Here is a 56803-nt window from a genome sequence, read left to right on the forward strand (position 1 = left end):
CGCGGCGGAGCACGGGTCGGTCACCACGCGGCGGAGCACGGGTCGGTCACCACGCGGCGGAGCACGGGTCGGTCACCACGCGGCGGAGCACGGGTCGGTCACCACGCGGCGGAGCACGGGTCAGCCACCACGCGGCACAGCACGGGTCAGCCACCACGCGGCACAGCACGGTCAGCCATCACACGACACGGCACATGTCAGCCAACTCACAGCAGCGCATCCGGCCGATACGCGCGAACCTTTCCCCGTGAGCGCGCATCGGACAGAAAAGACGGGGCATACGGCACCCTCCGTACACGCCCCTCCCAGGCGGAGAGTTTCGAGGAGCATGGACATGGTGACCTTCCGGCGCGGCACGACCGGTCCGGACCGCGACAGCGCGGCCCCCTTCCTGACGGCGCGACGCGTGGCGTCGGCGCTGGGCGCGGTCGCCGCGCTGAGCCTGCTCACCGCCTGCGGCGGCGAGCACGGCACGTCCAGCACCCCGCAGAAACTGCCCGGGACGGCCCAGCCGGCCTCCGGCGACCACACCACCGACAGCACGGCGTCGAAGGACACGAGCGGCGGCACCACGGCCGCCTCCACCGGATCGAGCGGCTCCGGTTCCACCTCCTCGGCGGCCTCGACCGGCAGCGGCGCCACGGGCAGCCGCTGCCACACCTCGGAACTGCGCGCGTCCGTCGGCGCCAACAACCCGGGGGCGGGGCAGGAGAACTTCCCGCTCGTGCTGACCAACCGCTCGGGGCGGACCTGCACGATCGACGGCTACCCGGGCGCCGCCTTCGTCGACGCCTCCGGCAAGCAGCTGGGCCCCGACCCCAAGCGCCGCTCCGGCAGCCCCGCCAGGATCACGCTCGCGCCGGGCCGCAGTGCCTGGGCGGGCCTGTCCTTCTCCAACCCCGGGGTGAGCGGCGCCAAGTCGGCCACGCCCGCGGCGGTCCTCATCACCCCGCCGGACGAGCGGGACTCCCTGAAGGTGGTGTGGTCGGGCGGCGCGGTGCCCGTGTCCGGCAACTCCTCCACCGTCTACCTGACGGTCTTCCAGGCCGGCACCGGCGTCTGACCCCCCTTTCCCGGCCCCGCTGTCCGTCGGTCGGACAGCGGGGCCGGTCATGGGACCGTCGCGTTTGTCACAGAGCGGCAACACGTGCCGAGCACCCCGATCTTTCCGTCGTCCCCGCCCATCGAACCCGTTCGACCGACACCACACGGTGGCTCCGAACGGGGCCGGGACGAGGAAACCGGGGACGAACATGAACGGCATCTCACGCAGGCGTCTGCTGACCGCGGGAGCGACGGCGGGGGCCCTGGGCGCGCTGTCCGCCTGCTCGGGCGGCCTGGGCGGCCTGGGGACCGGCGACGAGGGCCCCTCGCACGCCTCGGGCACGGCACAGGCCCGTCCCCTGAAGCTCATCGGCGACGGTTCCACGGCCGACACCGGCGCCCAGCCGCACCAGCCCAAGGCCGAGCGGCTGAAGCCCGGCGCGCGGCCGCCGCAGTTCGTCGTGTTCTCCTGGGACGGCGCGGGTGAACTCAGCAACAAGCTGTTCTCCCGCTTCCGTAGCATCGCGGCCGACCACGGCGCGTCCATGACCTTCTTCCTCAGCGGCATCTACGCGCTGCCCGAGTCCAAGAAGCACCTCTACCGTCCGCCGCAGCACCCGGTCGGGGCCTCCGCGATCGGCTACCTCGCCGACCGGCACGTCCACGCCACGCTCCAGCAGGTGCGCGCCGCGTGGCTGGAGGGCCATGAGATAGGCACGCACTTCAACGGTCACTTCTGCGGCGCCGACGGGGTGCGCAACTGGTCGTCCGCCGAGTGGAAGAGCGAGATCGACCAGGCCGTCCGCTTCGTCACCGAGTGGAAGACCAACACCGGTTTCACCGACCTGGACCCGCTGCCCTTCGACTATCGCAAGGAACTGATCGGCGGCCGCACCCCCTGCCTGGAGGGCCAGACCGCCCTGCTGCCCACCGCGGCCGCACTCGGCTGGAAGTACGACGCCAGCTCGCCCGGCGGCCTGCAGATGTGGCCCGGCAAGGTGCAGGGCGGCCGGATCTGGGACTTCCCCCTGCAGTCCATCCCGTTCTCCGGACACTCCTTCCAGGTGCTGTCGATGGACTACAACATGATGTTCAACCAGTCCGCCGGCAACCCCCTGGGCGACCGCTCCCAGTACGGTGCCTGGCGCGCCCAGGCCCGCGACACCTACCTGGCCGGCTTCCGGCGCGCCTACGAGACCAACCGTGCCCCCTTCTTCATCGGCAACCACTTCGAGCGCTGGAACGGCGGCATCTACATGGACGCCGTCGAGGAGGCGATCGGGCGGATCGCCGCCTACGACGAGGTGCGCGTGGTGTCGTTCCGGCAGCTGGTGGAGTGGCTGGAGGCCCAGGACCCGGCGGTCCTCAGGAAGCTGCGCACCCTGGCGCCGGGGCAGTCGCCGGTCGGCGGCTGGGAGGAGTTCCTCGGCACCCCGGCGTCCTCGGCGGCCACCGGGAACTGACCGGGGACGCCGGTGGTGGGGGAGTGGCCGGGACCGGGCCGCCGGTGCGGTGGCGGAGACCGGCGAACGGACCATCGGCGCCCGGCCCTTGGCGCTGTAGCGTCGGTGGCATGGATCACACGAGGCGGTTCGAGGGGTATGGAGTCCTGATCACGGGCGCGGCGCGCGGCATCGGCGCCGCCACGGCCCGCCGGCTCGCCCAGGAGGGCGCCCGCGTCCTCGTCACCGACGCGGACGGGGAGGAGGCCGAGAGGACCGCGGCGGCGCTCCGGGATGGGGGCGCCCGGGCCGAGGCGTTCCGCTGCGACGTCGCCGACCGCGCCGGTGTGGAGGCGGCCGTCGCCCGCGCCGTGGACGCCTTCGGGACACTGGACGTCCTGGTCAACAACGCCTACGGCTGCAGCCCCGACGCCCCGCTGTTCGAGGACGAGCCGGACGAGGTGTGGGCACGCGATCTGGACCTCACCCTGACGGGGGCGTACCGGTGCAGCCGCGCGGCGCTCCCGCACCTCGTGGCCTCCCGCCACGGCGCCATCGTCAACATCGGCTCCGTCAACGGCATCCAGGACTTCGGCAACCACGCCTACAGCGCGGCGAAGGCCGGCCTGATGTCCCTCACCCGTACCCTCGCCGGCCACGCGGCCCCCCGAGGCGTCCGCGTCAACCTGGTCGCCCCGGGCACGGTCCGGACCACCGCGTGGGAGGGCCGCGAGACCGGCCTCGCCGCGGCGGGCGAGCTGTACCCGCTGGGGCGGGTCGGCGAGCCGGAGGACATCGCGGCGGCCGTCGCCTTCCTGGCCTCCCGCGACGCCGCGTGGATCACGGGCACGACGCTGTGTGTCGACGGCGGCCTGCTGGCGGTGAACACAGGATTCCGCAAGGCCGTACGGCCGCGCCCGTGACCCACGCCGGGAGCTGTCACCCCTGTCGCGGTGACGGCCCGGCGTCGCAGCGGTACAGCAGCGGCAGATGGGCGCCCGAGCCGTAGGCCGACGACGGTATCTTCGCGCAGTGCGTGGTGACCCAGTGCGTGAGGGCGGCGGCCTCGGGCGAGGGGGCGGTCAGGTGCCGGCCGGCGGCCTTGTGCGGGTGGCGCAGGGCGACGTAGCGCAGTTCGCCGGAGTCGACCAGACGCTGCAGCCCCCGCGGGGTGGGGTAGGGCACCTGCCCGGTGAACCCGCCCATCGGAAGCATGGATGCGTTCGCGTCGAGTATGTAGGCCGAGGCGTCGCTCCAGCTGGGCACCGCCGCAAGGTACTTCGCGCCGCCCCGGTGCGCCTCGAGGTAGGCCAGGAACCGCTCACGGGCCGGCGTCAGCCGGGACGGGCCGCCACCCCCGGGGCGGCTGCCGGGCCCGACGCGGGCCATGCCGCCGGCCTGGTTGTAGCGCGGGGACAGCGCCGAGGCGGACCACACGGTCGGTATGAGCAGGACCGCGGCCAGTGCGGCGGCGAGCCCGGCCACGGCGATCCGCGGCCGCCGGCCGAGGCGCGTCCTGCGGAGAGCGAGCAGCCCGAGGGCCACCACACACAGGACGACCGCGGCGGGGCCCTGCCACCCGAGGAAGTGCGGGTAGCACAGCGTCAGCACCGCACACCACACCACGTTGACGGCGGTCACCACGGGCAGCACCCAGGCACGTCGGCCGCCGCCCTGCCAGGCCCGCCAGGCCCGGACTGCTCCCGCGCCGCTCAGCGCCGACAGGGCCACGGCGACCACGCCCATGTAGTACGTGTGACCGGTGACGCTGCCGAAGCTGAACGCGGCGAAGAAGGTCGCCAGCCACACTCCCCACAGCAGGTAGCCGGTGAATTCCCGGTCGGTGCGGCCGGGGCGGCGGCGCCACACCACCGCGAGCCCCCAGGCGAGGCCGAGCGCGGCCAGCGGGTAGAGCCACCCCGTCTGCGTCGCCAGCCCCGGACTGAACATCTTCAGCACGCTGTTGCCCATGCCGGGGCCCGCCCCCGCCGCGTGGTGCGCGCCCTGGCCGGAGTCGACGCTGCCGGTGCCGGCCGCGTCGACTCCGACCGCGTGGAACCGGCTCAGGAAGTTGTAGCCCACGACCATGCTGTAGGCGGAGTTGTCCGTCGTCCCGTCGATGTACGGGCGGGACTGCGCGGGCACCACCGTCGCGACCGCCATCCAGGACACCGACACGGCCACGCTCACCATGCCGGCCAGGGCGACATGCCCGGCCCTGCGCCGCCAGGTCGTGGGCGCGGCCACCAGATAGGTGACGGCCAGGGCCGGCAGCACCGCCCACGCCTCCAGCATCTTGCACTGGAACGCCACCCCCACCCAGACCCCGGCGAGCACCAGGGTGCGCAGCCGCGCCCGCTCGACGGCCCGCCAGGTGGCCTCGGCGGCCAGAAGCAGCAGCAGGACGAACGGCGCGTCCTCCACGATCGACCGGCCGAGCCCCACCGTCACGGGGGTGAGGGTCAGGAACGCCGCGGCCAGCAGTCCCGCCGCCACACCGGCCCAGCGGCGCACCAGCAGGTGGAGCAGCAGCACACAGGCCACGCCCTCGACCGCCTGGGGCAGCACCAGCGCCCACGGGTGGAAGCCGAAGAGCATCGCCGACAGGGCCTGAGGCCACAGGAAGCCGGGCAGCTTGTCGAGGGTTATGGAGTTGCCCGGGTCGAACGAGCCGAAGAAGAAGGCGGTCGGGCTGTCGGTCATGCTGCGCACGGCGCTGGCGTAGAACACGTGGTAGACGCTGCGGTCGATGCCCCAGGTGTCGAGCACGGCCGCGAGCGCCAGGAGGGTCCCCAGGATCGGGACCTCGTACCGTGGCCGGGGAGTTTTCGATCCCCACCGGGGAAGCCGCGCCCCGTCGTGGGGTCGGGCCGTGACGGGCGTGGCCGCCGTGCCCGCGGTGGGGGGCTCGGCGGCGGGCACTGTGGTCGGCTCGGAATGGGGGCTGAGCATGGGTGGGCCTTTCCAGGACTCCCGCGGAACTCTTCACCGTCGCGTCGGCCGGGTCCCGTATCGCGTGTGACCGGGCCGACGACCACGAAGACGGAGCCGTGCGGGCGTCCCGTTGCCCGGCCTTCACAGGACCTCGGTAAGAACCCACTCACCCGGGTCCTACCCGGACGGCTCGCGGGCCGGGCCGTGCCCGCCCGTGGAGGTCACGCCCGGTGGCCCGACCGCGACCTCAGGACCCGCTGTCGAACAGCGCCGCGAACACGGCGCGGGGTTCGCCGTGGGCGGAGGATCGCCAGCCCGCCGTGACTTGTCCCGCCGCGTCGGCGGGTCCGGCGCCGCCCGGCTCCAGGACGCGTATGACCCGGATGGCCAGGCGCCGGGCGGACGGGGACCCGGTGGTGTCCAGGGTCAGACGGGTGTCGTGGGGGCCGCTGGTGACGGTCGTCGAGACGACCCCGGTGGCGAGGGCGGAGCCGTCGAAGCGGACGGTGACCGACGGGTCGGGGGTGTGGCTGGCGCTCTGGGACTGGGGTTCGGCATGCCCCTGGAGCAGCGCCAGCAACTGGCCGACCAGCACCGGGTCGTGCGTCCCGTCGTAGATCCACCGTCGCCCCAGCACGCCGTGCTCGGACGTCCCTATGAGCCCCTGGTCGGCTCCGTGAAGGGGCGCGGCCCGGTAACTGAGGGGCACATGGTACGACACGGGCCGGTCGCCGGACTCGTCGGTGGTCACCATGAACTCGATCCCCACCTCGCCCTCGGGGTCGTCCAGCCGGAACCCGCCGGTCCTCGACAGCACCGGCTCGTCGCCCGAGCCGCGATACCAGGGCTGGGAGGGCAGCCAGGACGTCAGGAGTTCCAGCTTCGTGGGCACCATGGTGGTGTGGTGGATGATCGCCATACCCGGTGAACGCCTCCTGCCCGGCGGTCGGTTCCCGCTCCGGCCGCCGTACGCCGCCCCAGGCGGCAAACCGCCCGAACGGGTGAGTCTTCGTCATCCGCCGGACCGGGGCTTGACCGCGGTGACCCGCCCCCGGGACGAGAGCAGGCCGTAGAGGGCGAGTTGGGCCCCGGGGACCGGAGCCGAGGTCGGCCCGCCGGAGCCGGGCGCCACTCCGCCGTAGCCGAGTCTCACTCCGCCGTAGCCGGGCCTCACTCCGCCGGAGCCGAGTCTCACTCCGCCGTAGCCGGGCCCCACTCCGCCGTAGCCGAGTCTCACTCCGCCGGAGCCGGGCCCCACTCCGCCGGACAGGTGAGGAAGTTGGCCCGCCCGCCCCGGTGGACACACATCCGTGCCGGACACGCCGCCGCCACACGCCCGGCGGACGGCGGTCACGGGCCTCACGGCGGGCCGTCACGTAGCGTGGGGAGGGCGCAGGGGCACCGGCCCCCGCCGCCATCAGTCGCGCGCCGCGCCCCTGCGATCCGCGGGGGCGCGGACCCAGTGCCGGACCCGGGTCCACCCTGTCCGCGGGACGACTCCGCGGGGCGCCGCCCAGCCACGGCGGTGACGGTTCGGCCGCCCGGAGAGCCGCAATCCGAGACGAGAGGTGGCCGTGTCGATCGATACACCCGAGTCGGGCGGGGCGGACCCGGACATCAGCGTCGTCGTCATCGTCTACAACGACGCCGCGCGCCTGACCACCGCCGTACGCTCCGTGCTCGGCCAGACGCTGCGCCAGGTGGACGTGGTCATCGTCGACGACTGCTCCACCGACGAGTCGTACGAGGTGGCGCGGTCACTCGCCGCCGCCCATCCCGGCCGGGTACGGGCAGTGCGGCTGCCCGAGAACAGCGGCGGCTGCGGGGAGCCCCGCAACCAGGGCCTGGCCGTGGCACGCGGGCGCTATGTCATGTTTCTGGACAGCGACGACACCCTCGAACGCAACGCCTGCCGCAATCTGCTGGAGGCGGCCGAGCGCACCGGCGCCGACGTGGTCTCGGGACTCTGCCTCCGGGTGTATACCGACAGCAGGCACGGCAAGCGGGTGCCCTGGTACCCCTGGCTCTACCGGTCCACGCGCACCGTCGACTCCATCGCCGAACTGCCCGACCTCTTCGTCTTCGACACCCTCTCCACGAACAAGTGCTACCGGCGGGACTTCCTCGTCGAGAACGGGCTCGCGTTCCCGCACGGCATCCACTACGAGGACCTGCTGTTCACGGCGCAGGCGTACCTCGCGGCCGGGCGGATCACCCTGATCCCCCACACGGTCTACCACTGGAGCGTGGTGCAGAAGTCCACGGCCAAGTCGATCAGCAACCGGCGTCACGAGATCAACAACTTCGCCGACCGGCTGGAGATCCACCGCCGTATCGACGCCGTGCTGCACCGGCGCGGCCTCGACGAGCTGAAACTGCACAAGGACATCAAGTTCCTCAAGCACGACCTCGTCCTCTACCTGCGAGACCTCCCCTTCCTCGACGACGACTACCGCCACCGCTTCGCGGAACTGGCCCGCGGCTACCTCCAGGACTTCCCGCAGGCGGCCTACGCCCGGCTGGACCCGGTGCACGCCATCTGCGCCTTTCTGCTGACGCGGGAGGACTGGGACAACCTGATGCCGGCCATCGACACCCTGATCAACCGCAGCAAGATCTCCGTGCCGCTCGCCGAGCGCGACGGCCGCGTCTACTGGTGCGACCGGTACCTCGACGACCCCGGAGTCCGCGAGATCATGGACGTCACCGGCCTCGGCCACCACGGACGGCCGCTGGAGCGGATGTTCCTGCGCAATCTGCTGACCGGGTACGCCGTCCGCGGCGATCTGCTGCTGCTCGAAGGCGCGGTGGTCAACCCGCTCCGCACCGTCCCCGCGGACGCCCGTCTCACCGCCGAGCTGGAGTTCCGGGCCCGTCGTCGCAGTCTCCAGACGTTCCGCTTCCCGGTGCGGACGGTCCGTCACGAGGGCGACACCCTCGTCTGGCAGGCCTCCCTCCCGCTGTCCGCCCGGTTCCGGCCGCTGGGCGTCATCGACGAGGTGTGGGACGTCCGGCTGCATCTGCGGGCCGACGGCAGACGCACCACCAGCCGGATCACCGCCGGGAGCGTCGATCTCGAGAGCGCCGCCCCCGTCCCCGTACGACCCCGCCTCACCCGGCTCACGGCCGACCGGCTCGAACCACAGGTCTCCGCCAAGGGACATCTGGCCTTCCGGCTCGTCCAGCACGGCGCGGCGGCCCGGCGCGGCCGCACCCTGGTGGACCGCAATCTGCACGGCCCCGCCGCCCGGACTCTCAAGGGCGCCTACCGCACGCTGCGCGCCGTCAGGCGGGACCTGGCCTCCGGCACGCGCAAGGTCCAGATCTACCACCGCATGCTGCGGCTCCTCCCGGTCCGCCGGGGCACCGTCGTCTTCGAGAGCCACCTCGGCAAGCAGTACAGCGACAGCCCGCGGGCCCTCTACGAGGAGCTGCGCCGCCGCAGACTGCCCGTCACCGCCATCTGGTCCTACGAGGGGGAGCGGCCCGTGGGGTTCCCCGAGGACGCCGAACTGGTCCGCCGGTGGTCCTGGCGCTATCTCAGGGCGCTGGCCCAGGCCGAGTTCTGGATCGACAACCAGGGCTTCCCCCTCAGGCTGGCCAAACGCCCGGAGACCACGTACATCCAGACATGGCACGGCTCGGCCCTGAAGAAGATGGGTTTTGACGAGCCCAACCACCGGGTGATGTCCGAGCAGGAACAGCGCACCTACCAGGAGGCTCTGGACCGTTTCGACCACTTCGTGGTCCGCAGCGAGCACGATGTGCGCACCCTCGCCCGTGCCTACCGCATCCCCGAAGGGAAGCTGCTGCGCAGCGGCTATCCGCGCAACGACGTCCTGGTACGGGCCGCCCGCGACCCCCGGGCGCCCGACCCCGCCGCCCGCCGGCTCGCCGAACGCCTCGGCATCGGCCGGGAGCGCCGCCTGGTGCTGTACGCGCCCACGTTCCGGGCCCGTCCCGGCGGCGGCGTCCAGGACTTCGAACTCCCCTTCGATGTGGAGCGCTTCGCCGACCGCTTCGGGGACCGGTACACGCTTCTGGTCCGTTCCCACTACCTGAACCGGGTCACCCTCCCCCCTTCGGTGGCGGGCCGCGTGATCGATGTGACGGACGAGGCGGACATCACCCCGCTCCTGCTGCTGGCCGACGCCCTCATCACGGACTACTCCTCGGTGATGTTCGACTATGCCCTGCTGCGCCGGCCGCTCGTCTTCTACGCCTACGACTGGGAGGACTACTCCCGGGACATGCGCGGCACCTATTTCGACCTGTTCGAGGAGGCCCCGGGTCCGGTCGCCCGCACGGAGGAAGAACTCCTCGCCGCGGTGGACGGCCTGCCGGCCATGGCGGCCCAGTACGAGGCCCGGCTGAAGGAGTTCGTGGACAAGTACGGCGAGTACGACCGCGGGGACGCGGCGGCTCGCATCGTGGACCGCTTCTTCGGAGCGACGGGAGAGGCCCGATGAGACAGCGTGAGATCTTCTTCGTCGCCAACGAGGTCAACGAACTCGGCGGCGTGGGCCGCTGGCAGGCCCAGATGGCCCGGCTGTTCGCGGAGCGGGGCCACCGCGTCCGGATCATCGGTATCGCCCCGCCCGAGGTGCCGATGGACCTCGGCACACATCCGCCGTTCGAGACGCTGACCCTGTACGACCGCCGGCCGCCGACGCGCCGCGAGCCGCGGATCCCGCTCGGCCGTATCACCCAGGCCGCCCGACCGGGCGAAGGGACCAGGCGGGCCGCCGCCGAGCGCCTGTCGGGCGCGTTCCGCGCCGCGGGCCCCGGCGCCGTGATCATCGTGACCCAGGTGTGGGCGATGGAGTGGGTGGCGCTCGCGGACACCGCCGGGCATCCGGTCATCGGCATGAGTCATGAGTCCTTCGAGGCGTCCCGGCGCTCCTCACGCTTCGAGCGCGTACGGCGGTACTACCAGGACGTGGACCGGCTGCTGGTGCTCACCCAGGAGGACGCCGATCTCTGGGTGGGGCAGGGCCTCAACAATGTGGGTTTTCTGCCGAACCCGCTGCCGGTGCTGCCGGCGGCCCCCTCGCCGCGCACGGAGAAGGCGGTGGTGAGCATCGGGCGGCTCAGCCATGCGAAGGGTGTCGACCTGCTGCTCGACGTGTGGGCCGAGGCGGCGCCCCGGCAGCCGGGCTGGCTCCTGCGCATTCACGGTGCGGGCGAGTACGAGCCCGCGCTGAGACGGCAGTGCACGGAACTCGGCCTGGACGACTCGGTGGAGTGGGCGGGACAGACCGACGATGTGACCGGGGCGCTCGGACGGTCGTCCGTGCTCGTGCAGTCCTCCCGGGGCGAGGGCTTTCCGCTGGTCCTTCTGGAGGCGATGGCCTGCGGCGTGCCGTGTGCCGCGTTCGACTGCTCCCCGGGGGTGCGCGAGATCATCCGGGACGGCGAGGACGGCCTGCTGGCCCGGCACGGCAACACCTCCGAACTCGCGCGTCATCTGGTACGGCTGATGTCCGACGAGCACCTGCGCGACACGATGGGGGAGCGGGCACGGGAGAACGTGCGGCGCTTTGCCCCGGAGGTCATCGTCCGCCGGTGGGAGCAGCTCTTCGATTTCTTGGAGCGGTGAGGACCGCCCTTGGGGAGCGGTGAGGGTCGGCGCCCCGGCGGAGTCCGGGGTGCGCGCCCGAGAGAGTTGCGATCGGTGTCCCCCGGTGGTGTGAAAGCCCTTGACGCATCTCCCTCTTGAGGTTTAACTCACGTCCTAAATTAAGCCATGAGGAGCTTCGGGAGTCGAACGCACATCGCTGCCGGAGCCCTCCCCGGCGTTCTCCACTCCCGGAAAGGGACACCAGGAGCCATGCGCAGCATCCGAGCCGCGGCCGTAGGCGCCGTCACCATGTCACTCGCCCTTGCCGCCTCGGCCTGCGGAGGCGGTTCGTCGACGGGCGGCGGGTCCGACGACTCGCCGAAGACGCTCACGTACTGGGCATCGAACCAGGGCGCCAGCATCGAGGTCGACAAGAAGGTCCTCCAGCCGGAACTCGACAAGTTCGAGAAGCAGACCGGCATCAAGGTGAAACTGGAGGTCGTCCCCTGGTCCGACCTGCTGAACCGGATCCTCACCGCGACCACCTCCGGCCAGGGCCCCGACGTGCTGAACATCGGCAACACCTGGAGCGCCTCCCTCCAGGCGACCGGCGCGCTGCTGCCATGGGACGCCAAGAACTTCGACAAGATCGGGGGCAAGGACCGCTTCGTCGACTCCGCGCTCGGCTCCACCGGTGTCCAGGGCAAGGACCCGGCCGCCGTGCCGCTCTACTCGATGGCCTACGCGCTCTATTACAACAAGAAGATTTTCGCCGACGCGGGGATCTCCCAGCCGCCCGCCACCTGGGACGAGCTGGTCGCCGACGGCAGGAAGATCCAGCAGAAGGGCAAGCAGGTCCTCGGCGCCGAGGGCTCCAACGTCTCGGAGAACATCCACCACGTCTTCGTCTTCGGCAAGCAGCACGGCGCCGACTTCTTCACCCCCGACGGCAAGGCCGACTTCACCAACGACGGTGTCGTCGCCGCGGTCAAGCAGTACGTCGACCTGATGGCCAAGGACAAGGTCATCCCGGCCGGCAACGCCGAGTACGCGCAGAACCAGTCCGTGAGCGACTTCGCCAAAGGCAAGACGGCGATGCTGCTGTGGCAGTCCGCGTCCGCCAACCTGAAGTCGCAGGGCATGAGCGAGGACCAGTACGGCATCGCGCCGGTGCCCGTGCAGTCCGGCACCCCCGGAGCGGGCACCCAGGTCGACTCCATGGTCGCCGGCATCAACCTGGCCGTCTTCAAGAACACCCACAACCTCGACGGCGCCACGAAGTTCGTGAAGTTCATGACCAGCGACGAGGAGCAGAAGATCCTCAACAAGGCGTACAGCTCCATCCCGCCGGTCAGCGCCGCCCAGTCCGACCCCGCCTTCACCGCCCCGGCGAACGCCGTCCTTAAGGACACCCTCGCCAAGAGCGCCGCCGCGCTGCCGCAGGTCGCGGACGAGTCCCAGTTCGAGACCACGGTCGGCACCGCCGTCAAGGAGCTGTTCGCCGATGCCGCGGCCGGCCGCGCGGTCACCACCGAGTCGGTGAAGGCGAAGCTGGAGAAGGCCCAGCAGCAGATGCCGGCGAAGTGAGCACGGACACCGTCATGACGACCACTGTCACCGCAGCGGCCGACGGACGGACCGTGCCCGAGAACTCCCCCGGTGCGGCGCGCGGCCCGCGCCGCACCGGGCGGATCCAGCGCATCGGACTGCCGTATCTGCTGCTCCTGCCCGCCCTGCTCCTCGAACTCCTGGTCCATCTGGTGCCGATGGTGATCGGCATCGTGATGAGCTTCAAGGAACTCACCCAGTTCTACATCCGCGACTGGGGCACCGCCCCCTGGTCCGGCCTCGACAACTACCGCGTATCGGTGGACTTCGACGCCCCGGTCGGCAACGCGCTGCTCCACTCCTTCCTCGTCACGGTCGGCTTCACCCTGCTGTCGGTCGCGCTGTGCTGGCTGATCGGCACGGCTGCCGCCGTCTTCATGCAGGACACCTTCCGCGGCCGGGGCCTGCTGCGCGCGCTGTTCCTGGTGCCGTACGCGCTGCCCGTCTACGCGGCCGTCATCACCTGGGTGTTCATGTTCCAGCACGACAACGGCCTGGTGAACCATGTGCTGCACGACCAGCTGCACCTCACCGACAAGCCCTCCTTCTGGCTGATCGGCGACAACAGCTTCATCGCCCTGCTCACCGTGTCGGTGTGGAAGGGCTGGCCGTTCGCCTTCCTCATCGTCATGGCCGGACTGCAGAACATCCCACGCGAGCTGTACGAGGCGGCCGCGCTCGACGGCGCCGGCCTGTGGCAGCAGATCCGCCGGATCACCCTGCCGTCGCTGCGACCCGTCAACCAGGTGCTGATCCTGGTGCTGTTCCTGTGGACGTTCAACGACTTCAACACACCGTACGTGCTGTTCGGCAAGGCGGCCCCGCAGGCCGCGGACCTCATCTCGGTCCACATCTACCAGGCGTCGTTCGTCACCTGGAACTTCGGCACCGGTTCCGCGATGTCGGTGCTGCTGCTGCTCTTCCTGCTGGTGGTGACGGGCGGGTATCTCGCACTCACCTCGCGCGGACGGAGGGCCGCCGATGTCTAGGTCCCCGATGGCCCCGCCGCGCTCCTTCCTGTGGTCCCGGCGCGTCTTCCTGACCCTGCTCACCGGCTTCGTACTGGTACCGGTCTATGTCATGGTCTCCAGCTCCCTGAAGCCGCTCGCGGATGTCTCGGGACAGTTCCGCTGGCTGCCCAGCGGACTGACGATCCGCCCCTACATCGACATCTGGTCGACGGTCCCGCTCGCGCGGTACTTCATGAACTCGCTCATCGTGGCGGGCGCGGCGACCGTCTGCTCGGTGGTGATCGCGATCTTCGCCGCCTACGCGGTGAGCCGCTACGACTTCCGCGGCAAGCGAGTGTTCACGGTCACCGTGCTGTCCACACAGATGTTCCCCGGCATCCTCTTCCTGCTCCCGCTGTTCCTGCTCTACGTCAACATCGGCAACGCCACCGGAATCGCGCTGTTCGGATCCCGCGGCGGACTGATCCTGACGTATCTCACGTTCTCGCTGCCGTTCTCGATCTGGATGCTCATCGGGTACTTCGACTCGGTGCCACGGGATCTGGACGAGGCGGCGCTGGTGGACGGCTGCGGACCACTCGGCGCGCTGGTCAGGGTCGTGGTGCCGGCGGCCGTACCCGGCATCGTCGCGGTCGCCGTCTACGCCTTCATGACCGCATGGGGCGAGGTGCTCTTCGCCTCCGTGATGACCAACGACACCACCCGCACCCTCGCTGTCGGGCTCCAGGGCTACTCCACGCTCAACGACGTGTACTGGAACCAGATCATGGCCGCCTCGCTGGTCGTCAGCGTTCCCGTCGTCGCGGGCTTCCTGCTGTTGCAGCGCTATCTCGTCACCGGGCTCACCGCCGGAGCCGTGAAGTGACCAACGCCCCTATCCTTGAGAGGACTTCTGTGTCCGAACGTATCGACCTCGCCGCGCTCCCCCAGGACTTCCTGTGGGGTACGGCGACATCGGCGTACCAGATCGAGGGCGCCGTCGACGAGGACGGCCGCTCGCCGTCGATCTGGGACACCTTCTCCCACACCCCGGGAAGGATCGACAACAACGACCACGGCGACGTCGCCTGCGACCACTACCACCGCTGGCGCGAGGACATCGGGCTGATGAAGCAGCTCGGCACCAACGCCTATCGGCTGTCCATCGCCTGGCCCCGGGTGATCCCGGGCGGCGACGGGCCGGTGAATCCCAGGGGCCTCGCGTTCTACGACGCGCTGGTCGACGGTCTGCTGGAGGCGGGCATCACCCCGTCGGTCACCCTCTACCACTGGGACCTTCCGCAGGTGCTCCAGGACCGCGGCGGCTGGCCCGCACGGGACACGGCCGAGCACTTCGCCGCGTACGCGTCCGTCGTCGCCGAACGTCTCGGCGACCGTGTCACCCACTGGGCCACGCTCAACGAACCCTCGTGCTCGGCCTGGATCGGCCATCTCGAGGGGAAGATGGCTCCCGGGGCCACCGACCTGACCGCCGCGGTCCGCGCCTCCTACCATCTGCTGCTCGGTCACGGCCTCGCCGTCCAGGCCCTCCGCGCCGCCGCCCCACAGGCCGAGATCGGCATCGTCAACAACCTCTCGACCGTCTTCGCGGCGAGCGAGCGCCCCGAGGACGAGGCGGCGGCCCGCCGCCACGACGGCCATGTCAACCGCTGGTGGCTGGACCCGGTCCACGGCCGGGGCTTCCCGGCCGACATGCGGGAGGTCTACGGCGTCGAACTCCCCGAGCGCCCCGGAGACATGGAGACGATCGCCGCGCCACTGGACTGGCTCGGCCTGAACTACTACTTCCCGGCCACCGTCGCCGACGACCCGGTCGGCCCCGCCCCCCGCGCCCGTGCCGTACGCCGCCTGGGCGTCCCGCGCACCGGAATGGACTGGGAGATCGACGCGAGCGGCATCGAGACACTGCTGCTGCGCCTCACCCACGACTACGGCGCCCGCCGCCTGTACGTCACCGAGAACGGCTCCGCCTTCCCCGACGTCGTACGCCCCGACGGCACCGTGGACGACCCCGAGCGCCAGGACTATCTGGTGCGGCACCTGGCCGCCTGTGCCTCGGCGGCGCGCAAGGGTGCCCCGCTCGCCGGATACTTCGCCTGGTCGCTGCTCGACAACTTCGAGTGGGCCTACGGCTACGACAAGCGCTTCGGCCTCGTCCACGTGGACTACCGCACCCAGATCCGCACCATCAAGGGCAGCGGACACCGGTACGCGGAGATCGTCCGCGCCCATCGCGGGCGAGCGCGCAGGGCCGCCTGAGAGAAGGTCTCCTGCGGTGGGTGCGGCTCCGGGGGGCCGGCACCCACCGCGGGCCGCCTGTATGCCGTGCGCGCTGTATGGCCAGAGCGTGACGGGAGCCGGATCGCCGCCGGGGGAGTGCAGGCGGAGGTGGACCGGCTGCGCGTCGAGCGGAAGGGCACCGCACGCGAGCGGCGGGGGACGCCAGTGCCGGACCGGCCCGGCGGCGGCCCCGCACGGCCGCCGCCGGGTGCTCGACGCGCAGCCGCGGCCATCCCTTCGTAGGGTGGAGACGAGGTCGGCGATGCGAGTGCTGGTGATCGAGGACGAACGAGGACTCGCCGCGGCGATCGCCCAAGGGCTCGCCGAGGAGGGCTTCGTCGCCGATGCCGTGTACGACGGCGTGGACGGCCTCTGGCGGGCCGTGCACGAGCCGTACGACGCGATCGTGCTGGACATCATGCTGCCCGGCCTGTCCGGGTACGAGGTCCTCAAGCGGGTGCGCGCGGCCCGTGTGTGGACCCCCGTGCTCATCCTCACCGCCAAGGACGGCGAGTACGACGAGGCCGACGCCCTCGACCTCGGCGCGGACGACTACCTGAGCAAGCCGTTCTCCTATGTCGTGCTGGTCGCCCATCTGCGGGCGCTGCTGCGCCGCGGCGCCCCCGCCCGGCCCGCGGTGCTCGTGGCCGGCGACCTGGCCCTGGATCCCGCGCGGCGGCGCTGCCATCGCTCGGGCCGGGAGATCTCGCTCACGGCACGGGAGTTCACCCTCCTCGAATTCCTGCTCCGGCACCCGGACGAGGTGGTCAGCAAGACCGACATCCTCGACCATGTGTGGGAGGAGAACTTCGACGGCGACACCAATGTGGTCGAGGTCTACATCGGCTATCTGCGCCGCAAGATCGACGCTCCGTTCGGCCGCCGGACGATCGAGACCGTCCGCGGGGCAGGGTACCGGCTGCACGGCACCGGGAGATGAACCCGTGCGTGTCCCCGTCCCCCGGTGGTGGGCCCGCCGCTCCCTGCGTCTCAGGCTGACCGCCGCGGCGGCCCTGATGATCGCGGCGGCCCTCGTCGGCGCGGCATCCCTGCTGGTCGTCTGGCTGCGCACCAGCCTGATCAGCGGACTCGACCAGACCGCCTTCCAGCAGGCCCAGGTCATCGCCGCGAACCAGGAGGACGGCGGGCTGCCCCGCACGCTGCCGCTCCCCGGCAACGGGGACACCGCCGTCCAGGTCGTCGACCACGCGGGCGGTATACGGTCCAGCTCGGCGAATCTGGCGGGCGACCCCCCGCTGTTCCACTTCGCCCCCACGGCCTCGGAGACCCCCAACGACGTCCACATCGTGCACGGCCTGCCCCTCACCGGGGCCGAGACCTGGCGCGCGGTGGGCCTCTCCGCAGGCACCGACCGCGATCCGCTGACCGTGTACGTGGCCGTCCCCACCGCGGCCGTGGACCGCAACCTGGCCGTCCTCACCGCCGGGCTGGCCATCGGCGTGCCTCCGGCCGTCGCCCTGCTCACCGGCGTCGTCTGGCTGCTGACCGGCCGGGCGCTGCGGCCCGTCGACGCCCTGCGCGGCCAGACCGCCGAGATCACCGCCTGCGACCTCGGCCGTCGCCTGGACGTACCGCCGGCCGACGACGCTCTCGGCCGGCTGGCCCGCACCCTCAACGACCTGCTGGCCCGGCTCGACGTCGCCACCCAGCACCAGCGGCAGTTCGTCGCGGACGCCGCGCACGAGCTGCGCAGCCCCCTGAGCAGCCTGCACACCCAGCTGGAAGTGGCGGTACGGCACCCCGGCTCGGCGGCCTGGGAGACGCGCGGCCCCGCCCTGATCGAGGAGAGCGAGCGGCTGTCCCGGCTCGTCGACGACCTGCTGCGACTGGCCCGTCTCGACGCCCGGCCCCAACTGCGCAAACGTCCCGTCGACCTGGACGAGATCGTCTTCCAGGAGGTCTGCCACGCCCGGATGCACACGCGTGTGCCCATCGACCGGCACGCCGTCAGCGCGGCCCGTGTCTACGGCGACGGGGACGCCCTCGCGCGCGTCGTGCGCAATCTCCTGGACAACTCCATCCGGTACGCCGTCGACCGGATCGACGTCAGTCTGCGCGTCCGTGACGGCATCGCCTGCCTGGTCGTCTCGGACGACGGACCGGGTATCCCGGTGGCCGACCGCAGCCGCGTCTTCGACCGCTTCACGCGCCTCGACGGGGCCCGCGCCCGGGGCACCGGAGGCAGCGGGCTCGGCCTCGCGATCGTGCACGACATCGTCGCCGCCCACCACGGCCGCGTCGACATCGAGGACAACGCGCCCGGCGCCCGCATCGTGGTGCGGGTGCCGGCCACCGACCTGTGACGCGTCAGGGGGCTGAGTTTCGGCGATCGCCTACCATGGACGGTCGGCGTGCGCCGGGGGCCGATCGGGCGACTTCACCGTTTCGTCACAGAGTGGCCGTTCACACAACCGGCACCTCCGCGCGCCGGTCTGGTTGACAGAGGCCGCAGGACACGCGAAAGGGGAGGCCGGTCATGAGGGAGATAGGCAGACGGGGAGCCGTGGCGCTCGGCATCACCGGACTTGTGGCGCCGCTCGCGCTGGCGCTCGGCACGGCGCCCGCGCAGGCGGTGAGCTGTACCACACAGACCGGCCCGTATCAGAAGCAGGTCGAGAGGTTCCTCGGACGGCCGGTCGACGGCACGCAGTCCTCCACCGACTGCAAGGCGATCCAGGCCTTCCAGAACAAGCACGGCATCACCCCCGCCATCGGCTACGCCGGCCCCGTGACCTGGGGCGCGATGGACCTGATGAACAAGCAGAGGGCCGTCGGAAACAAGCCCGGCAAGGACGGGAAGTGCCCCGTCAACAAGGGCCGCATCGCCTGTGTCAACCTCACGCTCCAGCTCAGCTGGATCCAGGACGGCAGCCGTCTGGTCTACGGCCCGGTGCCGGTCCGTACGGGCCGCAACGGCTATGAGACCCGCACCGGTCTGAAGAAGATCTACTGGCGCGACATCGCCCATGTGTCGAGCGTCTACCACGTGCCCATGCCCTACAGCCAGTTCTTCGACGGCGGGCAGGCCTTCCACTCGGTGGGCCTCAGCATGTGGAACCCGCCGGGATCGCACGGCTGCGTCAACATGACCACGACCGACGCCAAGAGGTACTGGTCGCTGCTGAGGACCGGCGACGACGTGTTCGTCTACGGCCGCAAGCCGGGCACCTGAGGCACCCGGCCGCGGCAGGGGCCCCTCACGCCTCGGGCGCGTCGCCGAAGTCGGGTATCTCCAGCCGGACACCGTCCCTGAGCGCCGACGCGTGCGCGATGATCCCGGGCAGGGTGTAGCGGGCCGCCACCCAGGCGTTCACGGACGGCAGGGTGCGGGTGTTGACCGCGGTCACGAAGTCGTCGACCAGGAAGTGGTGGCTTCCCTCGTGGCCGTTGTGCAGATGGTCGAAGGCCCGGGGCAGCCGCGACCGGTCGTGCACGGGGGCGGAACCGGAGGTGAACGCGGCCCGCAGCTCCGGCGCGATGTGCTGGAGCGACGGGTCGTCAGGCGCCATGGTCGGCTTGGGCTCCAGCAGCTCCGTGATGTCCTGGACCCCGTGCTTGTCCTGCCACAGGGCCACGGTGGCGAGCTGTTCCATGCTCGCCTCGGTGCCGAAGAACCGGAAACGCGACTCCCGAATGTGCGAGGGATAGCCGACCCGGCGGAACTCGTTCGTACGGAAGGAGCCGCCGCCCGCCACCTCGAACAGCGCGGTCGCGTTGGAGAAGTCGTTGTCGAACTGGCTGATCCGCTTGTCGAAGACCCCGTCCCCGCGCTCGTCCCGCACGCCGATCGCGGACACGCTCACCGCATGGGTGTCCCAGGCGCCGAGCACACCGCCCACCGAGTGGGTCGGGTAGAGCAGCGGAGGGTAGCTGGCGGTCGCCTTCCACATCTCGCCGCCGCTGTAGCGATAGGCGTCGTAGAAGCCGAGGTCCATGTCGTGGACATAGTCGCCCTCGGCGTAGAAGAGCCGTCCGAAGGCACCCTCGGCGATCCGGTTGCGCGCGTGCACCGTCGCCGGGTTGTACTGGCTGGTCTCACCCATCATGTAGGTCAGCCCGGTGGCCTTCACCGCGTCGATGATGGCCGCGATCTCCTCCTCGGTGATCGCCATGGGGACGGCGGAGTACACGTGCTTGCCGGCGTTCAGGCCCTGGAGCACCAGGGGGCCGTGCGTCCAGCGCTGAGTGAAGATCGCGACCGCGTCGATGTCCTCCGACTCCAGCATGGCCTCGTACGACGGGAAGGTTCCGGCCAGCCCCTGGGCGGCGACCAGCCGCTCGGCCCGTTCGGGCAGCAGGTCGGTGACGTGGACGTCGCCGACGCCGGGGTGGGCCTGGAACAGGGTGGCGAACTGGCCGGAGAACTGGCCGGCGCCGACGATGCCAAGCGAGAACGTCATGAAACGGGCCCTTCCCTGGGGATGTCCTGCATGGGGGGCTGCACTCTGTTCGGAAGACTTACTTTTGTTGCGGAACAATCCCGTCGTCAAGACGCGTGCGGATGTCTCCTGGTCCGCCCATCCGCAGCGTAGAGTGCGGCCATTGGTTCCAGGACAAAACGAAACCGGTGGGAGCCCGCATCCCATGACCACACATGCCGCCAGCTGGCTGCCGCTGAGCTCCGGCGAGCGCGCCGTGGCGATCGAGGTGCTCGTCCACGGCCCTCTGTCGCGTGCGGAACTGTCCCGCCGGCTGAATCTGTCGGCCGGCAGCCTCACCCGGCTGACCAAGCCGCTGATCGAGTCCGGGCTGCTGGTGGAGGTGCCCGAAGGGGGCGCCGCGACGCAGACACGCCAGGGGCGCCCCTCCCAGCCCCTCGACGTCGTCGCCGACTCCCGTGCCTTCGTCGGCTTCAAAATCACCGAGGAGAGGGTCTACGGCGTCGTCACCACGCTCCGCAGCGAGGTCACCGCCAGGCTCGACCGGCCGCTCAGCAGCCGTGATCCCGAGGAGGCCGCGGACCTCCTGGCCGAGATGACCGCCGCCCTCGCGGCCGTCGCCCCAAGGCTCGCGGGCATCGGCATCGGCGTGGGCGGCCGGGTGCGGGACCGGGCGGTGGTCGGTGAGTCGCCCTTCCTGCTGTGGCGCGACATCCCGCTCGCCGCCCTGGTGGAGCGGCGCACCGGGCTGCCGGTGGTCGTCGAGAACGATGTCGCGGCCCTTGTCGAGGCCGAGACCTGGTTCGGAGCCGGCAGGGGTCTCGACCGCTTCGCCGTCCTCACCATCGGCGCGGGCATCGGCTATGGCCTGGTCCTCGGCGGCAAGCGGGTGCCGTACACCGAGGAGGACCGCGGGTTCGGGCACCATTGGATCATCGACCGCTACGGCCCGCTCACCCCCACCGGGGAACGCGGCAGCGCGGTCTCGCTGCTGACCATCCCCAGCATCCGCTCCCAGATCCGGGGCGCCACCGGCCGTGACCTTGCCTACGAGGAGATCCTCGGCCTCGCCGTCGCGGGCGAGCCCATGTGCTCGCGTGTCATCGAGGAGGCGGCGCGTGCCCTGGGTACGCTGGTCGCCCAGATCGCCAACTTCGCGATGCCCCAGAAGATCCTGCTGGCGGGGGAGGGGGTCGGCCTGATGGACGTGGCCGGAACGACGGTCGGGGAGACCATCCGCGCCCACCGCCATCCGCTGGCCGCTCCGGTCGGCCTGGAGACCAAGGTCTCGGACTTCCACGACTGGGCCCGGGGAGCGGCGGTCCTGGCGATCCAGGTGCTGGTGCTCGGTACCGCCGAGGGCTGACGGGGCGGGGGCCCGACGGCAAGTGATCAGCTTCACGGTCCGGAATGCCGGAAGACGCCTGATTACTCACAACGCCTTCACGCCCGGCCTCGTATGCTTCACGCCATGTCCACCACTCCCGAACCCGTAGCGGACCGTTCCGCCGACGAGGTCAACGAGGAGATCCGGGCCCTGTGGTTCCGGAGCGGCGGGACGCTCACGATGGAGGAGCGGCGGGTGTACCAGCGGCTTGTCATGGAATGGGCGGCGGCTTCCTCCCCGCCCTCCACGAAAGCGGCGTGACCGCCCGGCCCGCTCGTGAGTCCGGCCGTCCGGCGCCGACCTGCTCGGCACCTCCGACACCGTCCCTCTTCCCCCGACCGGGACCCGCGGCCGGGCCGATCGATTCCGGCCCGTCGACCCGGCCGACCGGCGCCGGTGCCGGTGCCGTCAGCCCCAGGTGCCGGAGTAGGCCCGGCGATAGGCGTTGCGGTCCTGTTCCGCGCGGATGTACCGCGTGGCCACCAGGGCGATGAGACTGCCCGCGATGACCAGCAGGCCGGGCCCGATGTTCCGCGGGTCTGTCAGCCGGGACAGCAGCCCGTCGGCGCTGTCGGTGGCCCCCATCTGCTGGACCGCGCCGGGTGCCGCGGACCCCGGCGCCGCCGACCCCGGTGCGATGGCCGCGCCCTGGGCGGCCGAGGCGGACGGAGCGGGTGCCGCGGACGTGCCCGACTGCGACTGCCCGGTCAGCTGGACTCCGAGCGCCGTCATGGCGTCCGTCAGCGGCTGGAAGAACGTCGTACCGCCCGTCTGGCAGTCCCCGCTGCCGCCCGACGTCACCCCGAGCGCGATGCCCTCGGAGAACAGCGGGCCGCCGCTGTCGCCCGGTTCCGCGCAGACCGTGGTCTGGATGAGGCCGGTGACGGTGCCCTCCGGGTAGTTCACCGTCGCGCCCAGGGCGGTGACCTCGCCGTCGTGCAGACCGCTGGTGCTGCCGCTGCGGAAGACCTTCTCCCCGACGACCGGGTCCCCGGCCGCCGTGATGCGCACCCCGCGCCCGCCGCCGATCGCCACGACGTTGTCGCCGGGGGTCTGCTGGCCGTTCTCGTACCGGATGAGCGAGAAGTCGCCGCCGCCGGGGAACTCCGAGGTGACCGTCCGGCCCAGTTGTGTCTGGCCCGTGTTGTCCGAGAACCAGAGCGTGCCGCCGGGCCCGCAGTGGCCCGCCGTGAGGATGAACTCGGTCTGCCCCTTCGTCACGTTGTAGCCCGCCGAACAGCGGCCGCCGGTGGAGAAGACGGGCTGGGCGCCGTTCACCCGGGTGGTGAACCTGCCCTGGGTGCGCTGCATGCGCACGAAGTCCCCCATGCCGCCCGCGAGTCGCTTCATCCGCGACCAGTCGGAGGCGGAGACGCTGCTGTCCGCCTCCACCACCACCTGGTTGGTGCGGTAGTCCACGGCCCAGGCCGTGCCCGCCACCTTCGGAGCGGAACTCAGCGTGTGCGTGGCCGACTTGAGCTGGTCCATGCTGTGACGCACCACCTTGGGCCGCGCCCCGGCCGCCTTCACCTCGGCGGCCGCGGCGCTGTCGGTGACGGCGACGACGGAGGTGCCGTCGTCGGCGATCCAACTGCCCGCGGTGCGCGAGGTGCCGAGCCGTGACACGAGTGTGGTCCCCGTCCGGGAGGCGCTCTGCGCGGGGGTGCCGCCGGGAGTCTGCGCGCCGGACGGTTCGCTCGCCAGGGCCTGGGTGACCATCAGGCCTCCCAGGAGCAGCCCGCCGAGGGCCGCTGCGCGTGTCCCCCGCCGGACGATCCGTCGTCGTGCATGCCTCATCCATGGCTCCGAAACCCGAACGGCACGGCGTCACCACCGCCGGGCACTCCGGTCGTCGAGCGCCCTCCCTCCATACGTGCGTCGGCGCCACCATGTTCACCCACACACCCAGGGTCACGCGCCTGGTGTGGTCGAGGGCTTGCGCAGGAGCGCGCCGCTGCGTTCGTCGCCCCATACGGAGTCCCCGCCCACATACGGCCGCAGCAGCGCGGTGAGCGCCGGGTCTCCCCGTGCGTTCAGTTCGTCCGAGGCGAGCTTCCGTGCGATTCCGGCGAGGAAGTCGGCCAGTTGCACCCGTGCGTCATGCCGCGAGTCGACCAGCCGGAAACCGACGATTCCGGTCGCCTCCGTGAGCCAGGCGATGCGCTGGGCGGTGAGCACGTTCTGCTCGTCGTGCACGAGTGAGACGGGGTGCCCGTCACCGCCCCAGTACGCCGCCGTCCGTACGATCGCAGGCACCAGGGGGTTGAGCACGGGCACGACCGCCGGGCTCGAGGTGAGCCGGTCCCGGTGGGCCAGGGCGCGTTCACGGGAGCGCCCCAGCACCGCGAGGATCTCGCCCGCCTCGTCATGGGGGCGCGTGCGGCGCAGGGCGTCGACCGCGCGGAAGAAGGCCTCGACGGGGGCGCCGGGCTCCCCGTCGCTCTTCGCGCGGACCAGATCGTTGGACGCGCCCAGGAAGTGTCGCCACCGCTCGTGCCCGAACCGGTCGCCACCGCCCCGGAAGAGGCGAAGCGCCGGCGCCGGATCGCCGAGCAGCAGATCCACCATCCGTTCGACGACGAAGAACGACTTCTCCACGAGCAGCACATGGGCGTGCCCGTACAAAGGCCCGGAAGTGCCGAGCAGCCACTCGAGCACCGACCGGTGCTTCTCCCGGAGCAGATGGGCCGCCTTGTACTCCTCCGCGGGTGAACGGATCCGGTCACGGATCTCCTGGACGTGAGCGGCGGCCGAGGGGAGGGGCAGATGGACACTGGCGTGCGCGAAGACATCGGTGTTGCCGCTGGTGAGATTCTCGCCGTCCGAGCCGGACTCGTCGCATGCCACCTCACGCGGCGGCAGGGCCGCCTCCTTGCCGGCGCCGCTCTCGTCCCAGGTCACTGTCTCGCCCCCTGCCTGTGCCCAGGAGGATCTTCCCGCACTCGGGCCCCGGCCAACCGCCTTCGCTCACGGACAGGCCGAGACCTACTCGCGAGTAACTGTCTACCTACAGGTAACTTTTCCGTGGTCTGGCGTCCATCCTTGGACGTGAACATGTCCAACGCGGCGATGGTCGGATGACCCTCGCCGCATTGACATGCAGGGACACGAAGGAAGGGACGGGCATGACAGGACGGGGTGTGGGGCGCCGGATCGGCGCAGTCTCGGCGGTCGTGGCGCTGGGCATCGGCGGCACGGTCACGGCAGCGCAGACCGCGGTCGCGGCTCCGGCCGAGACCACCGCGAGCGTGGCCACCGCACAGGCCTCGGGGGTCGACTACGCCACCTGGCAGGCGGATGTGAAGGCGGTCATCGACCAGGCGATGCCGTACGTCGCACAGCGCACCGCGAACGCGACCGGGCAGAAGCTCGCGATCGTCTTCGACATCGACAACACCACGCTGGAGACCGACTTCCACCCCTGGTACCAGCTGCCCACCCCGGCGCTCCAGCCCTCCCTTCAGCTGGCCAGGTACGCGAAGTCCCGTGGCGTGTCCGTCTTCTTCGTCACCGCGCGCCCCGGCATCATCGAGGCCGAGACCAAGTGGAACCTGAAGACCGTGGGCTACCCGGTCGACGGCCTGTACGTGCGGGATCTGCCGGACCTCTTCGACGAGGTCAGCGCCTACAAGACCAGCAAGCGCGCGGAGATCGAGTCCCGGGGTTACACGATCATCGCGAACGTCGGCAACAACACCTCCGACCTGGTCGGCGGCCACGCCGAGCGCACCTTCAAGCTGCCCGACTACAACGGCCAGTTGTCCTGACGCGCCTATCCGCGCGATCGGGCGCCGGCACGGGCGTACGTCCGTACCGGCGCCCCCTGCGCCGACGCCTAGACTGCGCCCATGGACGCAACCTCGCTGGACCGGCTCGGCACGGGCACGTACCTGTTGATCACCAGCTACCGCAAGAACGGCACCGCGGTCGCCACGCCGGTGTGGGTGGTGCGGGACGGCGACGCGCTGGGTGTCTGGACGGCCGCGGACTCCTGGAAGGTGAAGCGGATCCGGGCCCGCTCCGACGTCCTCATCGGCCCCTGCGATCTGCGCGGCAACCCGACCGGCGACCAGGTCCCCGCCACCGCCGAGATCTGCGACCGGGCCACCACCGCCCGCTACCGGGGACTGATCGCCCGCAAGTACGGCATCCTCGGCCGCCTCACCCTCCTGGGCAGCAGACTGCGCCGGGGTGAAGAGGGCACGGTCGGCATCCGGCTGACCCCACAGATCACCGGTGGCTCAGCACATTGACCACCCGCCCGTCGGGATCCCGTACGAAGAAGCGGCGCACACCCCACTCCTCGTCCTGCAAGGGGTGCACGATCTCCGCACCGCCGGCCCGCACGACCGCGTACACCGCGTCCACATCGTCCACCTCGACGCTCACGTCGGGTGAGACCGGCGCCGTCCTGTCCTTGGTCATCAGACCGACCTGAGCACCCGGACTGGCCGGCGAGGCGAGCGTCACGATCCACCCGTGGTCCATGACCTCCTCGAGGCCCAGCCGGCCGTAGAACTCACTGCTCTCCCGCAACGACCGCGGCCGAAAGTTCGGCACGACTCGGCGAACGGACATGGATGACTCCTGGGGTCGTGGGATAGCGGGACCGGGCGCGCCCCACCGGGTCGAGCCTAGGACGTGAGCGTCGCCGACGGTGACGTCCCGATCGGTGACCTTGCGACCGTACCGGGTCGGCGCACCACCTCGTTGAGCATCATGGCTTCCGAATCTGTGGGACGTCCTTGACGAACACGATTCCGTCGACTCCGGCCAGGTGGGCCGGGTCGAGCGGGGAGTAGCCGTGATACGGGGACACGCGGGGCGCGGGACGCGTGTCGCCAAGGGCGGTGGCCAGCCGCGGGGCGTCGATGACGCAGCGGTCCTCCGGGAGCGCATACAGGAACCCTTCGACGGTGTCCGGGGGCGGGGTGCCGACTCCCTGGTGCCGGATCGTGCCGAGGGCCGTGGCCATGAAGGCGTACTCCTCGCCGAGCCGGGCGCTCACCAGCGCACCGGCGCTCCACCACTCCACCGGCCCCTCCCACATCTGCATCGTGCTCTTCTCCCGCTGGAGATGGGCATTGTGGGCGTGGACGAGTGCCGGGCCCCGAGCGGCGACGGCAAGGAGGTTGTGGGCCATCGTCACATCCCGCAGCGCGCACAGCCGCGTCATGCGGGCCGGTGAGGTGTCGGCCATCCAGTAGTGGTAGCGCAGCAGGCCGGTCGCGGTCCGCCCGTACAGGCGCGCCCGGTCCCAGTTGTCCTGCGAGGTCGTCGTGATCAGGTGGGGCCACTGCTGGTCGAGCAGCGCCACCAGATCGTCGGCGAGCAGCCGCAGCTCCTTGGCCTCGGCCGACCGCCCCGCGGACTGGGCCGGGTCCATCATCGCGGCGGGATTGGTCCACCGGTCGTCGGTGCCGAGCAGGCGGTCGAGCGTTTCCGCGGTGCAGGGGAGGAGGTCCGCGTCCACCCGGGCCGAGAGGTAGCCGTGGAGTGCAGTGAGGGCCTGCCGGGGGCTCGCGGCGCCGGTCATCTCCAGCGGTCCGTCGAAACCGGCGAAGCGCAGCCGCTCGGACGCGGGCCGGCCGTCGTTGTACGCGCGCATCCAGCGCACCAGCTCGCGGTTGGGTGCGGACGCGTTGAACCACCCGTGGCTGAAGCCGCGCTCCATGACGTCGTCCAGGGTGCCCGTTCCCGAGGTGACGTAGTCGTCCACGACCAGGCCCATCATGCAGTCGCTCTCGATCGCGATCGTCCGGTACCCCTCCTGCTCGACAAGCTGCCGGAACAGTTCGTTGCGCAGGTCGAGCAGCGTGGCCTCGCCGTGCGTGGGCTCGCCCAGGGCGAGCAGCCGCGGCCGGGCCGGGAGCAGCCTCATGACGGCGGCAGCCTCGACGGCATGGGCGGTGTCTTTGATGTCGGTCGCCATGCCTTCAACGGTATCGTTGAACTCTCGGTTGAAACTTTTCCGCGCTATCGTCGGAAACGTGGGACGAAACCTTCAAGGCGGTGAGCGGCTCAGGCCGGTAGACCTGGCGCGCGGGCACGGTCTGTCCACGCAGGCGATCAGGAACTACGAGGCGGCCGGCATCCTTCCGGCCGCCGGTCGCACACCGCACGGCTATCGCACCTACACGTCGCTGCACGCGCGGGCTCTGGGCGCGTTTCTTGCCCTGGTGCCCGGCCACGGTCACCCGACGGCAACGTCGATCATGCGCGCGGTGAACCGGGGCGCGGTCGACGAGGCGTTCCGTTTCATCGACGAGAGCCACGCCCAGCTCCTCGACGACCGCCGGACCCTCCAGGCCGTGGAGCGCGCCCTCCGCGGCCTGGAGTCCACCGCGGCGTCCCACCCCGACACCGCGTCCGGGCCCGACGGCACGTTCATCGGGCCGCTGGCGGAGAAGCTCGGCATCAGGCCCGCGACGCTGCGCGCAGGGGAGCGTGCCGGACTGGTGGTCCCGCGCCGCGACCCGCGGACCGGGTACCGCGTGTATGACGAGGCCGACGTACGGGACGCCCGACTGGCCCACCAGCTCAGGCGCGGCGGCTACCTGTTGGAGCAGATCGCCCCGCTCGTCGCCCAGGTACGGGCGGCCGGCGGGCTGGAACCGCTGGAGGCCGCCCTGGGTGACTGGCGCGGCCGGCTGTCCGCCCGGGGGCGGGCGATGCTGGCGGGGGCCGCCGAGTTGGAGGCGTACCTCCGCGAGCGCGGATGAGATGTGTCGGCCGTCAGCCGAAGAGAGACTCCCAGGACAGGACACACCCGGGCGCGCGACGGGTGCCCCCACCCGGCGACCCTCAGAGATCCCACCACCGCTTGCAGGGGTTCCACCTTCCGCGCCGCGCCTCGCGGCCAACGGCGCCGGCGGCCGCGTTCCGAGTACGGCGGAGGGGTGCGACCGGGCGGTGCGGCGGCCGACGGCCCGTCAGGTTTCCGCGGTCGGCAAGGGCGGTGCCGTGCGCTGGTGCTGGGCCTCCGACCACTCGCGGAGTTCGTTCGTGCCGACCTCCTCGATCGCCGCGTGCAGTGCCGCCCTCGCGGTGGTGTCGCGTTCGGCCGGCGAAAGCAGCAGATAGCGGTCGACGGACCGGCGCAGGGTCTCACGTGACTGCGACGCAAGCACCCAGCGCGGCGTGGGGTTGAACAACTGGCGCATTCCGGTGAAGAAGACGGCGCTGCCGGCGATGAGAGCGGTCAGCCAGGCCGGTGCGTGCAGACCGGCTGCCACGACCGTGGAGGACGTGGCGACCAGGGCGCCGATCTCCGTGACGTAGTGCTCGCGCCGGGCCCGGTCCCGCTGACGCCCGTAGAACGCCAGGTCCTTCTGGGCCAGGGCCAGGAGGGGGTCCGGTTGCGCGGTCCAGTCCTCTTCGGCGTACGCCTGTCGTCGCATCGCCCCATCATCGGGGTTCGCTGCGCCGGCGGGGAAGTGAACAGGCAAGACGCCCCTGTTCGGTGGCGGGCTTCCCCGGCGCTCGCCGCTCAGTGACGGCCCTCGTGCGCGCCGCTGTGCTCGGTGTTCTCGGCATGGTCGGGGGCGCCGCCCATCATGCCGAGCATCGCCGGGCCGCCGGTGCGCAGGAACCGTGCGAGCAGTGCGGCGGCCAGCAGCAGGAACGCGATGTTCAGCCAGGTGGTGTAGTTCCAGCTGACGCCCTCCTGCGGGATCCTGGCGGTGGCCTGGTCGGGGACCAGTCCGAGGCCGCCGAGGAGGAACTCGACCACATACCCGGCGACCACCATCGCCGTGTAGAAGGTGGCGAGAAGGAACAGGGCCATGCGTGCGCCGTAGTACTTCCGGTAGATGTTCAGGATGGGCAGGATCAGCAGGTCGGCGTAGATGAAGGCGATCACCCCGCCGAAGCTGATGCCACCCTTCCACAGCACCACCGCCAGCGGGACGTTGCCGATCGAGCAGACGAAGCTCACGATCGCCACCACCGGTCCGACGAGCGGTCCGATGAGCCGGGCCGTGAGCGGATGGTCGGCCAGGAAGAAGGACCGCCAGAAGTCGTCGGGCACCCAGGCGGCGATCGCGCCGGCGATCAGCAGACCGGCCACCAGGTCCCTCAGGATCGCCGCCCACTCCATGACGAAGATGTGCGACACGGAGGTGAGGCCCTCGCGTGAGAGCAGCCGGCGCAGGAAGCCGCCCTCGCCGCCCACCGACATGTCCATCGCGGCATGCCCCTCCATCGACCCGGCCAGCCCCCGCTCGGCCTGCTCACGGGCCTGCCGCAACAGCCGTTCGCGCAGCAGCACACGGAAGAGCACGGCGAGGACGACGATCATCACCGGTCCGCCGACGAACTCCGCGACCGTGAACTGCCAGCCCATCAACAGGGCCAGGATGACGCCCAGTTCGACCACCAGATTGGTGGAGGCGATCTCGAAGGCCATCGCCGCGGTGAAGTTGGCCCCCTTGCGGAACAGGGACCGCGCCAGGGCGACCGCCGCGTACGAGCACGAGGACGAGGCCGCGCCGAGCCCCGCGGCCAGGGTCAGCGTACGGGGCCGGTCGTCACCCAGCAGCCGTACGACCGTCGAGCGGCGCACCACCGCCTGCACCACGGCCGACAGGGTGAAGCCGAGGATCAGTGCCCAGGTGATCTCCCAGGTCATCGATCCGGTGATGGTCAGCGCGTGTCTGATCGCGTCCCACATGCGGCGCCCTCTCCCTGGCGGTCCGGAATGCAGGAAAGGGACTATACCCCTAGGGGGTATGAAGGGCGAGGGGGCTCGCCACTGCCGAACCGTGGTCGCCGTTCCCCACTGTGGTGTACCGGTGAACCGCTTGGCATGCCTGCACGTACTACCCCCCGGGGATGGGCCCAAGGCCGCGGGGACGGAAGGAGATCAGTGTGTCGACACCGCCCGAGCAGGTCCAGCCGGTGCGGCGCCAGGTGCTGGAACCCACCTATGTGACGCGCCGTCGTCGCACGGAGGCGCTGGCCGAACTCGTCAGACAGCTCCGCGACGGCGACGCCCGGCCGCCGGAGCCCGCATACGAACCGATCGTCGTCCATGTCGAGCCGACGGCCACCGAGGAGCCGACGGAAGAACTGCCCCCGGTGGCGGACGCCCCCCGCCACCGGCCCCCAGACATGCGGAACCGGTGCGAACGGCCCGCCGACGACGGGCTCACCCTGCGTCGCGCGGCCCTCACGGTCGGGGTGACCGCGGCCGCCCTGATCGGCTTCGGCGCCGCGCTGCTGCTGCCCGGCGCGCGGGACGACGGCGTCCCGGGCCGGGCGGACGCCCCGCCGGCCCGGCCGCCCGTCACCTCCGCACCCGCCCGGCAGCCGAGCGCGGACCCCGACGGCCCCGGCACCCTGCGTGAGGGCGACAGCGGGCCCGAGGTGACCGAACTGCAGAAGCGCCTGCTGCGCATTCCCGACGTCTACCAGGACGGCTCCACCGACGGCCGCTACGACGCCACGCTCGCCGCGGCGGTCGCCCGCTTCCAGCTCTGGTACGGCATTCGCGGCGACGAGACGGGCGTCTACGGCAACGACACCCGCCGCGACCTCGAGGCCCGCACCCCGCTGTAGCGGGTGCGGCGGCGGACACGGCCGGCGTACGGCGGCCGCTCACCCTGAGCCGTACGCCTCCGTGTCCGCTCACGCGGTACGGGCGTGTCGTGTGCCCCCTCGCGCGACACGCCCGTCACCGTGCGCCTACCGCCTGCCGTACGGCCGGCCTCTGAGCCGTACACCGGCACGGCCCGATAGCGGTCCGCTTCCCGCATGAAGATTCACGGCCGTGCGGTGTCCTCTCGGCGAGGGCCCGGCGACCGCGACATGTCCCCGCAACGAAGGCGGACGGCCCGGCTCACAGCATCGAACGCGCCGGTGCCCCCACACGGCCGGGGGCGTCGCAGGGCGTGATGTTCGCCCTGCCGACGCTCGTGCTCCTCCCGGTGCTCATCTGCCCTCCCGTCTTCCCGAAGAATCTGGCCGAGGGACCGGCTACTCCGGCAGGAAGGGCTGATCGACGTGCATCTTCCTTACCAGCGACGACCGTTGCACGATCTGGCGGACACCCCGGAGGCCTACGACGCCGTCCTCGCCGACGTCGAGGACCAGGCTCTGGCGCGCATGACGCCCGAGGGCAGTCTCGAACACCCCCGCGCGGTCCAGGACATCGGCGACACCTCGCTGGGCATCACCTCGTTGCTGGCGCTCGCCTGGCAGCGGACCGGGGACCCGAGGACGGCCGAGGCGGCCCGCCGGAGCCTCGCCTTCCATCTGCGCGAGCGGGTGTTCACCGAGGACAACCCCGGCTATCCCAATCTCACCGTGCGCGACTCGGGCCTGCCGTACGCCCGTTACGTCCTCGCGCCGGGTGCGCACCCGATCGGCGACTGGCCGAGCACGGTGTGGGCGCTGCTCCAGGCGGTCAACGTCCTGGACGCGGCACACGGGCTGTTCGACGGCGAGCAGCGCGCCGCGCTCAGGGCGCTGGCGCACGGCTACTGGCGGTGGCTCACCGAGGCGACCTTCTTCAATCCGCAGGAGGCGGGCAACCAGGCCATCGGCTGTGTGGTCGGCGGGCTGATGCTGGCCCGCCACCTCTCCGGCCCCCAGGGAGAGGCGGTCCGCGAGCGGGCGCTCGGCCTGTACGCCGACGAGATCCGCGCCCGCCGTGTGCGGGACCGGGGCGCGCTGCTGCCGTCGGAGCACAAAGGTGCCTACGACAACAACTACGGCCCGATCTCACTCTCCTTCCTCGCCCAGGCACACCGGGTGAGCGGCGAGGAGGTCTTCGCCGAGGACGGCGACACGCTCGCCCGGTACATCGACGCGCGCCTCACGAACGGCGGCTTCGACATCGGCGGTCCGCGCTACAGCGAACAGCACTGCGGTTTCGAGGCCGTGCTGGGTCTGCGCCACTTCAGCCGGCGCGTCGACGCCGACCTGGGCCGCTACCGGGGCGACACCCGCTGGGGGCGGCATGCGGCCCAGCCGGACGGCGGCGTCGACGGACACTTCGCCTTCATGCTGGTCTGGCAGATCCAGGACCCCATCCGCTGGCACCGGGCACCGTCGGCGGCGGTCGTCCGCCACCAACTGCGGGCCGGCACGGTCTCGGTGGCCTTCGACGACCGTATGACCCCGGCCCTGGTCGAAGCGGCGGGCACGTACTATCTGCCGGCCGCGGTCGACCGCCGGCACGGCTTCGGCCCGGTCGTCGACGGCTTTCTGCTGTGCCGGCCGATGGGCGCGGTCCGGGTGCGGGACGTCCGTGCGGCCGATCTGGCGGCCAAACTGGTCACGCAGCCCGTCGTCGATCGCGACCACGTCCTGCGTCATGTGCGGTCCCTGTATGTCACCGACGGCACCCGCCTGTGGGTCACGGTCGCCGTAGAACGCCTCGACGGGACGGCGTATCTGCTGGCCGGGCTGCCGTACGCCAAGGACGACGGTGACCGGGTGCGAAGGACGGCGGAGGGCGAGGTGACATCGGCGGGCACCCTGCGCCTGACGCATCCCGAGGGCGCGGACTCCTTCGACGCGCGCTCGCAACTCACCCAGGAGCAGGCGGCGTTCGCGCTGGCCGCCGACCCGCGTGTGTACGGCAACCCGGACGAGGGCTGGCGCCATCTGATCGCGTCCAGCGCGCTGGAGGCCGGACCGGCCCCGGGCGCCCCGGAGGGGCTGCACCTCTTCGCCGTGCGCTACGGCCCGGGCGGCTCCTTCGCCCCCACCTTCGACCACTTCGAGCAGGGACTGACCGTGCGCACGGAGGCGTTCACCGCCACGATCGGCGACCCGGCGGGCGACGCGTACGGCGAGCCACGGCTCACCCTGCACGGCTGACCCCAGCGGTCAAGCCAGGCCGGGGCCGTGGTCGGCAGCGCAGGCCGACGACACCCCACTCGCGCCGGTCCGCCTCGACGACCACCTCGCCCCGTCCGCGCGGCAGCGACCCGAACTCGGCGCACCAGGATGCCCCCACCCATGGCAGCAGCCTACGGCCGGCCCGCGGACCTCCTGGCCCGCGGCGGTTCGGGCGCGGTCGGCAACGCCTCCGCGGGCACCACCAGATCCGCCCGGTGCCGGGTCCTTGCCACCAGGTCCGCGTTGCGCTGGTCCGTGCCGCCCACCCACGCCACCGCGGTCTCGTGGTCCTTGCCGAACTCCTCGTGGCGGGCCACCAGCCGCCGCACGCGTTCGGGCTCGTCGATCTCGCAGAACCACACCTCGTCCAGCAGCGGCCTGACCCGCGCCCAGGCGCCCGTCTCCAGCAGCAGATAGTTGCCCTCCGTCACGACGAGACGCGCCGACGCCGGCACCGGGATCGCGCCCGCGAGAGGCTGTTCCAGCACCCGTTCGAACCCCGGCGCGTACACGGTCTCGCCATCCGTCTCCTCGCCCAACCGCCGCAGCAGCGCCGCGTACCCGGCCGCGTCGAACGTGTCCGGCGCGCCCTTGCGCTCACGGCGGCCCAGGCGGTCCAGCTCCGCATCCGCCAGGTGGAAACCGTCCATCGGGACGTGCGCCACCCACGGTGTCCCGTCGCCGTTCAGCTTCCGGACCAGGTGTTCGGCGAGCGTGGTCTTGCCCGCGCCCGGGCTGCCGGCGATGCCGAGGATCGCACGGCGACCGGGGCGCCCGAGGGACGCGGCCCGCTTCAGAAGATCGTCGAAGGTCATAGGTGTCCGCGCTCGCTGCCGGGTCGTGGGGAGCCCGCCGGTGCGGCGGGCCGGGTCAGGCCATTTGACCACCGGGGCGCACGGGAACGCGAGAGTGGGGAACCGGCCCACGGCAGCGACCCCAGGCAGGCCACGCGGGACGGGTGCGGGCTCCCGAGCCCGCCGGCCACGCGTGGGCGCCCGGCGGAATGTGGCCTTCACCACCCCCTGTGCGGCCCTCATGGGGGAAGGTGGCTCCTATGACAGAGCTCGGTCTTCCGGACGGCATCCAGGCCTGCCTTTTCGACCTCGACGGGGTCATCACCAAGACCGCCGTCGTCCACGCGGCCGCGTGGAAACAGACGTTCGACGATTTTCTGCGACGACGGGACGGGGAGTCCTACCGCCCCTTCGACGAGGTCTCCGACTACGACGAGTACGTCGACGGGCGGCCCCGCGCCGACGGCGTCCGCACCTTCCTCGCCTCCCGCGACATCCGGCTGCCCGAGGGCGCCCCCGACGACCCGGCCGACCGGGACACCGTCCACGGCCTCGGCAACCGCAAGAACGAACTGCTGCTGGAACTGATCCGCACCCGCGGTGTCGAGGCGTACGACGGCACCATCCGCTACATCCAGGCCGTGCGCGCCGCCGGACTGCGTACGGCCGTCGTCTCCTCCAGCGCCAACTGCCGCGACGTCCTGCGGTCCATCGGCGCCGAGGACCTCTTCGACGTGCGCGTCGACGGGATCGTGGCCGCCGAGCGGCGTCTGCCGGGCAAACCGCACCCCGACACCTTCCTCGCCGCCGCCCAGGACCTCGGCGTCGAGGCGAAGGCCGCCGCCGTCTTCGAGGACGCGCTGGCCGGCATGGACGCCGGGCGCTCGGGGCACTTCGGGTACGTCGTGGGAGTGGACCGCGTCGGCCAGGCGGACGCGCTGCGGGCACACGGCGCCGATGTCGTCGTACGGGATCTCGCGGAACTGGGGGCGCCTTCGTGATCACGCAGAGCTCGTACGCCGTCGAACCCTGGGTGCTTCGCGAGCGGGGACTGCATCCGGACGTCCTGCCGCAGAGCGAGTCGGTGTTCGCGCTGTCCAACGGGCATGTCGGCTGGCGCGGCAACCTCGACGAGGGGGAGCCGCACGGACTGCCGGGCTCCTATCTCAACGGCGTCCACGAGTTGCATCCGTTGCCGTACGCGGAGGCGGGGTACGGCTATCCGGAGTCCGGGCAGACCGTCATCAACGTCACCAACGGAAAGATCATCCGTCTGCTGGTGGACGACGAGCCCTTCGATCTGCGCTACGGCCGGCTGCGCTCCCACGAGCGTGTCCTCGATCTGCGGGCCGGCACGCTCACCCGGACCTGTGAGTGGACCTCACCGGCCGGCACGACGGTCCGGGTGCGCTCCACCCGGCTCGTGTCCTTCACCCAGCGCGCGATCGCCGCCGTCGCCTACGAGGTCGAGGCCCTCGACGCGAGGGCCCGGATCGTGGTGCAGTCGGAGCTGGTCGCCAACGAGCAACTCCCGGGCCGTGAGGGCGACCCGCGGGCCGCCGTCGTCCTCGAGTCGCCGCTGGAGTCGGAGGAGCACTTCGCGAAGAGCGGCCGGCTGAGGCTGGTGCACCGCACCCGCAGGAGCGGCCTCAGGGTAGGCGCCGCCGCCGACCACCTCGTCAGCGGCCCCGACCCGACCACCACCGACAGCGAGGCGAGCGAGGACCTAGCCCGCCTCACCATCGCCACCGTGCTGGACCCGGGCGAACGGCTGCGCGTGGAGAAGTTCGTCTCCTACGGCTGGTCGGGCACCCGCTCGCTGCCCGCCGTCAGCGACCAGGTGGACGCGGCGCTGGCCGCCGCCACAAGCGGGGGCTGGTCCGCCCTCCTCGCCGAGCAGCGCGGCTACCTGGGCGAGTTCTGGGCGCGTTCCGATGTCGAGATCGACGGTGACGAACAGATCCAGCAGGCGGTCCGCTTCGCCCTGTTCCATGTGCTCCAGGCCGGGGCCCGTGCGGAGCAGCGGGCGATCCCCGCCAAGGGGCTGACCGGCTCCGGCTACGACGGTCACGCCTTCTGGGACACCGAGATGTTCGTGCTGCCCCTGCTCACCTACACCTCGCCGGACGCGGTCGCCGAGGCGCTGCGGTGGCGGCAGAACACGCTGCCCGCGGCCCGGGAGCGGGCCGTGCAACTGGGCCTGCGGGGCGCGGCGTTCCCCTGGCGGACCATCGAGGGCTCGGAGGGGTCGGCGTACTGGCCCGCGGGCACCGCCGCGTTCCATGTGAACGCCGACATCGCCGACGCGGTCGTCCGGTACACCTCCGCCACCGGCGACGAGCGCTTCGACCGCGACACCGGGGTGGAACTCCTGGTGGAGACGGCCCGGTTGTGGCGCTCACTCGGTCACCACGACCACCACGGCACCTTCCACATCGACGGGGTGACCGGCCCGGACGAGTACAGCGCGATCGCCGACGACAACACGTACACCAACCTGATGGCCCGCGCGAACCTGCTGGCCGCGGCCGACGCCGTCGAGCGCCATCCGCGCCGGGCCGCGGAGCTGGGCGTCGACGTGGAGGAGAGCGCCGCCTGGCGGGAGGCCGCGGAGGCGATGCACATCCCCTACGACGACGAACTGGGCGTGCACGAGCAGCACACCGGGTTCACCCGCTACCAGCGCTGGGACTTCGCCTCGACGCGCGCCGACCAGTACCCGCTGCTGCTGCACTTCCCGTATTTCGACCTGTACCGCAAGCAGGTGGTCAAGCAGGCCGACCTGGTCCTGGCGATGTACACGTGCGGCCCCTTCTTCGACGCGGAGCACAAGGCACGCAACTTCGCCTACTACGAACCTCTGACCGTGCGCGACTCGTCCCTGTCCGCCTGCTGCCAGGCGGTCATCGCGGCCGAGACGGGCCATCTGCGGCTCGCCTACGACTATCTGCACGAGGCCGCGCTGATGGACCTGGAGGACCTGGAGCACAACACCCGGGACGGCCTGCACATCGCGTCCCTGGCCGGTACCTGGATGGCACTCGTCGGGGGCTTCGGCGGTCTGCGCCACCACGGGGAGAGGTTCGCGTTCGCGCCGCGTCTGCCGGAGCGTTTCGGCCGGCTCGCCTTCACCCTCGAACTGCGGGGTTGCCGACTGCGAGTGGAGATCGGCCGTACCACGGCCACGTACACCCTGCTGAAGGGTGGCCCCCTGACCATCCATCACCACGGAGAGCCGCTCACCCTCGACGCGGACAAGCCGCAGACCCGCGACATCCCGCCCATCAAGCCGCGCCCGGCCCCGGACCAGCCGCCTCATCGGCGGCCGAACCACCAGCCCGGCAAGGAGGGGTGAGGGCGCCCGCCGGAATCCGATACGGCGGCCGACGTCCGGCACCGGCGGATGGCAGCGGCCGGGGAGGGGACCCCGGCCGCACGTCACGCCAGTGGCGGGTGACGGCCGGGGCGATGTCCTCGTCCGTCGCCCGTCAGTCGGACAACGCGCCGTCGCGGCGCTCGAGTTCCCGCACCGGCATGGCGGACCGCATCGACTTCAGTGCCAGCAGCAGGACGGCGATGTCGTCGAGGTAGACGGGATCGGGCAGCAGATCGGTCGGCAGCACCAGATACAGGACCGCGCCCCAGAAGACCCAGCGGGGCCCCGTCGGCAGTCCGGCGCGGCGCAGGTCGCGGCGCGTGCGGACCAGCCGCAGCAACAGCGCGAGCGCCACGCCGAGCAGTGTGGCCGCGAGGACCGCGACGACGGCGATCACGGTCCAGCTCATGGAGTCCATGCACAGCTCCGGGCATCCGTAGGAGTCGTCCTCTCCTACGGATGCCCGGCTTCGCGGCGGACAGTGCCCGTGCCGGGCCGAATGGCCCGGACGGTCGCGGCGGAGCGGGTGTGCCGGGCGCGGTCAGTGGCCGCGGGCGGCGCCGCTGTCCACCAGGGCCTGGGAGACCGCGCGTACGCTGCGCGCGATGTGCTGGAGCTGCATCAGCTCGGCGGCGTAGAGCCGGATGGTGTGCTCGATGACCGACTCGGGCAGTCCTAGCCGGGGCAGCTCCGCCCGCGCCGTCTGCAGCGCGGTCCGCGCCACCCGCACCTCGTGCTGCACCTGGATCTGCGCATGCCGGGCGAGCAGGACCGGGTGGCGGATCAGGGCCGGGTAGCTGGCGTAGCGAGCGGGGACGAGTTCGCGCAGCCATTTGGCGGCCGATCGCTCCCAGTCGTAGCTGCCGGGTGCTTTGACCTGGCACGGCCAGTCCGAGCTGATCGGCGAGTACGTCGTCAAGGCCATGGTCTTCGCTTCCGGGTCACGTCGGCTCAGGATGTGCGGCACCTCGGGGGCGGCTCCGGCCAGGGGAGGGCCGGAGCCGCCGCCGTGGACACCCGCGACAGGCGGGTCCCGGCCGGACACCCGGCGCCCGTGGGTAGGAGCGGACGGCCCCGGTGGTCCGGACGGCGTGTCCGGGAGGGGAAGCCCGGGCCACGATCCGCGAGCAGTATTTATATATACCGGCGGATACGCAAGGACATGAAAAAATTCATCTGCAGTTTGGTGCGATTCTTCCCGTCTTGCGGGCGCGGCCTCCGTCGGCCCTTGAGGAAGACTTGAGGAGCGGCCGTCAGTCCTTGAGGAAGAACTGATGCTGGTCGGCGATCTGCTCGTACTCGTCGAGGCGGGCCTGCGTCCGCTCCGGGTCGGCGTCGGTCATGGCCTGGAGCAGGGCCGCGGCCATCAGTCCGGGGGCGGCGTACGAGTCGAAGACCAAACGCGAGCCGGTGCCGGTGGCGAAGACGACGTCGGCCTCGTCGGCCAGCGGCCCCAGTCCCAGATCGGTGATCAGCGCGACCTTGAGCCCCGCCTTGCGCGCCACCCGCACCGCCGTCAGGGTCTCCTGGGCGTGCCGGGGCATCCCGAACGCCAGCACCCAGGTGCCGCCAGCCTCCCGTGACTGGAGCAGCGCGTCATAGGCGACGGTGCCGCCGCGGGTCACCAGCCGTACGTCGGGGTGGATCCGCCGGGCCCCGTAAGCGAAGTACTCGGCGAGCGAACCGGAGATCCTCAGGCCCATCACGGTCAGCGGGGTCGACTCCGACAGCGCCCGCCCCACGCGGATCACCTGGTCCGGGTCGGCGAAGTCCCGGCGCAGGTTCTCCAGGTTCTCGATCTCGGCGTCCACGGCCGCCTGGAGCTCGTTGCTGCGCGCTTCCGCGGGGGTGCTGGGAGTGCCGAGGTTGCTCAGAGCGATGGCCTGGAGCTTCTCCCGCAGCGCCGGGTAGCCGCTGAAGCCGACGGCCGCCGCGAAACGCGTCACCGAGGGCTGGCTGACGCCCGCCCGCTCGGCCAGGTCCGTGATCGACAGGAAGGCCGCCTCGGTGAGGTGCTCGATCAGATACTGGGCGATCCGGCGATGCCCAGGGGACAGCCGCGGACCATCGAACAGCTCTCTGAGCTGGGACGTCGGGCTGGCTCCCGCCTCCGGGACCGTCTTGCCCGCAGTGATCGCAGACTCCTGCGCGCGTGTCTGCTGCGGCGATGGCACCGGACCGCCTCCTTTATGTGCCTCGGACTTTCAACATAGCTCACGGGCATCGCTGACCAGGGACCTTACGGCCCACATCACAGCCGGCTCCCCGACAGGCGCACCCGTGGCCACGGCCTTACCGTCGTGCATGGAGACCCGGGGGAGGGGTACCCGCGTCGCCCTACGAAGGACGCGTCGGCCACGAAGGAGAGGAGCGGCCGTGAACTCGCCCGTAGCGCACACACCGCAGGTCGAGGTGGTGCTCAGTGACTGCTCGCCGACGGACGCCGGGAGCCTGTTCGCCGAACTGTGCCGGCATTTCGCATCCGACCGCTGCGCCGACGACACACCGCACGAGACCTCCGGAGCCCGGCCCACGATGTGGACCGGCACGTTCGACACCTCGACGTCCCCCGGTGAGTCCGCCGGGACGCCGTCGGCACCGTCCCTGTCCGGTCCCGTGAAGGCCGAACTGCAGGGCGAACCCCGGGCGGTGGAGCGTCTGCGACAAGCCCTGGACGAGACGTTCGTCGTCCATCAGTTGGGTGCGGTGGCAGGCGACCAGGAGGTCGAGGTCGAGCTGCGGCTGGAGAGCCGCCGGCCGGCCTGAGCCCACCGCCTCACCGCGGACACGGTGAAAGGGCGCGGCCGTCCGCGCCCTTTCGTCATGGGCGGAGCCGAAGGGGCGAACGGCCTGGGCGGGCTCACCCGTGGGACGTCGGCTCCAGGTATCGGTGGAGGGAGGCCGTCAGCGCGGTGACGAAGGCGTCACGGGTGCGGCCGGGCACCAGGTCGAGCGACAGATAGGGGTTGAGGTCCTCAAGCTCCACCAGCAGCAGGTCCCCGTCCCGGGTGCGGCAGGCGTCCACGCGCTGGATCCCCTGGTCGAGCGTGTTCCAGTCGATGAAGCGCCGGGCGAAGGCCAGATCGGCGTCCGTGGGGGCGTAGGGTTCGAGGACCCAGCGCCGCTCGGGGTCCGGTGCGTGCAGCGCGTACTGGAAGGCGTCGTCGACGTAGTAGAACGACACCTCGTAGCGGAAGTCGATGCGCGGCTGGACCAGGATGTCGCCCCAGGTCAGTTCCGTCAGCCGGGGACGGGGCACGAAGTCCAGGCCGATGGAGTCCGCCCCGGCCGTCGGCTTGACGGCGTACCGGTCCGCCTCGGGCAGCCGGCCGAGGTCCTCGGGGCGGTCCACGGTGGGGATGACCGGGAAGCCGGCCTCGGTCAGATCCAGCAGGTACTGCTTGCCGGCCATGTCGGCCCGCCCGGTCAGCGGGTTGTACACCCGGGTGCCATGCGCGGCGGCCCGGGCGCGGAAGGCGTCGTAGGCCTGCTGGTAGTGCAGCACCGGTCCGCTGTTGCGTACGACGACGGCGTCGAAGCCGTCCATCAGCGCGGCGGCGTCCAGCGGGTGGCACAGGGCGATGTCGAAGTCCGCGCGCAACCGGGACGACAGGTCGATGTCCTCGTCGCAGTAGCGCCGCCCGCGCGCCGGATAAGCCAGATCGGTCACGTACAGCAGGCGGGGGCGGGCGGGCATGGGCGTCTCCTCGGTCGGTGCGCCCAATCTAGTCCGCCCGCCGGAGCCGCTTCGGGCGGCGCCCCTCACCCGGGGAGCGGGCGTGTACGGCGCGCAGGATCGGGCGTCCCCTGCGCGGGCGGGACCGGATGACACACTGGCCACATGGAGGAACGAGAATTCCGCAGGTCGGGGCAGCACGCGTCGGTCATCGGCCTCGGCACCTGGCAACTGGGCGCGGACTGGGGTGACGTCGACGACACGACCGCTCACGAGGTGCTGGAGGCGGCGGCCGAGTCCGGCGTGACGTTCTTCGACACCGCCGATGTGTACGGCGACGGGCGCAGCGAGCAGACCATCGCCGCCGTCCTGCTCGGCAGGCCCGACCTGCATGTGCTGGTGGCGACCAAGATGGGGCGCCGCGTCGACCAGATCCCGCAGAACTACGTCCTGGACAACTTCCGCGCCTGGAACGACCGTTCCCGGCGCAATCTCGGCGTCGACTGCATCGACCTGGTGCAGCTCCACTGCCCGCCGACGCCCGTCTACTCCTCCGACGAGGTGTACGACGCCCTCGACACACTGGTCGAGGAGGACCGTGTCGCCGCGTACGGGGTGAGCGTCGAGACATGCGCCGAGGCGCTGACCGCGATCGCCCGCCCGAATGTGGCGAGCGTGCAGATCATCCTCAACCCGTTCCGGATGAAACCTCTGCGCGAGGTCCTGCCGGCCGCGCGGGAGGCGGGCGTGGGCATCATCGCCCGGGTGCCGCTGGCCTCCGGCCTGCTGTCGGGGAAGTACACCAAGGACACGGTCTTCGCCGTCAACGACCATCGCTCGTTCAACCGGCACGGCGAGGCCTTCGACCAGGGCGAGACCTTTTCCGGCGTGGACTACGCGACCGGCGTGGACGCGGCGGCGGAGTTCGCCGCGCTCACCCCCGAGGGCTTCACGCCGGCTCAGCTGGCGCTCGCCTGGATCATCCGGCAGCCCGGTGTGACCACGGTGATCCCCGGGGCCCGTTCGGCCCACCAGGCCCGCGCCAACGCGGCGGTCGCGAAGCTTCCCGCGCTGTCGCGGGAGACACTCGACGCGATCGGTGACCTCTACGAGCTGCGGATCAGGGAGCAGGTGGAGGACCGCTGGTAGGAACCACGCGGCAGACCGGTCGGTGACCGCCGGTCGAGCGGCCCGGACCGGCAAGATGACATGCCGTCAGGCCGCCGCGTGATCAGCGCCTCATGCAGCCGAGGGCAGGAGTCACGCCGTCAGGGCGGAGCGGCCGGCGCGGGTCGTGCCCCGTGCGGCGGCCCGTACCCGGTAGGTGGTCTTGGCCCGGTCCACCACGGGATCCCCGAGCACGATCCGTCCGGCCACGAGCAGCGCCTCGCACTCGTCGGTGGGCAGTGCCGTATGACGGCCGCCCGACTGCCAACAGCCGTAGCGACGGCGCCCGTTGGCGTGGACGGTGAGGAAGACCGGTATGCGCTGGTCCATGATCAGGCGCAGCACTTCGGCAGCACGGGCACTGAGCCGAGGGCGCGTCATGGTCGGTCTGCCTTTCGGGGCATGGGCTGGCGGTCGTCCCGCCCGGAGCGAGATGATCTTTACCCCGCATTGTTGCCGAGCCCACCGACAGCACGCATCCGGCTTGCCGAGGAGTTCTCCGGAGGGCGCCGGCCAGGTCCTGACAATGTGATGACCTTCACCCTGATGTGGCGGAAAGTGATGAATTCCTTACGCGAGGAGGACGTAAAGAGTTGCGAAGAGACACCTTTGGCACATGGAGGTTTTTCGTGCGACCGTTCACCCTCAACTACGCCGTGCCACGCGGGATTCCGGCTGTGGTGACGCCGTATCGCTTCGACACCTCCCGGCAGTTGAACGTGCTGCCCGACGGCCGGCCCGCCGTGAGCGACCGGGCGCTGCTCCACGCGGCCGGGACGACGACGTCCACCGCCGGCTCCCAGACGCACTTCGACGACTGACGGCCCGCATCCGGATGACGGTCCTCATCCTCACGTCGGAGCAGGACGTGACCGCGGACTTGGTGGTGGCCGTGCTGCTGCAACGGGGCGTTCCCGTGATGCGCCTGGATCCCGCCGACCTCCCCGGCAAGGCGGTCCTGGCCGCCGACTACGCCCACGGTGACTTCGACGGCCATCTCTCGGTCAACGGGCATGTGCTGAGCATGGGCGGGCTGCGCTCGGTGTGGGTGCGCAGGCCGGGGGAACCCGCCGCCCACGCGGCACACGCCTCCCGGTGGCTGACCGCCGAGACGCGGCAGGCCCTGTACGGCATGCTGCTCTCGGCCCCGACCCGCTGGATGAACCATCCCCGCAACGCCGACCAGGCCCGCTACAAGCCGTGGCAGCTGCGGGTCGCCCACCTCAGCGGCTTCGCCGTGCCGCCCACCCTGATCACCACCGCCCCCCGCGTCGCCCAGCGGTTCGCCGAGGAGTACCGGGAGGTGGTGGTGAAGTCCGCCTCGGGGCCGCCGCCGGGCGACCCGGAACTGGCGTTGCCCACCACGCTCATCGGACCCGACACCGACTTCTCCGCCGTGGCGGCGGGCCCCGTGCTGCTCCAGCGCTACGTCCCCAAGCGCGCCGACATCCGGCTGACCTGTGTCGGCCCCCGCCTGTTCGGCGCACGCAAGAGGGCCGCGCCGGACCAGATCGACGGCCGGTACGGCGACACCGGGTACTCCTGGGAGGCCACGGCGGTGCCGGAGCGCGTCGTGACGTCGGTGCAGGAGTATCTGGCGCTGTCCGGACTCGCCTATGCGGCCTTCGACTTCGCCGAGGACGAGGACGGGCTGTGGTGGTTCCTCGAGTGCAATCAGGGCGGCCAGTTCGGCTTCATCGAACTGGAGACCGGGCAGGAGATCGCCGAGGCGGTCGGCCTGTGGCTCGCCCAGCGGCCGTCGGACCGCCGTTCCCCCGAGGGCCGTCGGTGACGACCCGCTCCGCCGTGCATCGGAGCGGGCGTGGGGCCTCGGGCCCGGCGGGCCCGCCGTCAGCCCGCCGTCGCCCGGAAGGTGCGCAGGATCACGTCCAGGGCCTGCTGGTCGGCGGCGCTGTCGGTGCCGGCGGCGGGGGTTGTCCAGCGCAGGGAGAATCCGCGGCCGCCTCCGGTGAGGAAGCCACGGCCGAAGGTGCGCACCCGGACGCCGTCGACCGTGGACAGCCACACCATGTCGGCGCCCTGGTAACCCTGGTACGTGACGGCGCGGATGGTGCCCACCCGCGTGAAGTCGTCGTCCGTGCTCCGCAGGGACGTCTCCAGGTTCTGCCACGCCGCGACCGGATTCCGGCCGAGGCGCACGCCGGCGGTGACGGTCAGCGTGCGCGGGTCCTTGCCCGAGCCGAACGTCACCCGGTAGGTGTCCTCGGCGGCCGGGGTCGTGCTGAGGCGCTTCCATCCTCGTGGCAGGTCGACGGAGAAGCCCTCGGCGGCGACGAAGCGTTCGAAGTCCGCGTGCGGATCACCGGGGGCTGTCGGCGAAGGGGAGGAGGAGGGGGACGCGGTCGCCGTCCTGCCGGTCTCGGTGGGGAGCGAGCGGCCGGAGCCGTCGCCGGACGGGCCCGCCGAGACGGCCGGCGGGCCGGAACGGGAGGGCTCCGCACCGGCGGAGGGGATGCTGCCGTAGTGGCCCGCCGTGGCCAGGACGGCGACCGACGAGGCAACGACCACCAGTCCCGCCCCCGCCAGTGCGGACCGGCGCACGGCCGGTCTGCTCCAGGCCCGTCCGGCCCGGTGCGCGACCAGCCGGGCACCGCTGGGGCCGGTCGCCGGCGCCTGTGGGCCGGAGGCCGCCGTGTCTCCGCTCAGGACGCGCGCCAGCGACGCACGGACCACCACCTCCGGCACCCGCTCCAGGGCGTCCCGGCGCAGCAGCCCCGTGACGGCCGGCGTCAGAGGGCCGGACTTCGCCGGCGCGCGCAACGGCAGCCGGTCCACCGCGCGCAGGGTCGCCTCGACCGTGCCCCGGTCCTTGACCGGCGGCCGCCCCTCCGTCATCGCGTACAGGAGCGCGCCCACCGCCCACTGGTCGGCCGCCGGGCCGGCGCTCGTCCCGCGTGCCTGTTCGGGGGAGGCATACGAGGGCGCGGTGACCCGCTGGGTGACGGACGCGCCGATCAGCCCGAACCCGGTCACCACGACACCGCCGTCCTCCCGCACGAACACCTGGCCGGGGCTCAGGTCGCCGTGGGTCAAGCCCCTGCGGTGGGCGGCCTCCAGCACATCGAGAATGCCGAGACCGATCCGCGCCGCCCGCACGTAGTTGAGGGGCCCTCGGGTCAGGATCTCGCCCAGGGGCGTGCCCTCGACGCGTTCCGTCACGGCCCACAGGACACCGTTGTCCTCGATCACGTCGAGGACAGCGGCGACTCCCTCCGGGCACAGCGCTTGCATCGCCTCCGAGTCGCGCAGTATGCGGGCGACCGTGCGGCGCGCGCCGGCCTCGGGCGTCGAGGGGGCGAGCCGTGACCCTATGAGCGTGACCGGCCGCTCGAACTCGACGTCCTCGCCGAGCCCGACGGTCCGTCCCTCCTCCTGATGGACGACCGCGAGCGTGCGGTACCGACCGGCAATCAACTCCTTGGCGGAGACCTGCCCGTGGTCCATCGTCACCCCTTGCTGCGCACCAGACTCTCCGGTTTCCCGGATGTACGGCGGGCGTGACGGTGGGTGTTCAAAGAAAGGGGATTTCTTCGCACCGGATTTCTCGCGGCCCGTGTGTGCGGCTTGAACACCCATGCACACGTGCGAGAACGCTCTGCGTCGACTACTGGCCAGTAGGTTACTGTGGGTTACGGGAGGCCGTCGATCCGATGTACGACTCGGCGAACGCGGCCGCCGCCGCGGGCGAGTGGAACAGTCGCCGCAGTCGGGCCGTCGCATTGCCCGCGCGGAACGGATCGCCGGACGAGGGGCCGTGCAGCAGCTCGGCGAACCACTCCGAGAACTCCTGGTACTCCCACACCCGGCGCAGACAGGCCGCCGAGTAGCCGCGCAGTCCACCGGCGTCGCCCTTACGGTGGTACGCGATCAGCGCGTCGGCGAGCAGCAGCGCGTCGTGCAGGGCGAGATTCATGCCCTTCGCGGCGATCGGGGCGACGAGGTGGGCGGCGTCGCCCGCGAGGAACAGCCTGCCGTAGGCCATCGGCTGCACCACATGGTTGTGCATGTCGAGCACCCGCTTCTCGATCAGCCGGCCCTCCGTCAGCGGCGTCGCCCCGGTCGCGGCCAGCCGGGTGTGCAGCTCGGACCAGACGCGGTCGTCCGGCCAGTTCTCCGGGTCGTCGCCGGGCGGGCACTGCAGGTAGTAGCGGGTGACCTCGGGACTGCGGGCCATATGGGCGGCGAAACCGCGCGGATGGATCCCGAAGACGACGCAGTCCGACGACGGCGGCGCCTGAGCGAGCAGCGCCAGCCAGCCGACCCCGTAGTCGAGCCGCGCGAGGTGTGCGCGCTCCGTCGGCAGCGCGGACCGGGTGACGCCGCGGGCCCCGTCGCACCCGGCGACGATGGCGCAGTCGATCCGGCGGCGCGCCCCCGAGTCCGGATCCGTGTACGACACCGACGGCCGCTCGGTGTCGATGCCGTGCAGCTCCACCTCCCGCACCCGGAACCGTATGTCCCCGCCCTTGACGTCCGTGTACTCCCGCACCAGGTCGGTCACGAGCAGCGGCTGCGGGTAGACGAAGTGGTGGTGGCCGGAGATGTCCGTGTACGGGAAGCGGTGCCGTTCACCGTCGATGCGGAACTCGCAGGTGCTGTGCGTGGACGCCCGTTCCAGCAGTCCCCCGGCGAGCCCGTGCCGCTCCAGGGCCCGTACCGCCCACTCCTCCAGGAACCCCGCCCGGGGCCGCCGTTCGATGAACTCCCGGCTCTCGGCCTCCAGGACGACACAGCCGACGGAGGCGTCTCGCAGGATGTTGGCAAGGGTCAGCCCGGCCGGTCCCGCGCCGACGATGACGACGGGCACGCGCTGTTCGGACGGTGGGAGGGCGGTGGGGGAAGAGTCGATCACCCGCTCATTATGGTGGTGTACGGTCAACGCAGCCCTGGGGGCACCCCTGTTGCCCGGCTCAGCGCAGAGCCTCCCGCAGCGCGGGCAGCAGTTCCTTGGCCGACCACTCGATGAACTCGGTCTGTGTGTCGCCGCCGATCTGGACGAGCGCGATCTCCGTGAACCCGGCCTCGGCGTAGGGCCGTACGGCCTCGACGAAGTCCGCCGGGTCGTCGCCGCACGGGATCGAGGAGGCCACGTCCTCTGGCCTGACGTACTGCGTGGCCGACGCGAACGAATCCGGATGCGGCAGCTCGGAGTTGACCTTCCAGCCGCCGCCGAACCAGCGGAACTGCTCGTGCGCCCGCCGTACCGCGGCGTCCCGGTCGCGGTCGTAGCACACGGGCAGCTGCCCCACCCGGGGCTTGCCCTCGCCGCCGTGCCGGTCGAAGGAGACGAGGAGTTCCCGCTTCGGCTCGGTGGCGATGACGAGGTCCGCCAGCCGGCCGGCCAGGGCGCAGGACCGCTCGCCGGAGACGGCGACACCGATCGGCGGCGGCTCGTCCGGCAGGTCCCACAGCCGGGCCGAGTCCACGTCGAAGTGCCTGCCGCGGCGGCTGATATGGCCGCCACCGAACAGATCGCGGATGATGCCGACCGCCTCCTCGAGCATCTCGTGCCGGACCTCGATCGAGGGCCAGCCACGGCCCACCACATGCTCGTTGAGGTTCTCACCGGAACCGAGACCCAGCCGGAACCTGCCCTGGGACAGCAGTTGCATCGTGGCGGCCTTCTGGGCCACCACCGCCGGGTGGTAACGCACGCTGGGGCAGGTCACATACGTCATCAGCGGGATCCGTGAGGTGGCCTGCGCGGCGGCGCCCAGCACACTCCACGCGTACGGCGAGTGCCCTTGCTCCCGCAGCCACGGGAAGTAGTGGTCGGAGGTCACGGAGAAGTCGAAGCCGGCCTCCTCGGCCCATACCACATGGTCGACGAGCGCACGCGGGCCCGCCTGCTCGGTCATCATCGTGTATCCGATTTGCACCATAAGCAGGCGGGTTCCCGGTCGCAGGACACGGAAACGGGACGGCGGAGCCGCCTCACCCTACAATCATTTCCCGTCAGATCCGTGCCCGTCGGATCCCTGCCCGTCGGGATCATGGACATGTCCCGACCGGGACCGTAAGGATGGCGCATACAGCAAGGAGGGCGGACACGGCGAACCGCAGCCGTGCCCACCACCCGCGACCGCCAGGAGGCCCGCCGGATGAGCGCCCGTCCGTTGCCCGTCAGCACGCCCGCCGAGCAGGGGGTCGACGCCCGCGGGATCCATGCGTTCCTCGACGCGGTGGAGGCGGCACCGGACATCGAGCCGCACAGCCTGATGATCCTTCGTCACGGACGCCTGGTGGCCTCCGGCTGGTGGGCGCCCTACACCGCGGACCGCCTGCATCTGCTGTACTCGCTCAGCAAGAGCTTCGCCTCGACGGCCGCCGGGGTCGCCGCCGCCGAGGGGCTCCTCGACCTCGACGCGCCCGTGATCTCGTACTTCCCGGAATTCGCGGCGGACATCACCGACGCGCGCAGCCGCGCCATGCGGGTCCGGCACGTCGCGTCCATGGCGAGCGGGCACCTCGCCGAGACCTACGACAGGGCGTTCGGCACCGACCGGGCCGAACCCGTGCGCGGCTTTCTGCTGGTCCCACCCGACCGGGACCCCGGCACCGTCTTCGCCTACAACCAGCCCGCGACCTACACCCTGGCCGCCATCGTCCAGCGCTGCTCGGGCCAGTCGCTCACCGAGTATCTGCGCCCGCGGATCCTCGATCCGCTCGGCATCGGCCAGGTCGCCTGGATCCAGCATCCCCGGGGCCGCGACCTCGGCTTCAGCGGACTGCACGCCACCACGGACGCCATCGCCCGCCTGGGCCTGCTGTACCTCCAGGACGGCGTCTGGGAGGGCAGGCGTCTGCTGCCGTCGTCCTGGATCGCCGAGGCGACCCGCCCACACATCTCCACCGCCGACGGCACCCCCGAGGGTGCCCGGTCCGACTGGCAGCAGGGTTACGGCTTCCAGTTCTGGATGTCGCGGCACGGATACCGCGGCGACGGGGCGTACGGCCAGTTCTGCGTCGTCCTGCCCCGGCACGACGCCGTGATCGCCACGACCGCCGCCACCGGGGAGATGCAGAAGCTGCTCGACGCGATGTGGCGCCATCTGCTGCCCGCGTTCGGCCCCGGCCCGCTCATGGGCCGCGCCGACGAGGACAAAGCGCTCCGGCACCGCCTCGACCATCTCGCCCTGCCCGCGGTCGCCGCCGACCCGGCGCCCACGGCGGCCTCCGGGCGCTGGTCAGGGGCCCGGCTCACGCCCCGGGGCGGCCGCTGCGGCGACCAGCCCAGCCTGACCGCGGCCGAGATCTCGGGCTCGGACGGCGGCTGGGCGGTGACGCTCGTGGAGGGCGACGACCGCCTTGTGCTGCGTGTTCCCCGCTCCGGCTGGGCCGTCGACGAGGCGCCCCTGCCCACGGCCGTGAGCGGCGGCTGGACGGACCCGGACACCCTGCGGCTCGACGTCGCCTTCCTGGAGACACCGCACCGCCTCACGGTGACCGGCACCCTCGACGCGGACACCCCCGGCGCCGGCACCTTCACCGCCCGCTGGCACACCGTGCCCCTGGGGGGCGGCCCGCTGCGCCGCAACCGGGCGCCCCTCAGCCCCCGGGAGGGGCGGGCACCACGCGGATGACCGCGGCGGTGACATTGTCCTCGCCGCCGGCGACCAGGGCGCGGCTCACCAGCGTCCGCGCATCGGCCAGGACGTTGCGCCCCTGCCGCCCGAGCACCGCCGGCAGCCCGGTGGCGTCCGGCAGGTGCCGCCACAGGCCGTCCGTGCACAGCAACAGTCGGCCGGGCACCCGGGGCCGGTGGCCGCGGACCTGCGCGGTCACCGGCCCGGCGTCGGCGCCCAGCCAGGCGGTGAGGGCGTCGTGTTCGCCCGTGTCGTCCTCGGACATCAGCAGGCCGGGCCCCTCGCCGGGCAGCCAGTAGGCCCGGCTGTCACCGACCCAGGCGCTCCAGATCCCAGCCGGACCGGCGACGCCCGCGACGAACGTACAGGCGGGTGCGCGGTCCCGCGACACGGCCAGCGCGCTCACCGCCCGGCCCGCGCGCCCGGCGGCCGCGGCGAGCGCCACCTCGGGCACCTCCCCCTCCCGCAACCGTGCGATCAGGGCCGCCGCCCCGGCCTCGGCGGCGACCCGGGCCGCACGGTCCGGCCGCGGTGACAGGGAAACCCCGCCACAGACCACCCCGACCGTCCACAGCCCGGTGGCGGCCAGCGTCAGGGCGTCCGCGTTGACCTCCCGCCGGGGGCCCCGGTCGCTGACCCCGGCCGCGTCGGTGCCCACCGTGATCTCCACATGCGCACGGAACGCCGGCTGCGGCACACCGCAGTGCCGGCAGACACCGTCGGGCGCCACCGTGCCGCCGCATCGGACACATCCCATGGTCTCGGCCATCAGCCGGCAAGCCCGCCTCGCCCCGGCCCGCCGCAGCCCCGGATCCTCGGCTGCCGACGGGCCGTCAGGCCCGCTCCTGGCGGAGCGTCTCCGCCCAGTTCGCCGGGACGCGGCCCGCGGGCCCCGGCACCGGCTGGTCGACCGGGTGGTAGACCGGCGGAGCCAGCTCGGGTCCGGATTCGTACAGCTCGGAGGTGGTGTAGTCCCAGAACCAGTCCTCGCCCGGCTCGAAACTGCGGATCAGCGGGTGCCGGGTGGCGTGGTAGTGGGCCGTCGCGTGCTTGGCGGGGGAGTCGTCGCAGCAGCCGATGTGCCCGCACTGCGCGCAGCGCCGCAGATGGACCCACCATCCGCCCGCCTCGTCACACTCCACGCAACCCGCGCCGCTGGGCGGGACTCTGGGGTCGATTCCGCTGGCTGTGGTCATGATGCCTCCACTGGTGTCTCGGAACCGGGCTGCGCGCCGGAGTCCTGCTCCGGGACGTCGGACTCCCCGGGGCTGAGCGGCAGGCGCACCTGGAACCGTGTGTCCCCGGGCTGCGAGCTGAAGTCAAGGCTGCCGTGGTGCTTGTTGACGACGATGCGCCAGGAGATGTCCAGCCCCAGCCCGGTGCCCTGGCCGACCGGCTTCGTGGTGAAGAACGGGTCGAAGATGCGGTCGCGGATCTCCGGCGGCACGCCGGGACCCGTGTCGCGGAACTCGACCAGCAACCGGTCCCGGTCGAGCGCGGTCCGCACGGTCAGCGTGCCGTCCCCGCCCGTCTCGTTCATCGCCGACACCGCGTTGTCGACGAGGTTGGTCCACACCTGGTTCAGCTCGCCGGGGTAGGCGGGGATGCTCGGCAGGGTGCGGTCGTAGTCCTTGACCACGGCGATCCGGGGCCCGATCTTCCCGGAGAGCATCAGCAGGGTGCTGTCGAGGAGTTCGTGCACATCGGCGACCTGGTACGGGGCCCGGTCGAGCTGCGAGTACTGCCGCGCCGCGTTCACCAGGGTGGAGACCCGGGTCGTGGAGTCCTCGATCTCGTTCATCAGCAGCTCGGTCTCGACCGTGTAGTTGAGCCAGCGGATCGCGCCCTCCAGGGTCCCCTCCTGGACCGTCGCCGCGACCTGGTCCAGCCAGTCGGTGTCGAGGCCGGCCTGCACGAAGATCGGTGCGAGCTGCCAGGCGTCCTGGATGCCGTGGTCGTCCAGCCAGTCACCGACCGCGTCCTCGCGGTCGGATGTCTCCAGGGGACTGAGCGGGACGGCCTTCGCGACTTGTTCCGCCGTCCGCTCCTGGATGTCCACCAGCGTCAGCAGCGCCTCCGGCTCATACCGCCCGGCCGCGATCACCCCCAGCTTGTGCCGCATCCCGGCCACCCGCTCGCGCAGCGCCGACGTGGCACGCACGGCCGCCGCCGCCGGGTTGTTGAGCTCGTGGGTGAGACCGGCGGACAGGGAGCCCAGCGCCAGCAGCCGTTCCCGCTGGTTGATGACCTGCTGGATGTTCTTGGTGCCGAAGAACAGCCCCTCCAGCAGATGCACGGCCATCGGGAACCAGTCCCGCATGACGCCGGCGAACGTCTCGGCGGGCAGGACGAAGAACCGCGAGGGTTCGGTGACCCGCATCGAGGCGTTGTACCGGCCCGCCCGCGCCCGGTCGCCCAGATACGCCTGGAAGGCGCCCGCGTACACGCCGCGCTGCGAGGTCCGGTTGGTCTCCACGTCGTCGTTGCCGACCCGGCGCGAGAGTACGACCGTGCCTTCGAGGAGAACGAAGAAGCAGGTGGCGGGCTCGCCCTCGGTGTACACCGGGCCGGGCTCGAACTGCTCCACCCGGCCTTCCCTGCACAGCCGCGCCAACTGGTCGTCGCTCAGCTTCTCGAACAGGAAGAGCGTCTTGAGCTCCTCCATGTCGCACATCATCGGCCGGCCGCTCATGTCCGCTTCCCGGGCTGTGGGTTCATGACTGCTCCAGATACCGGTGGACGAGCATCACGGCCATCGCCCCCTCGCCCACCGCGGAGGCGACCCGCTTGGCGGACTCGGCGCGCGCGTCGCCCGCCACGAACACACCGGGGACATTGGTCTCCAGGTGGTACGGGGGCCGGTCCAGTTCCCAGTCCGGCGGGGGGTTCCCGTCGCTCGTCATGTCGGGGCCGGTCAGGATGAACCCGTGGTCGTCGCGCAGCACGGTCCCCTCCAGCCAGTCCGTCAGCGGAGCCGCCCCGATGAACACGAACAGCCAGGGCGTGTCGACGAGTTCGGTCTCTCCTGTTCTCACGTCCCGCAGCGTCAGCTGCTCCAGGTGCTCGCAGCCGTGCGCCGACTCCACCACGGTGCCGGTGCGCACGACGATGTTGGGCGCCTCGGCGATCTGCTGGACCAGATAGTGCGACATCGACGCCGACAGCGACTCGCCGCGTACGAGCAGGGTGACCGACTTGCAGTTCCGGGACAGGTACATCGCGGCCTGGCCCGCGGAGTTGGCGCCGCCCACGATGTACACGTTCTGGCCCGTGCAGGAGGACGCCTCCGTCAACGCCGCGCCGTAGAAGACCCCACGCCCCGTCAGCTCCCTGAGGCCCGGGGCCGCGAGCTGCCGGTAGGACACACCGGTCGCCAGGATCACGCTGTGCGCGGAGATGGCGGGGCCGTCCGAGAACCGCACGATCCGCGCGGCCCCGTTGACCTCCAGGGCGGCCACCTCCCGCGCGGTGAGGATCTCCGCGCCGAACTTCTTCGCCTGCCGTCGCGCCCGGTCGGTCAGCTGCGCGCCCGACACCCCGTCGGGGAAGCCGAGGTAGTTCTCGATGCGGGAACTCTGCCCGGCCTGTCCGCCGGTCGCGGACCGCTCCACGAGAAGCGTCCGCAGCCCCTCCGAAGCCCCGTACACCGCGGCCCCGAGTCCGGCGGGCCCGCCGCCGATCACCACGAGGTCGTAGAACTCGGCGGTCGGGTTCGTGGCCAGTCCCACGTGCGCCGCGAGCTCCGCGTCCTCCGGCTCGACCAGCGGTGTGCCGTCCTGGGTGACGACGAGCGGCAGCCGCTCCCCGTCCTGACCGGCCGCTCCCAGCAGCCGTCTGCCCTCCGGGGTGTCGACCGAGTACCAGCGATAGGGCACCTGGTTGCGGGCCAGGAACTCGCGGACCTGCGAGGAGCGGGCCGACCAGCGGTGCCCCACCACCTTGGTGGTGGGAACCGGCCGGTAGTCGGATGTCCGCCAGGCCTCCAGCAGATCGTCCAGGACCGGGTAGAGCTTCTCCTCCGGCGGATCCCACGGCTTGAGGAGGTAGTGGTCGAGGTCGATGACATTGATCGCGTCGATGGCCGCGTTGGTGTCCGCGTACGCGGTCAGCAGCACCCGCCGTGCACCGGGGTAGACGTCCAGGGCGAGTTCCAGGAACTCGATGCCGTTCATCTCCGGCATCCGGTAGTCGGCCATGATCACGGCCACCAGATCGCCGCGCAGCTTCAGCTCCCGCAGCGCCTCCAGGGCGCTCTCACCGGACTCGGCCCGCACGATGCGGTAGGACTCGCCGTAGCGGCGCCGCAGATCACGGGCCACGGCACGCGACACCCCGGGATCGTCGTCCACGGTCAGGATGACGGTCCGTGCAGCCGCGCTGGCAGCCTGTGCCATAGAGTCTCCCACCCCGAACTCTTCGCTCTCGCCCATCGTATGTTCGGTCCTGCGGTTTCGCTTCGGAACGCGGTGAGCGTCCAAGCCGGTAGCGTGTGATCGTCTGAGCGCGAACGAGGAGGCAGCCGTATGACCCGCCCCGTCACCGTGGGAGTGGACGGATCACCGGAGAGCGCCGCCGCGGCGGCCTGGGCGGGCCGGGAGGCGGTACGGCGCGATCTGCCGCTGCGGATCGTGCACGCCTGGCAGTGGCAGTCCTACGACCTCGCCCCGGCCGCCGACCGGGAGGCGCAGGCCGGATGGGCGCGGCGGATCGCACAGGAGGCCCGGGCGACGCTCGCCGCGCGGCATCCGGGGCTGGCCGTGACCGCCGAGGCCATCGAGGGCGGGCCGGTCGGGACGCTGGTCGCGGAGGCGGCCGCGGCGGAGCTGCTCGTGCTGGGCTCGCGCGGGCACGGCGCCCTCGTGGGCTTCCTGCTGGGCTCGGTGGGCCGCCAGGTGATCGCCGAGTCCGCCACGCCTGTGGTGCTCGTGCGCTCGGACGATCGGGCCACGGCCGAGGCGGCGGGCCGGGAGATCGTCGTCGGCCGGCACGGGGATCCGGAGGACGGCACGGCAGCGCTCGCGTTCGCCTTCGCGACCGCCGCCGCCCGGGGAACGGGCGTGCGCGTCGTACAGGCCTGGAGTCTGCCGCCCGTGTTCGCCTACAGCCCCGCCTCGCTGAAGCTGCTCGACGAGGCCGGCGGCCTGGAGCCGTACGAGCGCAAGGCGCTCGAGGAAGCGCTGCGGCCCTGGCGCGAGCGGTTCCCGGAGGTACCGGTGACCGAGCACGTGGAGATGGGCAGCGCGGGCCAGGTCCTGCTGGACGCGGCCGCCGGCGCCCAGCTCGTGGTGGTGGGACGGCACGCGAGCCGGCCCGTGGGTCCGCGCATCGGCTCGGTGGCGCATGCGCTGCTGCACCACGCGCCCTGCCCGGTGGCCGTCGTACCGCCCGCCTGATCCGGCCGGCTCCGGTTCGGCGGACCGGGCACGGGCACGCGGGCGACCGCCCCGGCGCGCCGCGAAGGGTCCCGCCGGGGCGGTCGCCTCACCCCGTCGCCTGGACCGCGCCTACAGGGCACGGTCCAGGAGGGCCAGCAGTTCCGTCCAGTGGCGTTCCGCCGCCTCGGCGTTGTAGTGGGAGGTGTCGGCCTGGGTGAAGCCGTGCGGGGCGTCGGGATAGACCTCGCACCGGTGGCGCACCCCCGCCTCCGTCAGCGTCTTCTCGAGCCGCTCGATCTGCTCCGGCGGCAGCGAGGCATCGTGGTCAGCGTGGCCGAAGTAGGCCTCCCCGGTGATGCGGTCGGCCACCAGGTGGGGGCTGTCGGGGGAGTCGGTGGCCAGCCGTCCGCCGTGGAAGCCGGCCACGGCGGCGACGCGCTCCGGGTGGGTGCCGGCGGCGCGCAGGGAAAGCCGGGCACCCATGCAGTAGCCGGTGACGCCGACCGGCCCCTCGGCGGCTTGCGGGCAGTCGGCCAGCCAGCGCAGATAGGCGTCGGCATCGCGGTCGGCGACCTCGGGCGTCAGCTCCTGGATGAGCGGCATGAGCCGCTGGAAGAGCTCCGGCCGCTCGGACGTGTCGATGAACTCGGGCATTTCCACGACGGGCGCGCGCCCGTGCCGGTAGTAGAGATTGGGGACGAGCACGGTGTAGCCGTTCCCGGCCAGGCGGTCGGCCATCGCCTTCAGACCGGGGCGCAGTCCGAAGGCGTCCATGTAGAGCAGGACCGCGGGGTGGGGGCTTTGATCGTCCGGGTAGGCCAGATAGGCGTCGGCCGTACCGTCCTGGGTGGGGATGTCCACGGACGTTCCACGAACGGCGGTCATACGGGGGTCTCCTGCCTCTCGACGTCAGGCCGGCGGCGATCCGGCCGGGCCTGCGGACAACATCATCCCAACGCCGTCCGGTGGCCTGCGTCCGGGATCACCGCGGGCCCGGATCCGCGCGCCGGTACGTGCATGCGGATGGCGCTCGGAAGCCGCGTGGCGGGCCGCGGCGTGGGCTGGGACATCGACCGGTACGCATCGAACCGCCCAGGTGACGGGTGATCAGTACCCGCTCCCCGGGCTGATCGTCGCGGTCGGTGCGGGGATCGCGGACCGCAACCCGGGCCGCACCCGGCCGTGTTCGCGCTATACCTCGCCGAGACCGCCGGCGTTCTCGGTCCCGAAGACGTCGTCGATGCCCTCGGTGCCATGGAGACGGGTCGCGAGGAGGAGCGCGATGTCGTCGGGGCGGTCCGCCGTGTGCCGGGCCCGCTCGGTGAGCCGGTCCGC

The 56803-nt window shown here is 71.7% G+C and carries 52 protein-coding genes (1 of these 52 cut by a window edge); 27 read left to right on the top strand and 25 right to left on the bottom strand.

Going from position 1 to position 56803, the window contains the following annotated elements; all coding sequences use genetic code 11:
• Positions 1-334: 334 nt before the first annotated feature.
• The 3 genes from ACIP94_RS24020 (at position 335) to ACIP94_RS24030 (ending at position 3409) form a co-directional block, all read left to right on the top strand.
• Positions 335-1063, top strand: a complete 729-nt coding sequence (locus ACIP94_RS24020; protein WP_402429688.1) for a DUF4232 domain-containing protein — start codon at positions 335-337, stop codon at positions 1061-1063.
• A 190-nt stretch (positions 1064-1253) separates the two neighbouring features.
• A complete protein-coding gene (locus tag ACIP94_RS24025; RefSeq protein WP_402429137.1) occupies positions 1254-2507 on the top strand; it encodes a hypothetical protein in 1254 nt (417 codons plus the stop codon).
• A gap of 110 nt (positions 2508-2617) precedes the next feature.
• Positions 2618-3409 (top strand): SDR family NAD(P)-dependent oxidoreductase, encoded by a 792-nt coding sequence (locus ACIP94_RS24030; protein ID WP_402429140.1) that lies wholly within the window; start codon positions 2618-2620, stop codon positions 3407-3409.
• A gap of 16 nt (positions 3410-3425) precedes the next feature.
• On the opposite strand, the gene ACIP94_RS24035 is transcribed toward ACIP94_RS24030, so the two are convergent.
• The 3 genes from ACIP94_RS24035 to ACIP94_RS24045 all read right to left on the bottom strand — a co-directional run bounded on the left by ACIP94_RS24035 (position 3426) and on the right by ACIP94_RS24045 (position 6657).
• Complete coding sequence (locus ACIP94_RS24035) at positions 3426-5438, bottom strand: ArnT family glycosyltransferase (protein WP_402429143.1); 2013 nt, start codon at positions 5436-5438, stop codon at positions 3426-3428.
• A gap of 229 nt (positions 5439-5667) precedes the next feature.
• Positions 5668-6339, bottom strand: coding sequence for a 1,4-alpha-glucan branching protein (locus tag ACIP94_RS24040; protein ID WP_402429146.1), 672 nt, complete (start codon positions 6337-6339; stop codon positions 5668-5670).
• 93 nt (positions 6340-6432) lie between these two features.
• Positions 6433-6657 carry a hypothetical protein gene (locus tag ACIP94_RS24045; RefSeq protein ID WP_402429149.1) on the bottom strand — a complete coding sequence of 75 codons (225 nt, stop codon included), beginning with the start codon at positions 6655-6657 and terminating at the stop codon, positions 6433-6435.
• A gap of 331 nt (positions 6658-6988) precedes the next feature.
• Here ACIP94_RS24045 and ACIP94_RS24050 point away from each other — a divergent pair, with 331 nt between their 5' ends.
• The 9 genes from ACIP94_RS24050 (at position 6989) to ACIP94_RS24090 (ending at position 19032) form a co-directional block, all read left to right on the top strand.
• Entirely contained in the window at positions 6989-9889 is a 2901-nt protein-coding gene (locus ACIP94_RS24050; RefSeq protein ID WP_402429152.1) for a CDP-glycerol glycerophosphotransferase family protein, read from the top strand.
• Positions 9886-11019: a glycosyltransferase gene (locus tag ACIP94_RS24055; RefSeq protein ID WP_402429154.1), complete on the top strand. Its 1134-nt coding sequence runs from the start codon at positions 9886-9888 to the stop codon at positions 11017-11019. Before ACIP94_RS24050 ends, ACIP94_RS24055 begins: the two co-directional genes overlap by 4 nt.
• Positions 11020-11250: 231 nt before the next feature.
• On the top strand, positions 11251-12567 hold the full coding sequence (locus ACIP94_RS24060; RefSeq protein WP_402429157.1) for an ABC transporter substrate-binding protein: 1317 nt from the start codon (positions 11251-11253) through the stop codon (positions 12565-12567).
• Positions 12568-12581: 14 nt separating this feature from the next.
• Complete coding sequence (locus ACIP94_RS24065) at positions 12582-13577, top strand: carbohydrate ABC transporter permease (RefSeq protein WP_402429160.1); 996 nt, start codon at positions 12582-12584, stop codon at positions 13575-13577.
• Positions 13578-13584: 7 nt separating this feature from the next.
• Positions 13585-14424 (top strand): carbohydrate ABC transporter permease, encoded by an 840-nt coding sequence (locus tag ACIP94_RS24070; protein WP_402429691.1) that lies wholly within the window; start codon positions 13585-13587, stop codon positions 14422-14424.
• Positions 14425-14453: 29 nt separating this feature from the next.
• Entirely contained in the window at positions 14454-15818 is a 1365-nt protein-coding gene (locus ACIP94_RS24075) for a GH1 family beta-glucosidase (protein WP_402429163.1), read from the top strand.
• Between the two features lie 283 nt (positions 15819-16101).
• Positions 16102-16779 (top strand): response regulator transcription factor, encoded by a 678-nt coding sequence (locus tag ACIP94_RS24080; RefSeq protein ID WP_402429166.1) that lies wholly within the window; start codon positions 16102-16104, stop codon positions 16777-16779.
• A gap of 4 nt (positions 16780-16783) precedes the next feature.
• Positions 16784-18163: a sensor histidine kinase gene (locus ACIP94_RS24085; RefSeq protein ID WP_402429169.1), complete on the top strand. Its 1380-nt coding sequence runs from the start codon at positions 16784-16786 to the stop codon at positions 18161-18163.
• 173 nt (positions 18164-18336) lie between these two features.
• Positions 18337-19032 (top strand): L,D-transpeptidase, encoded by a 696-nt coding sequence (locus ACIP94_RS24090; RefSeq protein WP_402429172.1) that lies wholly within the window; start codon positions 18337-18339, stop codon positions 19030-19032.
• A 25-nt stretch (positions 19033-19057) separates the two neighbouring features.
• On the opposite strand, the gene ACIP94_RS24095 is transcribed toward ACIP94_RS24090, so the two are convergent.
• Entirely contained in the window at positions 19058-20260 is a 1203-nt protein-coding gene (locus tag ACIP94_RS24095; RefSeq protein ID WP_402429175.1) for a Gfo/Idh/MocA family protein, read from the bottom strand.
• Between the two features lie 184 nt (positions 20261-20444).
• Here ACIP94_RS24095 and ACIP94_RS24100 point away from each other — a divergent pair, with 184 nt between their 5' ends.
• On the top strand, positions 20445-21605 hold the full coding sequence (locus ACIP94_RS24100; protein ID WP_402429178.1) for an ROK family protein: 1161 nt from the start codon (positions 20445-20447) through the stop codon (positions 21603-21605).
• A gap of 93 nt (positions 21606-21698) precedes the next feature.
• Positions 21699-21887 (top strand): hypothetical protein, encoded by a 189-nt coding sequence (locus ACIP94_RS24105; RefSeq protein ID WP_402429181.1) that lies wholly within the window; start codon positions 21699-21701, stop codon positions 21885-21887.
• A gap of 147 nt (positions 21888-22034) precedes the next feature.
• Here ACIP94_RS24105 and ACIP94_RS24110 read toward each other — a convergent pair whose 3' ends face one another.
• Together ACIP94_RS24110 and ACIP94_RS24115 are read right to left on the bottom strand one after the other, a co-directional pair.
• Positions 22035-23423, bottom strand: a complete 1389-nt coding sequence (locus ACIP94_RS24110) for a S1 family peptidase (RefSeq protein WP_402429183.1) — start codon at positions 23421-23423, stop codon at positions 22035-22037.
• 114 nt (positions 23424-23537) lie between these two features.
• A complete protein-coding gene (locus ACIP94_RS24115; protein WP_402429186.1) occupies positions 23538-24527 on the bottom strand; it encodes a DUF3800 domain-containing protein in 990 nt (329 codons plus the stop codon).
• 224 nt (positions 24528-24751) lie between these two features.
• On the opposite strand from ACIP94_RS24115, the gene ACIP94_RS24120 reads away from it, so the two are divergent.
• Together ACIP94_RS24120 and ACIP94_RS24125 are read left to right on the top strand one after the other, a co-directional pair.
• Complete coding sequence (locus tag ACIP94_RS24120) at positions 24752-25393, top strand: HAD family acid phosphatase (protein ID WP_402429189.1); 642 nt, start codon at positions 24752-24754, stop codon at positions 25391-25393.
• An 81-nt stretch (positions 25394-25474) separates the two neighbouring features.
• Positions 25475-25879 carry a PPOX class F420-dependent oxidoreductase gene (locus tag ACIP94_RS24125; protein WP_402429192.1) on the top strand — a complete coding sequence of 135 codons (405 nt, stop codon included), beginning with the start codon at positions 25475-25477 and terminating at the stop codon, positions 25877-25879.
• Here ACIP94_RS24125 and ACIP94_RS24130 read toward each other — a convergent pair.
• Both ACIP94_RS24130 and ACIP94_RS24135 read right to left on the bottom strand, forming a co-directional pair.
• Entirely contained in the window at positions 25857-26204 is a 348-nt protein-coding gene (locus ACIP94_RS24130) for a VOC family protein (RefSeq protein ID WP_402429195.1), read from the bottom strand. The genes ACIP94_RS24125 and ACIP94_RS24130 overlap by 23 nt on opposite strands.
• A gap of 139 nt (positions 26205-26343) precedes the next feature.
• Positions 26344-27558, bottom strand: coding sequence for an erythromycin esterase family protein (locus ACIP94_RS24135; RefSeq protein ID WP_402429198.1), 1215 nt, complete (start codon positions 27556-27558; stop codon positions 26344-26346).
• 58 nt (positions 27559-27616) lie between these two features.
• Between ACIP94_RS24135 and ACIP94_RS24140 the strand changes: the two genes are divergently transcribed.
• Complete coding sequence (locus ACIP94_RS24140) at positions 27617-28348, top strand: TioE family transcriptional regulator (RefSeq protein WP_402429200.1); 732 nt, start codon at positions 27617-27619, stop codon at positions 28346-28348.
• A 210-nt stretch (positions 28349-28558) separates the two neighbouring features.
• On the opposite strand, the gene ACIP94_RS24145 is transcribed toward ACIP94_RS24140, so the two are convergent.
• Together ACIP94_RS24145 and ACIP94_RS24150 are read right to left on the bottom strand one after the other, a co-directional pair.
• Entirely contained in the window at positions 28559-29026 is a 468-nt protein-coding gene (locus ACIP94_RS24145; RefSeq protein WP_402429203.1) for a DUF4231 domain-containing protein, read from the bottom strand.
• An 89-nt stretch (positions 29027-29115) separates the two neighbouring features.
• Positions 29116-30297, bottom strand: a complete 1182-nt coding sequence (locus ACIP94_RS24150; protein WP_402429205.1) for a permease — start codon at positions 30295-30297, stop codon at positions 29116-29118.
• Positions 30298-30494: 197 nt separating this feature from the next.
• Here ACIP94_RS24150 and ACIP94_RS24155 point away from each other — a divergent pair, with 197 nt between their 5' ends.
• Together ACIP94_RS24155 and ACIP94_RS24160 are read left to right on the top strand one after the other, a co-directional pair.
• Positions 30495-31184 carry a peptidoglycan-binding protein gene (locus ACIP94_RS24155; protein ID WP_402429209.1) on the top strand — a complete coding sequence of 230 codons (690 nt, stop codon included), beginning with the start codon at positions 30495-30497 and terminating at the stop codon, positions 31182-31184.
• A 444-nt stretch (positions 31185-31628) separates the two neighbouring features.
• A complete protein-coding gene (locus tag ACIP94_RS24160; protein ID WP_402429211.1) occupies positions 31629-33452 on the top strand; it encodes a hypothetical protein in 1824 nt (607 codons plus the stop codon).
• Between the two features lie 152 nt (positions 33453-33604).
• On the opposite strand, the gene ACIP94_RS24165 is transcribed toward ACIP94_RS24160, so the two are convergent.
• Positions 33605-34510, bottom strand: coding sequence for a nucleoside/nucleotide kinase family protein (locus tag ACIP94_RS24165; protein ID WP_402429213.1), 906 nt, complete (start codon positions 34508-34510; stop codon positions 33605-33607).
• A gap of 17 nt (positions 34511-34527) precedes the next feature.
• Between ACIP94_RS24165 and ACIP94_RS24170 the strand changes: the two genes are divergently transcribed.
• Positions 34528-35268, top strand: coding sequence for a beta-phosphoglucomutase family hydrolase (locus ACIP94_RS24170; RefSeq protein WP_402429216.1), 741 nt, complete (start codon positions 34528-34530; stop codon positions 35266-35268).
• Complete coding sequence (locus tag ACIP94_RS24175; protein WP_402429219.1) at positions 35265-37622, top strand: glycoside hydrolase family 65 protein; 2358 nt, start codon at positions 35265-35267, stop codon at positions 37620-37622. The genes ACIP94_RS24170 and ACIP94_RS24175 overlap by 4 nt, the downstream gene beginning before the upstream one ends.
• A gap of 133 nt (positions 37623-37755) precedes the next feature.
• Here ACIP94_RS24175 and ACIP94_RS24180 read toward each other — a convergent pair whose 3' ends face one another.
• The 3 genes from ACIP94_RS24180 to ACIP94_RS24190 all read right to left on the bottom strand — a co-directional run bounded on the left by ACIP94_RS24180 (position 37756) and on the right by ACIP94_RS24190 (position 39817).
• Positions 37756-38061 (bottom strand): DUF1232 domain-containing protein, encoded by a 306-nt coding sequence (locus ACIP94_RS24180; protein ID WP_402429222.1) that lies wholly within the window; start codon positions 38059-38061, stop codon positions 37756-37758.
• A 123-nt stretch (positions 38062-38184) separates the two neighbouring features.
• On the bottom strand, positions 38185-38568 hold the full coding sequence (locus ACIP94_RS24185) for a hypothetical protein (RefSeq protein WP_402429225.1): 384 nt from the start codon (positions 38566-38568) through the stop codon (positions 38185-38187).
• Between the two features lie 328 nt (positions 38569-38896).
• Positions 38897-39817, bottom strand: coding sequence for a MurR/RpiR family transcriptional regulator (locus ACIP94_RS24190; RefSeq protein WP_402429228.1), 921 nt, complete (start codon positions 39815-39817; stop codon positions 38897-38899).
• A 202-nt stretch (positions 39818-40019) separates the two neighbouring features.
• Here ACIP94_RS24190 and ACIP94_RS24195 point away from each other — a divergent pair, with 202 nt between their 5' ends.
• Complete coding sequence (locus ACIP94_RS24195; protein ID WP_402429231.1) at positions 40020-40409, top strand: hypothetical protein; 390 nt, start codon at positions 40020-40022, stop codon at positions 40407-40409.
• Positions 40410-40503: 94 nt separating this feature from the next.
• Here the strand turns inward: ACIP94_RS24195 and ACIP94_RS24200 are convergent, their stop codons facing one another.
• Positions 40504-41340 carry a hypothetical protein gene (locus ACIP94_RS24200; protein ID WP_402429234.1) on the bottom strand — a complete coding sequence of 279 codons (837 nt, stop codon included), beginning with the start codon at positions 41338-41340 and terminating at the stop codon, positions 40504-40506.
• A 144-nt stretch (positions 41341-41484) separates the two neighbouring features.
• Here ACIP94_RS24200 and ACIP94_RS24205 point away from each other — a divergent pair, with 144 nt between their 5' ends.
• Positions 41485-42468: an aldo/keto reductase gene (locus tag ACIP94_RS24205; protein ID WP_402429237.1), complete on the top strand. Its 984-nt coding sequence runs from the start codon at positions 41485-41487 to the stop codon at positions 42466-42468.
• Positions 42469-42579: 111 nt separating this feature from the next.
• On the opposite strand, the gene ACIP94_RS24210 is transcribed toward ACIP94_RS24205, so the two are convergent.
• Positions 42580-42867, bottom strand: a complete 288-nt coding sequence (locus ACIP94_RS24210) for a hypothetical protein (RefSeq protein WP_402429240.1) — start codon at positions 42865-42867, stop codon at positions 42580-42582.
• A gap of 248 nt (positions 42868-43115) precedes the next feature.
• Between ACIP94_RS24210 and tgmA the strand changes: the two genes are divergently transcribed.
• Positions 43116-43307: a putative ATP-grasp-modified RiPP gene (gene tgmA / locus ACIP94_RS24215; protein ID WP_402429243.1), complete on the top strand. Its 192-nt coding sequence runs from the start codon at positions 43116-43118 to the stop codon at positions 43305-43307.
• A 14-nt stretch (positions 43308-43321) separates the two neighbouring features.
• A complete protein-coding gene (locus ACIP94_RS24220) occupies positions 43322-44278 on the top strand; it encodes an MvdC/MvdD family ATP grasp protein (RefSeq protein WP_402429246.1) in 957 nt (318 codons plus the stop codon).
• Between the two features lie 59 nt (positions 44279-44337).
• On the opposite strand, the gene ACIP94_RS24225 is transcribed toward ACIP94_RS24220, so the two are convergent.
• The 3 genes from ACIP94_RS24225 to ACIP94_RS24235 all read right to left on the bottom strand — a co-directional run bounded on the left by ACIP94_RS24225 (position 44338) and on the right by ACIP94_RS24235 (position 48389).
• On the bottom strand, positions 44338-45951 hold the full coding sequence (locus ACIP94_RS24225) for a serine/threonine protein kinase (protein ID WP_402429249.1): 1614 nt from the start codon (positions 45949-45951) through the stop codon (positions 44338-44340).
• Between the two features lie 175 nt (positions 45952-46126).
• Positions 46127-47359 (bottom strand): 4-hydroxybenzoate 3-monooxygenase, encoded by a 1233-nt coding sequence (locus ACIP94_RS24230; protein WP_402429252.1) that lies wholly within the window; start codon positions 47357-47359, stop codon positions 46127-46129.
• Between the two features lie 58 nt (positions 47360-47417).
• On the bottom strand, positions 47418-48389 hold the full coding sequence (locus ACIP94_RS24235) for an LLM class F420-dependent oxidoreductase (protein WP_402429254.1): 972 nt from the start codon (positions 48387-48389) through the stop codon (positions 47418-47420).
• Positions 48390-48608: 219 nt separating this feature from the next.
• On the opposite strand from ACIP94_RS24235, the gene ACIP94_RS24240 reads away from it, so the two are divergent.
• The gene (locus tag ACIP94_RS24240) at positions 48609-50090 is read left to right on the top strand and encodes a serine hydrolase domain-containing protein (RefSeq protein WP_402429257.1); all 1482 of its coding nucleotides are present in this window, start codon (positions 48609-48611) and stop codon (positions 50088-50090) included.
• On the opposite strand, the gene ACIP94_RS24245 is transcribed toward ACIP94_RS24240, so the two are convergent.
• The 4 genes from ACIP94_RS24245 to ACIP94_RS24260 all read right to left on the bottom strand — a co-directional run bounded on the left by ACIP94_RS24245 (position 50056) and on the right by ACIP94_RS24260 (position 54487).
• On the bottom strand, positions 50056-50850 hold the full coding sequence (locus tag ACIP94_RS24245) for a PP2C family protein-serine/threonine phosphatase (RefSeq protein ID WP_402429260.1): 795 nt from the start codon (positions 50848-50850) through the stop codon (positions 50056-50058). The two genes, ACIP94_RS24240 and ACIP94_RS24245, sit on opposite strands and share 35 nt — an antisense overlap.
• Before the next feature lie 76 nt (positions 50851-50926).
• The gene (locus ACIP94_RS24250) at positions 50927-51289 is read right to left on the bottom strand and encodes a UBP-type zinc finger domain-containing protein (protein ID WP_402429263.1); all 363 of its coding nucleotides are present in this window, start codon (positions 51287-51289) and stop codon (positions 50927-50929) included.
• The gene (locus tag ACIP94_RS24255; RefSeq protein WP_402429266.1) at positions 51286-52785 is read right to left on the bottom strand and encodes an ATP-binding protein; all 1500 of its coding nucleotides are present in this window, start codon (positions 52783-52785) and stop codon (positions 51286-51288) included. The genes ACIP94_RS24250 and ACIP94_RS24255 overlap by 4 nt, the downstream gene beginning before the upstream one ends.
• A 22-nt stretch (positions 52786-52807) precedes the next feature.
• On the bottom strand, positions 52808-54487 hold the full coding sequence (locus ACIP94_RS24260) for an FAD-dependent oxidoreductase (protein WP_402429268.1): 1680 nt from the start codon (positions 54485-54487) through the stop codon (positions 52808-52810).
• Positions 54488-54616: 129 nt separating this feature from the next.
• On the opposite strand from ACIP94_RS24260, the gene ACIP94_RS24265 reads away from it, so the two are divergent.
• The gene (locus ACIP94_RS24265; protein ID WP_402429271.1) at positions 54617-55486 is read left to right on the top strand and encodes a universal stress protein; all 870 of its coding nucleotides are present in this window, start codon (positions 54617-54619) and stop codon (positions 55484-55486) included.
• A gap of 111 nt (positions 55487-55597) precedes the next feature.
• On the opposite strand, the gene ACIP94_RS24270 is transcribed toward ACIP94_RS24265, so the two are convergent.
• Positions 55598-56353 (bottom strand): dienelactone hydrolase family protein, encoded by a 756-nt coding sequence (locus ACIP94_RS24270; protein ID WP_402429274.1) that lies wholly within the window; start codon positions 56351-56353, stop codon positions 55598-55600.
• A gap of 306 nt (positions 56354-56659) precedes the next feature.
• A protein-coding gene (locus ACIP94_RS24275; protein WP_402429277.1) for a SpoIIE family protein phosphatase crosses the window boundary here: on the bottom strand, positions 56660-56803 show its end. It continues 2406 nt past the right edge of the window; the window shows 144 of its 2550 coding nt (coding positions 2407-2550); its start codon lies off the right edge, out of view — the gene reads right to left on this strand; the stop codon is at positions 56660-56662.

The organism is Streptomyces sp. NPDC093261 (assembly GCF_044753645.1).
Lineage (GTDB): Bacteria > Actinomycetota > Actinomycetes > Streptomycetales > Streptomycetaceae > Streptomyces.

Bases quoted from the DNA above. Each gene is read 5' to 3' on its own strand.
- ACIP94_RS24020 (WP_402429688.1), top strand. From the start codon at position 335: ATGGTGACCTTCCGGCGCGGCACGACCGGTCCGGACCGCGACAGCGCG.
- ACIP94_RS24025 (WP_402429137.1), top strand. From the start codon at position 1,254: ATGAACGGCATCTCACGCAGGCGTCTGCTGACCGCGGGAGCGACGGCG.
- ACIP94_RS24030 (WP_402429140.1), top strand. From the start codon at position 2,618: ATGGATCACACGAGGCGGTTCGAGGGGTATGGAGTCCTGATCACGGGC.
- ACIP94_RS24035 (WP_402429143.1), bottom strand. From the start codon at position 5,438: ATGCTCAGCCCCCATTCCGAGCCGACCACAGTGCCCGCCGCCGAGCCC.
- ACIP94_RS24040 (WP_402429146.1), bottom strand. From the start codon at position 6,339: ATGGCGATCATCCACCACACCACCATGGTGCCCACGAAGCTGGAACTC.
- ACIP94_RS24055 (WP_402429154.1), top strand. From the start codon at position 9,886: ATGAGACAGCGTGAGATCTTCTTCGTCGCCAACGAGGTCAACGAACTC.
- ACIP94_RS24060 (WP_402429157.1), top strand. From the start codon at position 11,251: ATGCGCAGCATCCGAGCCGCGGCCGTAGGCGCCGTCACCATGTCACTC.
- ACIP94_RS24065 (WP_402429160.1), top strand. From the start codon at position 12,582: ATGACGACCACTGTCACCGCAGCGGCCGACGGACGGACCGTGCCCGAG.
- ACIP94_RS24070 (WP_402429691.1), top strand. From the start codon at position 13,585: ATGGCCCCGCCGCGCTCCTTCCTGTGGTCCCGGCGCGTCTTCCTGACC.
- ACIP94_RS24080 (WP_402429166.1), top strand. From the start codon at position 16,102: ATGCGAGTGCTGGTGATCGAGGACGAACGAGGACTCGCCGCGGCGATC.
- ACIP94_RS24090 (WP_402429172.1), top strand. From the start codon at position 18,337: ATGAGGGAGATAGGCAGACGGGGAGCCGTGGCGCTCGGCATCACCGGA.
- ACIP94_RS24095 (WP_402429175.1), bottom strand. From the start codon at position 20,260: ATGACGTTCTCGCTTGGCATCGTCGGCGCCGGCCAGTTCTCCGGCCAG.
- ACIP94_RS24100 (WP_402429178.1), top strand. From the start codon at position 20,445: ATGACCACACATGCCGCCAGCTGGCTGCCGCTGAGCTCCGGCGAGCGC.
- ACIP94_RS24105 (WP_402429181.1), top strand. From the start codon at position 21,699: ATGCTTCACGCCATGTCCACCACTCCCGAACCCGTAGCGGACCGTTCC.
- ACIP94_RS24110 (WP_402429183.1), bottom strand. From the start codon at position 23,423: ATGAGGCATGCACGACGACGGATCGTCCGGCGGGGGACACGCGCAGCG.
- ACIP94_RS24120 (WP_402429189.1), top strand. From the start codon at position 24,752: ATGACAGGACGGGGTGTGGGGCGCCGGATCGGCGCAGTCTCGGCGGTC.
- ACIP94_RS24125 (WP_402429192.1), top strand. From the start codon at position 25,475: ATGGACGCAACCTCGCTGGACCGGCTCGGCACGGGCACGTACCTGTTG.
- ACIP94_RS24130 (WP_402429195.1), bottom strand. From the start codon at position 26,204: ATGTCCGTTCGCCGAGTCGTGCCGAACTTTCGGCCGCGGTCGTTGCGG.
- ACIP94_RS24135 (WP_402429198.1), bottom strand. From the start codon at position 27,558: ATGGCGACCGACATCAAAGACACCGCCCATGCCGTCGAGGCTGCCGCC.
- ACIP94_RS24145 (WP_402429203.1), bottom strand. From the start codon at position 29,026: ATGCGACGACAGGCGTACGCCGAAGAGGACTGGACCGCGCAACCGGAC.
- ACIP94_RS24150 (WP_402429205.1), bottom strand. From the start codon at position 30,297: ATGTGGGACGCGATCAGACACGCGCTGACCATCACCGGATCGATGACC.
- ACIP94_RS24165 (WP_402429213.1), bottom strand. From the start codon at position 34,510: ATGAGGGCCGCACAGGGGGTGGTGAAGGCCACATTCCGCCGGGCGCCC.
- ACIP94_RS24170 (WP_402429216.1), top strand. From the start codon at position 34,528: ATGACAGAGCTCGGTCTTCCGGACGGCATCCAGGCCTGCCTTTTCGAC.
- ACIP94_RS24180 (WP_402429222.1), bottom strand. From the start codon at position 38,061: ATGGACTCCATGAGCTGGACCGTGATCGCCGTCGTCGCGGTCCTCGCG.
- ACIP94_RS24185 (WP_402429225.1), bottom strand. From the start codon at position 38,568: ATGGCCTTGACGACGTACTCGCCGATCAGCTCGGACTGGCCGTGCCAG.
- ACIP94_RS24200 (WP_402429234.1), bottom strand. From the start codon at position 41,340: ATGCCCGCCCGCCCCCGCCTGCTGTACGTGACCGATCTGGCTTATCCG.
- ACIP94_RS24205 (WP_402429237.1), top strand. From the start codon at position 41,485: ATGGAGGAACGAGAATTCCGCAGGTCGGGGCAGCACGCGTCGGTCATC.
- ACIP94_RS24210 (WP_402429240.1), bottom strand. From the start codon at position 42,867: ATGACGCGCCCTCGGCTCAGTGCCCGTGCTGCCGAAGTGCTGCGCCTG.
- ACIP94_RS24220 (WP_402429246.1), top strand. From the start codon at position 43,322: ATGACGGTCCTCATCCTCACGTCGGAGCAGGACGTGACCGCGGACTTG.
- ACIP94_RS24225 (WP_402429249.1), bottom strand. From the start codon at position 45,951: ATGGACCACGGGCAGGTCTCCGCCAAGGAGTTGATTGCCGGTCGGTAC.
- ACIP94_RS24235 (WP_402429254.1), bottom strand. From the start codon at position 48,389: ATGGTGCAAATCGGATACACGATGATGACCGAGCAGGCGGGCCCGCGT.
- ACIP94_RS24240 (WP_402429257.1), top strand. From the start codon at position 48,609: ATGAGCGCCCGTCCGTTGCCCGTCAGCACGCCCGCCGAGCAGGGGGTC.
- ACIP94_RS24245 (WP_402429260.1), bottom strand. From the start codon at position 50,850: ATGGGATGTGTCCGATGCGGCGGCACGGTGGCGCCCGACGGTGTCTGC.
- ACIP94_RS24250 (WP_402429263.1), bottom strand. From the start codon at position 51,289: ATGACCACAGCCAGCGGAATCGACCCCAGAGTCCCGCCCAGCGGCGCG.
- ACIP94_RS24255 (WP_402429266.1), bottom strand. From the start codon at position 52,785: ATGAGCGGCCGGCCGATGATGTGCGACATGGAGGAGCTCAAGACGCTC.
- ACIP94_RS24260 (WP_402429268.1), bottom strand. From the start codon at position 54,487: ATGGCACAGGCTGCCAGCGCGGCTGCACGGACCGTCATCCTGACCGTG.
- ACIP94_RS24265 (WP_402429271.1), top strand. From the start codon at position 54,617: ATGACCCGCCCCGTCACCGTGGGAGTGGACGGATCACCGGAGAGCGCC.
- ACIP94_RS24270 (WP_402429274.1), bottom strand. From the start codon at position 56,353: ATGACCGCCGTTCGTGGAACGTCCGTGGACATCCCCACCCAGGACGGT.